We start from the raw sequence: 57,164 nt of genomic DNA, 5'->3' as shown, positions 1-57,164 counted from the left end.
TTGCTGCCAAACTGCATGGTGATATTGCTGCTAACTAACACGGCATTGACCTTTATGAAGAAGTGGATGAAAAAACGGCAGCTATTATGCCAGATGTGATGTAGCGCACGCCAGCGCAAGGCGTGCGGACCCAACAAGGTGTTTGATAAGTGGGAATATCCCTTGAAAATTTATGTGCAGACAGACGGCAATCGGTCAATTTGAGCAATGCGGTTAATAATGTGACGTCACTCAGAAGCAGCCAATGCACATGCAGCCTGGCGTAGAACAGCGATAAATAAAAAAGCCGAGACACCAATAACAGGTCCTCGGCTCCCACATTACAAGGAATGTGCCAATTAATCGATCAGGAAACTATCCAGGCTTTTACCAGAATCCAGCGCTTTTTTAATCGCAGCCGGGGTACGGCCCTGGCCAGTCCATGATTTCGTTTCACCGTTTTCGTCAGTGTAAGAATATTTTGCTGGACGCGGAGCACGCTTAGCGCGTTTTTTACCTGGCTCCAGAGCGCCTAATAATTCATTGGGATCAATACCGTCTGCCAACAGCATTTCGCGATATTTAGACAGCTTCTCTTCTTTTTCGCGATTTTGAGTTTCTTCCGCTTCTGCTTCTTCGCGACGTTCAGTCACGACAACGGTTAATTTTTCGAGAATTTCTTCCAGGTCAGAAAGTGGCAGCTCACGAGCCTGGGCACGTAATGTGCGAATGTTGTTCAGAACTTTAAATGCATCACTCATCACAATGTCCTTGTTTGAAGGGGGTAATTAAAACTGTAGCGATAAGATTACCTAATTCAAATAAAAAAATAAATTAATTTTACACTCCAGATAATCCCGAACCGTATTTTAAATGGTGATACATTTTTTAGTGGGTCATTTTAGATCTTTTATTAACGTGAAATTAACAGTCGCGCTGCGTTAATCCTGGCGGCTGGAATCGATTTCAGTCGTTAGAATTTTATGAAAAGTTACCGATTGTGCTTAAAGGAAAGCATAAAACTGTGTCAGCGTTATTCCTGTTATCCCCTGGTCAGCAAGGGATTTAACCAAGGCTAAAGTTCGACATTGCTCAGAAGCGCTGTACAACTTGAAGCAAAAAAATAAGCCTGGTTAATAAACCAGGCTTATTTCTCTTTGCGTATTCTTAACGTTAGGAGGTTTTTTTAATTACAGGCGTTAGCGTTTGCGCTTCTTCATTGGTTGATAACCAGTCATGCAAATAATGCTCAATCTGCTCAAGGCTGCGGTTACGCGTTTCCGGTACGCAGGCCACGACAAAAATTGCGCCGCCAATACCTATCACCGCAAAGATAAAGAACGCACCAGAAAGACCGACGCTTGCCAGTAAAAGGGGAAACATCAATGAAATAAGAAAATTAGCAATCCACATGGCAAACACCGCCCCGCCCATAAATATGCCGCGCAGGCGCGTAGGGAAAATTTCTGACAGTAGCAACCAGGTCACCGGTGAGAGTGCGCCTTGTTGAAAGCTAAGGAACATCAACATGCCCAGTAATACCATATAACTGCGTAAGACATCCGGCTGACCATTTACCGTCTCCGGCATTAAATAACTAACGGTGCCGATAAATAATAAACACGCCGTGCAACCAAACTGGCCGATCATTATCATGGTACGACGACCTATTTTCCCCAGCAGCCAAATACCGGCAAACGTCATCAGTACGGAAATTGCACCATTAGCAATAGTGGCAAACAAGGCGGCACTGTTGCTCATACCGACCGCTTTTAGCATCATCGGTGCGTAATACATAATGGTATTGACGCCAGTGAGCTGTTGAATGGCCGCGATCCCCACGCCAATCAGGAATAGCTTCAACAACCACGGCTTGCGTAGTTCACCCAGACCGGGATGCTGTTGACTCTCTTCGCTCAGCGTCTCTTCAATTTCCGTCAGCTCCCAGTCAACGTCCTCTTTCACACGTGTGCGCTCCAGAACCTGTCGCGCTTCAGCCAGACGGCCTTTCATGGCGTACCAGCGCGGCGTATCAGGCATAAACATCATGCCAAACCATAACAGCACCGCCGGAATGGTGGCGATTGCCAACATCCAGCGCCAGGTTGTTTCCCCTCCCCACGCGGCGTTAAAACCGGCATTAGAGATATAGGCGAGCATTTGACCGGAGACGATCATCAGTTCCTGCAGCGTGACCAGCTGCCCACGCTTATTTGCCGGGGCAATTTCTGCGATGTAAACGGGTACGGTCGCGGCAGCGCCGCCAACCGCAATTCCCAGCACCAGTCGGAAAAAAACCATCCAGTTCACATCCGGTGCTAACGACGAGCCCAATGCGCCGGTGGCAAAGATTACGGCTAAGATCAGAATGATTTTTTTTCGACCAGCGGCAGCGGCAAATTGTCCAGACGCCAGCGCGCCAAAAGCTGCACCAAGCAGCAGGCTGCTGGTCACTAAGCCGGTGGTGAATGGAGTGAGATGGAGTTCCGGGCCCATAAACAGCAGCGCACCGGAAATGACGCCGGTGTCATAGCCAAACAGCAGGCCGCCAAGCGTGGCAACGACAGCAATCACTTTTACAAAGGGTTCGGTACGGACAGCGCTGTTTGGCCCGGAGGCTTTGTTAGGGGTGAGGTAGCTTTCTCTGGACATATTTTCTCCTGGTGATGTCACAACACCTAAAGAAAATAGATTATTTATGCCATTAACAATAAGAATGGAAAATTAATTTTTCGTAACGCGTCATAAAACCGAGTGAAAATTGCGCTACCCATCACATTTTTTATGATAAACCCTTTACCCTCTGGCTAATTTTTCGCTGTTTTTATCAGAACAGCCTCAGTTTTAGAAATTTATATTTCATTAGCGTTAATTATTTTCCCTGCGTTATGCCGCCTGTTTCGACAGCAGACTGTGACGATACCTTTTCCCGACGCGCAATTCTGCGAAAATCCGGTATCGCCCTTATGTCAGTCGTCATAAAAATGCCGCGTTCCGCAGAATTAACGCTCGCTTATTACTCACCCAGTAAGGGCAGCATAACGGACCCACAACGCCAGACGGGGAAAAAGCAAATAAGAATAATTTCCTTAACGGGCTTCTTTGTGCTTTTCGGGAATTTGTCGCTTTTAAATTCTTTTGCTCTTCACCACTGAAAATTGCGCCAGAAGGTCACGGCACATATTGCCGCGCATTAGGTCAGACAAATAATTAACGGTCTGCTTATGAAAGCGTTACAGCCTGGTTCGTTTCACCTTTTGTCATAATGGCAGGCAGAACGGCGAAACGTGGCGGGAGTGACTCCCACTGTTTCACTGGCGAGACTGATTTCAGTTATTGCTGCGTCCATAATAGCTAGCGCACCAGCGGAACGTTACCGTTGAATAAAACAGGCGTAACGTTGCTAATTTTTAAGCGCACGCTGGTGGTCGATCTGCTGACATAGCGAAAGTGAAAGAGGTTCTCTGCGCCTTCTTTGCAGTGTTAATTCACCTGCGTCGCCGGCCCAAAGACATCGTACTGCGGCAAAGTAACCTGTTGATAGGTTTCCCAGCCGCCGCCCAGGGCTTTATACAACGCGACTAAATCCAGCCCGCTTTGCATTTTTGCCTGAGTCGCCTGTTCCTGAGCCTGCGCTAACTGTCGCTGGGCATCCAGCACATCAAGGAAGGTAGAAAGCCCTTGTCGGTAGCTGTCGCTGGCTAAATCAAACGCACGTTGTAGCGCGCCGGTCGTTTCATCCAGTGCAGTCACACGCTGTTGATCGGCGCGATAACTTACCAACGCATTTTCAACGTCCTGCAATGCGGTTAGCACGGTTTGACGATAATCCAGCGCCGCGCTGGCCTGCTGCGCACGTGCCAGTTTTACGCTCGATACCAGCCGTCCGCCCTGAAAAATTGGGATCGATAATGAAGGGCCGTAGCTATAAAAATGGCTGCTCCAGTTATCCAGATAGCTGGCATCGGTATTGCGTACCCCAAGCTGTCCGGTCAACGACAAATCAGGGAACAGCTGCGCCACTGAAACGCCAATATTGGCGGTTTGTGCATGTAGCGTGGCTTCTGCCTGTCGAATATCCGGCCGACGGCGCGCCAGCGTTGACGGAATACCAACAGAGACAATCTTCGGCAGCGCCGGTATCGCTTTCGGCGTATTCAGTTCGGTATCCAGCGCGCCAGGGGTTTTCCCTAATAGCACGGCTAATCCGTTCATTGCCTGGCGAGCCTGGGCTTGATACTGCGGCAGCTGCGCCTGCAGCGTACTGAGCTGGGCGTGGGCATTTTCTACATCGGTCAACGGCGCCAGGCCGTGGCGCTGCTGGCTTAGCGTCAGCTGAGTGGTTTGTTGTGCGACATCGATCTGTTGTTGCAGGGTTTGTACCGTGGCTTGCGCACCGCGCAGTTGCAGCCAGGCACGCGCCACTTCGGCTTCTAATGATACTAACGCATCGTTACGCTGCTCAATAGCCGCCTGCGTCTGGGCGTTTGCCGCCTCGACCTGACGTCGTACTTTGCCCCATAGATCCAGCTCCCAACTGGCGTCAAAGCTGCCCTGATAAAGCGTCACCGGCTGCGTCAGGCTGTTAAGCTGGCTGGCGACGTCACTATCAAGCTGATCGTAAGCGCCATTTGACTTCAACAGGCCCTTCAGACCAGGCTGCTGGCGCATGACGCTGGCTGAGCCGTTCAGGCTGGGAAATAAGCTGCCCTGCGCCTGCGCCAGCTGCTCACGCGCGCCAGCAATACGCAACACAGCCTGTTGCAATGTCAGATTACCTTCAATAGCACGCGCAATCAGGCTATCAAGCTGGGGATCGTTAAAGTTGCGCCACCAGCGGGTATCTACCACCGAAGATTGCGGTTTCGAGGCTTCCTGGGAATCCAGCGAGTTATAGCCGCCCGGCATCTGTGGTTTTGGGGCCTGATAATCTGGCCCGACAGCACAACCCGTCAGCCATATTGTCAGCGTCAATAAGCTCAACGGCTTCAGACCGCGAGAAAACATAACCTGCATGTCAGTGTGCTCCTGCACTGCCTTCGCTCTTAATCGGCGCCAGCAGCCAACAAAATGGAATCAATATCAGAGCGATAATGCTCAAACCTGAAAAAACGTCGATGTAGGCGAGAATACGCGACTGCGCGATCATCTCCTGATAAAGCTGCCCGGCCGCCAGCGTCATCGGATCGCCAACCGCCGAAGTGAAGTCGCGAATTGCCTGCGCCCAGTGCTGTATGGTGATGTTAAATTGCTCGTTAAGAGGCGTCATGTTGTGCACCATATGCGCGGACCGCACCTGTTCGCGTTCGGTGATGGCGGCGGTAGACAGCGAAATACCAATCGATCCGGCAACGTTACGGAACATAGTAAACAGCGCGGAAGCATCGGCATTCAGGCGCTGTGGAATAGTTACGAAAGCAATGGTGGTGAGCGGCACAAACAGAAAGCCAAGGCCGATCGACTGCGCACTACGCATCAATACCAGCGTGGTGAAATCAATATTTGGCGCTAAGCTCGCCGAATAGAAGAACGCGACGGCAAGGCAGGAGAACCCAAACGCGATAATGTAACGCGTCTGCACGATCGGCATCAGTTTTAACACCAGCGGAATGGTCATTACAATTAACACCGCGCCCGGCGACAGCACTAAACCTGACCAGGTTGCGGTGTAGCCGAGATCCTGCTGTGCCAGCTGTGGCAATATCACTGAACTGCCGTACAGGATCATCGCCATACCAGCCATCAATAAACCCGCTACCCAGAAATTGCGATCTTTCATCACCAATATATCAACCACCGGTTTACGTGCATACATCAGCCAGTAAACCGCGCCGACTATGCCGATCACCGCCAGAATGGCGAACAACACGATAAATTGCGAGGCGAACCAGTCTTCATCTTCGCCGCGATCCAGCATCACCTGTAAACAGCCAAGCCCAAGGGTAATCAGTGATATGCCGATATAATCGATTTTCAGCCGACCTTTAGCCCATTTACGCTCCCAGGGTGGATCTTCCAGCAACTGATAGATCGCCAGTACAGTAAGAATCCCTACCGGGATATTAATGAAAAAGACCCAGCGCCAGCTGTAGTTATCGGTGATCCAGCCGCCAAGCGTTGGCCCGATGACGGGCGCGACGATTATCGCAATTGAGGAAAGGCCAAAGGCCTTACCGCGATCTTCCGATTTGAAGTAGTCAAGCAGTACCGATTGCTGAACCGGCTGCAATCCCCCGCCAAAGAAGCCCTGCAACACGCGAAACAGAATGATTTGCCATAACTCGGTGGCGATGCCACACAGAAACGAGCACAGGGTGAACATTACAATACAAATCAAAAAAAACTGCTTGCGACCAAATAACCGGCTAAAAAAGGCAGAGATGGGCAGCACAATGCCGTTCGCCACCAGATACGAAGTCAGTACCCAGGTTGACTCATCGTAACTGGAAGAGAGCGAACCGGCGATGTGCGGCAGCGCCACGTTGACAATGGTTGTGTCAAGAATCTCCATGAACACCGCCAGCGTAACTGTGACAGCAACCAGCCACGGATTACTGGACGGTTTCCAGCTCTGCGACGGGCTCATTCCACCGTCACCTTCGGTTCAACCGACAGGCCGAGCGGCAGCGGATGATTCGGATCTAAACCTTTATCGATGACAATTTTTACCGGCACACGCTGTACGATTTTTACGTAATTACCGGTGGCGTTTTCCGCCGGGAAAGTCGAGAAGCGCGAGCCAGAACCCATCTGGATACTATCGACATGCCCTTCCAGCTGCATATCTGGCCAGGCATCAACGGTGATCGCCACTTTGTCGCCCGGATTCATGCGTTCCAGCTGTGACTCTTTAAAGTTGGCGGTGATCCAGATGTCGGGTGATACCAGCGAGAACAGCGAGGTTCCGGCCTGCACCAGCGTGCCCAGCTGCACATTACGTTTGGTGACAAAGCCGTCATAAGGTGCCCGAACCTGGGTATAGGAAAGATTTAATTCCGCCGTATTCAGTTGCGCTTTCGCCTGCTCAACCTGCTGCTGACGCGCTTCCACGTTGGTTTCCTGCTGACGGATTTGCAAAGCAATCTGGGAAGCAACCTCCACTTGCGCTTTGGCACTTTGCAATTGCGCCTCGGCGGAACGCAATTGCGCACTGGCGCTATCTATGTTGCGCTGGCTGGTGGCTCGTGGATCGACGCCACGCTGGCGGCGGTAATCCGCTTGTGCATTAAGCAGATTAGCCTGCGCTTTAGCCTGATCGGCGAGCGCCTGATCGCGCTGCGCTGGATACTGCACGCGCGACAGTGCCAGCTGCGCCTGCGCCTGATGCAGTTGCGCCTGCGCCAGTCCCAGCTGTGCTTTTGCCTGATCGCGCTGCGCCATATTGTCCTGCGGATCGATCTCTACCAGCAGATCGCCTTTTTTCACGCGCTGGTTATCGTTGACTAAAAGTTTAACCACATAGCCTGAAGCTTTTGGCGCAATTGTCACTGCGTTGCCTTCGGTAAACGCATCGTCAGTGGTTTCTTCATTGCGGGTGCTAAACCAAAACCAGAAGCCAACGATCAGCATGATGACCACCACAATCGCCAGAATAATCAACGGCTTTTTACCGGGGCGTTTGCGCTCGGATTCATCCTCATCGTTGTTCTGCTTTTCCTGAGTATCCTGGGTATCCTGTTTTTCTGTTGACTGACTGTTTTTATCCGCCGCGTTATCAGCGTCTTCCTGGCGTGGCTCGCGTTGATCTTTCTCGCTCATAATTCCCATCACTGGCTAAGGCCCTAATTCTCGGGCATAAAAGGTCAATTTAACCTTAGATCGTAAACTGGCAAATTCCAGTGTAACTTTACATAACTTGAGGAAAGGCGCACGTCTGGTCAATTTCACCTTTAGCAGGACGAGAGAATGAGCCTTATGCCAGCAGAAACAATAACAGCCAGCCGCTAAGCATTGCCCAGGCCAGTAACGGAACAGAAAACAGATGAAATTGCCACCAGACGCGGCGATCTTTCGCCATACGTAGCGCGATCAAATTAGCAAGCGAGCCGGGCAGCAGACCAAACCCGCCAATATTAACCGCCCAGGCGAGCAACTCGGTTGGGGGAACTTTTTGCAGCAACAGTATGGTGGCAGGCACGTTACTGATTACCTGCGATAAACCGATGGCCAGCAGATAAAGCGCACCCTTGTCATAATGTGCAATGGCACCAAAACGCGTCTGTAACAGCGGTAAATGCGTCAGCAAATAAACATCAATAAACATGGCGATAAACACCGCCAGCAAACTCCAGTCGATATTGAGTAATACCGGACGCGCCAGCACTAAAAAACACAGCACAATGGCCAGCAGCGCCCAGCCGGTGAGATGCCATTCCAGCGCCATAATAAACAGGACATATAACAGCACGCTCACTATAAACAGTGGCTTTTGCCAGTGAAGGGTTTCGCTATTGCCATGTTTATGAATTTCACGCCTTGAAAAACACCACCAGGTTAGCGACATCAGAGTTAACATCAGCCAGACCGCCAACGGTAACATTTGCCAGATAAAGCCGGCCACACTGAGCGAACCGTGGCTCCATAACAAAATATTTTGTGGATTGCCAACAGGCGTGATTAACGATCCGGCATTCACCGCCAGTGCTTCAAAAATAATTAAACGTGAAATCGGTAAGCGGGAGAATTTACGTAACGTGAGCGTTAAAGGCACTAAAATAAACAGCGCCACATCATTAGTCAGAAACGTAGAAAGCAGTGCAGCGGCCAGAACCATAAACAGCGCTAGCGCACGCTCATGCCTGAAACGTGCGATTAACTTCCCGCCTAATACGTCAAAATAACCGCTGGTTTCTAACCCTTTAGTGAGGATCAACAGACTGGTCAGCGTCATCATGGTGTGCCAGTCCACCGCCTTCGGCAGATCTGGCCAGGAGAAATCGGCCAGAAACAGAAGGATCGCGCCCGTCACTACCAGCAGATGCAAAATGCGGTCATGCAAAAACGAACGAAACACGATAGGCATGATGGCCGGTCGCCTTAAGAATTAGCGGTTCTCGTAAAATTTCTGAAAAACCGCCAGCGTTTCATCACTGACATGATGCTCAATGCCTTCGGAATCACGACGAGCCGTTTCCGGGCTGATGCCCAGCGCTAACAGAAAGGTTTCAACAATATAATGGCGTGCACGGCTCTCTTCCGCGAGTTTTTCGCCTTCAGCGGTGAGAAATACGCCACGATAGGGCACCTGCTCAACTAACCCAGTGCTGCTAAGGCGCTTCAACATCTTAGCAACGGTTGGCTGAGAGACACCCAAACGTGCCGCCATATCAACCTGACGCGCTTCGCCAAACTCACCAATTAAATCAGAGATTAACTCAACGTAGTCATCAATAAGCTCACGACGATGCGCTTCACGCACCTGCCGAAAACCTTCGACATGCTCTTCAATATCTTTTAGTGGTCCTTGCGGGACAGAAACCACGCTTTTAGCACGACGACTCATTCAGCTTCCTCTTTATTATTTTCCGCCTTTAACCTGCTCTGCGGATTAGCTGCGCCTATTGTAAACCAGCTGCAACGAAGCTCAAATTTTTCCTGATTAGCATTGGCTAAACGGTATAGCCAGTGCTATATTTGTTGGTAATGTAAGCAGGCCTATCAGCCGCGAGCTAAAGATCATATCGGATCCTTACCTTTTACTGCTGATTTTCCGGGTTTTATCCCTGGATCCTGCTTGCTTTTGCGTCAACATTAATTGGGAGGTGATGCGATGAGCACCCTGAAATGCTGTTTAGATTGCAGCAAATGCTTCCAGGCTGAAAAAATGGCTTCTGTGGATGTGAAATCCTGGTTGTGCCTGCTGACGCGTTCCCCGTTTACGCTGCGCCTGATGTTGATCGAGAAATTGCTGGGCAACAAACCAGCCGATCGCCGCTGCCAAAATTTGATCTGGCGCGGTTAACCCATCCCGCACCGCTGGCCTTTTAGCGCCCCGCTAAAAGGCTTTCCTCTCCTTCTGTACATTTTGTTACTCTCTTTCCGCTGGCCGTTTCGTTTGTTATTGAACTTTTTCCAACCCGCATAATAGCTAGAGCTGAAACGCTTCAATAAAAAGTCGCCTCATAGTTAGCCTGCTAATTTTCTTCTTGCAACCTTTTGTCATTCCTAATTAATCTCCCCATAACAAAAATTACAACCTTATAACAAACCACCCGTAATGGGTTTCCAAGGAAAAGCAATGTCAGCCAACAAGCCTGAAGAGCATCCCTCGGGCCGGAGACGTTTTTTACAAAAATCGCTCTCGCTCATCCCTCTCGCCGCTGCCGCCAGCACGGGTGTCGTTTCATTAACTTCCCCCGCAGCCGAAAAACCGCAAGGCGTAGTACAGGATTACGTTCCTGCCTACTTCAATGATAAAGAGTGGAAATTTCTGCTTGCCGCCTTAGAGCGTCTGATTCCCAGCGATGCAAACGGTCCCGGCGCCGTCAGCGAAGGGGTCCCCGTTTATATTGATAAACAGATGGAACTTCCTTACGGCTATGGCCGGTTGTGGTACATGCAGGCGCCGTTTGCCGAAGCCGCACCGGAAATGGGTTATCAGTCACATCTGGTGCCGCGCGACACTTATCGCGTCGGGATCAAATTAACCGATGACTACTGCCAGCAAAAATTTCAGAAAGATTTTTATCAGCTGGACGCCAGCCAGCAGGAAGCTGTGCTGCGCGATCTGGAAGCGGACCATATCCGCAATGAAGCCATTCACGGCAAGCTATTTTTTGAGCAGCTACTGGAAAACGCCAAAGAAGGGTATCTCGCCGATCCGATACATGGCGGCAACCAGACTCTGGCCTCGTGGAAGCTGATTGGCTTTCCCGGTGCCCGTGCCGATTTTATTGATACGGTCCAGCAACCTAATAAACCGTATCCGCTCGGTCCGGTCAGTATTTCCAGTAAAAGGAGTGTGTAATGGCTGCAGTAAAAAAAGATTCCGTCGATATTGTTATCGTCGGATTTGGCTGGACCGGCTCGCTAATGGCGATGGAACTGGCCAGCAGTGGCTTGAAGATTGTGGCGCTGGAGCGCGGCGAGAACCGTGATACTTATCCTGACTTTGCCTATCCCCGTATCGCAGATGAACTGACCTACGGCATTCGCCTGAAGCTGTTTCAAAACGCGGCTAAAGAAACAGTAACAATACGCCACAAAACCAGCGAGACTGCCCTGCCTTACCGCCGCTTTGGCTCTTTCCTGCCGGGCGATGGCGTGGGTGGCGCAGGGACGCACTGGAATGGTCAACTGTGGCGCCCGCTGGAAGCAGATCTCAAAATGCGCAGCACGGTCATTGAAAAATATGGAGCAAGCTTTATTCCTGAAGGCATGACGGTGCAGGATTATCCGTTTAGCTATGAAGAGCTGGAGCCGTTTTTTGACAAATTCGAGAAAATTTGTGGCGCATCAGGCAAGGCAGGCAATATAAACGGTGAAAAAATTGCTGGCGGTAACCCCTTTGAATCACCGCGTAAAAATGATTATCCCACCAGGCCGCTGCAAACGCTTTATGCGGGAGATTTGTTTGCACAAGCTGCACAAAAACTGGGGTATCACCCTTTCCAGTGTCCGGCAGCCAACTGTACCGAATCCTGGACCAATCCTTATAACGTCCAGCTTGGGGTATGTAATTATTGTGGTTACTGCGAGCGCTTCGGCTGTTTTAACTACTCTAAAGGTTCACCCCAGTCATGCGTGATCCCGGCGTTACGTCAGCATAGTAATTTTGAGCTGCGTACGCAGTCACATGTTATCCGTGTGAATACCGACAGCAGCGGTAAAAAAGCCACAGGCGTCACTTATATTGATGCGCAAGGTAATGAAATCGAGCAACCGGCTGCTTTAGTGGTATTAAGCGCCTTTCAGCTCCATAACGTGCGCCTGCTGCTCTTATCCAATATCGGCAAACCTTACAACCCAATGACCGGCGAAGGCGTGGTAGGCCGTAATTATGCCTATCAGATGACCGGCGGCATTAAGTTGTTCTTCGATAAAGACACTTATTTCAATCCGTTTGCAGCTACTGGCGCAACCACCACAATGATTGATGATTTCAACGCAGAAAATTTCGATCACAGCAAGCTTGGTTTTGTGGGCGGTGCCACAATTTCCGCCGCCTTCTCTGGGGGTCGTCCGATTCAGCAAATGGGCATTCCTAAAGATGCACCGCGTTGGGGTTCCGGCTGGAAGCAGGCCATCAAAGACAATTATCTGCATACGATGAACGTAGGTTCATCGGGTTCAGTGATGCCATATCGTCAATGCTATCTCGATCTTGATCCGACCTATAAAGATATTTATGGCCAACCGCTGTTGCGGATGACGTTCGACTGGCAACAGAACGAGTTGAAGATGACGAACTTCATTAAGGACCGGGCTGAAGAGATCGTTAAAACCATCAATCCCAAAACCTATGAAGTGGCCTTTAAGACCCTGAATAGCCATTACGATGTACGTCCTTATCAATCCACACACACCACTGGCGGCGCGGTGATGGGTGATAACCCCTCCACAAGCGTAGTGAATAAGTATCTGCAAAGCTGGGATGTGCCAAATCTGTTTGTTACTGGCGCATGCTGCTTCCCGCAGAACCTTGCTTACAACCCAACCGGCATTGTTTGCGCCACGACACTGTTCGCCGCCGAGGCGATTCGCACGCGCTACCTTGCCAGTCCCGGTCCGCTGGTTCAGGCTTGATAAGGAGAGAGACGGTGAAAAGATCTCAGGTAGTTTTTGCACTCGCCGCGCTGGCAGGTATAGCGAGCGGTGCGCAGGCGGCTACGCCGGAATCCATTGCGCACGGTAAATATCTGTCCATAGCCGGGGATTGCGCCGCTTGTCATACCGCCGCTGGTGGCCAACCCTTCGCTGGCGGATTAAAAATGAGTACGCCTGTTGGTGCGATCTATTCCACTAACATCACGCCGGATAAATCAACCGGTATTGGCGATTACAGCTATGATGATTTTGCTAAAGCGGTGCGCGGCGGCGTGAAGAAAGACGGGTCCTCCCTTTATCCCGCGATGCCCTATCCTTCCTATGCCAAAATCACCGACAGTGATTTGCATGATCTTTATGACTACTTTATGCAGGGCGTCAAGCCGGTCAGCCAGGCCAATCACGACAGCGATATTCCGTGGCCGCTCAATATGCGTTGGCCGCTTTCGCTTTGGCGCTGGGCATTTACCGATGATAAAACTTTTGCCAGCACGCCTGACAAATCCGCTCAGTGGCAGCGCGGCGCCTATCTCGTCCAGGGATTAGCGCACTGCGGCTCTTGTCATACCCCACGCGGCATTGGATTTCAGGAAAAAGCGCTGGATCAGTCCGATAAAGCCTATCTAGCCGGCGGCACGCTGGAAGGCTGGCATGCGCCTGATCTCACGGCGACTCAGGCAGATGGCCTCGGTCGCTGGTCGCAACAGGATATTGTCGAATTCCTGAAAACCGGCGCCAATACGCAAGCTTCAGCATTCGGTTCAATGACGGAAGTGGTGAATCACAGCACGCAATTTCTGACCGATAACGATTTGAATGCTATTGCCATTTACCTGAAATCATTACCCGCCAGCCATGTTATGCCGGCGCCACAAAACAGCGATGCTACCGCGCAAGCGTTGTTTAAAGGGGATGTCAGCCAGCCTGGCGCTCAAATTTATCTTGATAACTGTGCAGCCTGTCATCGTAGCGACGGCAAAGGCTATACGCGAACGTTCCCGGCGCTGGCCCATAATTCAGCCGTGCTCAGCGATGACCCCTCATCCGTCATCAGTATGATTTTGCAGGGCGATAAGCGTGTCAGCACTCAGTCGGCCCCAACTGGCTTAGCCATGCCGGATTTCGGCTGGCGTCTGGACGATCAGCAAGTAGCCGATGTGGCAACGTTTGTGCGTGACGGCTGGGGTAATCATGCGAAGCCGGTTACGGCCGATCAGGTGAAAGATATACGTAAAATCACCATAGAAAGCGAACCAGGACAAGAACCGCAGAAATAAAAAAACGGCCCGATAAGGGCCGTTTTTCTGTAGACAGTCTACGCTAACTTAGAAGCTGTAACCTACGCCAGCGATCCAGGTGCCAACGTCAACGTTACGAATGCGGCTCTGCTCGTAGCCTACATCGACTGCAAAGTTTTCAACTGGGTTGAACTGCAAGCCTGCGCCGTAAGAGAAGCCTACGTCGCTGGTATCAGATTTGTCACGCACCACAGTCGAGTTCTGCTGGTATTTGCCGTAGCCGATACCCACAACACCGTAGATGCTTGCCCAGTCGTTCAGACGGTAAGCAGGACCACCGGTAACGCCGTAATATTGGCCTTTGTCATAAACGTTACCGCCGCCATGATGATCTTTCTCGGTGTAGGTGAAAGATGCGATCCAACCCAGTGGGTTAGAACCGTCTTCGTAGCGGTATTTCAGGTTGAAGCCGTTTGCTTTGTTAGCAACGCCTTGATAATCACTCTGCGCATAGCCACCGGTTACGGTGCTTTGAGCCATTGCAGAACCTGCGGATACAGCCAGAACACAGGCCAGTGCTGAAAGACATGCAATTTTTTTCATAACCACCTCAAATGTGAAAGTACCACTCTCCTGACAACGCTGAAAATATAACAAAAAATAGCAAGAAACTCTGCCCGGATTTTGTTGTCTAACAGAATGTTTGGTGTAACAGGACGTTAATACACGATCGTATGTCATTCTTTTTTCTTATAAAAAGCATCATATTCCTGCAATATAATTTTTGTCATTAAATCTTCGCTTTAAGTAAAATCCTAAAAAATCCTGACGTTTCTTTACCTAAACGGCACTAAATTTGTTCATTTTTTACCCGGTTAAACTACATTTAAAGCGCGCGTTATCATCTCTTTTATCTGCCAGTTCCATTACACTGTTCGCCTTGTTACATACATGATTAAGGATGCGCTCACAGGATGTCCCTTAGCTCCCGCACCAAAAATTTTGCGCCTGTCTTTATGCCTGTCGCTGTATTGCTGCTCGCCATGCTATCGCTGCAGGGAGGCGCATCACTGGCAAAATCCCTGTTTTCTACCGTAGGCTCAACAGGGATTACGGCTTTACGTTTGGGTTTAGGCACGCTTATTCTCTGTACGATTTTTAAACCATGGCGGCTGCACTTTACGCGTGAACAGCGGGTGCCGCTGTTAATATATGGTTTAGCGCTTGGCGCAATGAATTTCATGTTTTATTTATCGATTCGTACTCTGCCGCTTGGCGTAGCCGTTGCACTAGAATTTACCGGGCCATTAACGCTGGCATTACTGGGTTCGCGTCGTCTGCTGGATTTTGTTTGGGTCGTGCTGGCCGTGATGGGTTTGTGGTTCCTGTTGCCATTTGGCGCAACGATGACGGCAATCGATCCGTTTGGTGCGGCATTAGCAATAGGCGCAGGTGTCTGTTGGGCATTTTATATCCTGGCGGGACAGCGCGCAGGCGCAGAGCATGGGCCGGCTACCGTTGCGATGGGTTCGCTTATTGCTTCCATAATTTTTGTGCCACTGGGTCTGACATTCGCAGAAAGCGGCATCTGGCACTGGAACATCTTGCCCATCGCTTTACTGGTTGCTTTGCTCTCAAGCGTCATTCCCTATTCTCTTGAGATGATGGTGCTTACGCGTCTACCTGCACGTATTTTTGGCACGCTGATGAGTCTGGAACCGGCGATGGCAGCGTTGTCGGGTATGCTATTTCTCGGCGAGACCTTAAGCGGAAAACAGTGTCTGGCGCTACTGGCGATTATCATTGCTTCGGCTGGTTCAACCCTGACAATGAAGCCCAAAAAGAGCCAGTTAAGTGAAGTGGAAATAAATAACAAAGCGGAAAAATAATTAACTGGCCTGCTAACCGGGTGGGCCAAATAATAATGAAATCAGTCTTAATGATTATTCTTAATTAAAAGCGAATCGTTACTATTATTATTTTGAAACAGTCCAGTACACTCTGTTGACGAAACAAACCAACCCTTTGTAAATAAAAACCTTTTTCTAACAAGCCATTTAACACTGTATTAACCCAGTCGGGTTAACTTGTTATTTCCGATAAGAAATAATCTATTTCAATCATTGCTATTGTCGTTACTGCAAATTCTAAAATCGCTGCTATACTTATTTCCGTGTTTCATTTAGGACAACCATCAAAGAGAGGACCGAAACGATGAGTACCGCTAAATTGGTTAAAACAAATTCTTCTGATCTGCTTTACACTCGTAATGACGTAGCTGAAAATGAAAAAAAAGCTACCATTGAGGTGCTCAACCGTATGGTAGTCGAATTTATTGATTTGTCGCTGATCACGAAACAGGCGCACTGGAACATGCGCGGTGCTAACTTTATCGGCGTACATGAAATGCTGGACGGCTTCCGTACCGTCATTACCGATCATCAGGACACCATTGCAGAGCGTGTGGTACAGCTTGGTGGCGTCGCGCTGGGTACCACCCAGGTCGTTAATGACAAAACGCCGCTGAAAAGCTACCCGCTAAATATTCACAGCGTGCAGGATCACCTTAAAGCCCTGGCAGATCGCTACGGTGTGGTCGCTAACGATGTGCGTAAAGCCATTACTGAAGTCAAAGATGAAGATACCGCTGACATCTTTACCGCTGCATCACGTGATCTCGATAAATTCCTGTGGTTTATTGAATCTAATATCGAATAAGACGTTTGAAGATAAAACAGGCGGGGAAACCCGCCTGTTTTACGTCCTGCCTGCCGCTTTTTATGACTTCGTTAACAATTTTTCCTTCCTGATTTTCTCCGTCCTTTTTTTTACGTCACACTTTCCGTTGCACTAAAAAAATGTCACGCACCACAATGAGTCACCAAATTAGTGCAACTTTTCTTTGCAAAACAAAACGGTGACAGGTGGTGCATTTAACCTACTGATCTCATAGATTTTGCGAAGTTGGCATAATACTTTCATAAGACAAGCCGCAAACCCAGGCCTGCAGCCTGATAGTAATAAGGAAAAAATGATGAAGTCACTGTTTAAAGTCTCTGTGGCCGCGCTGGCGCTGGCCTTCTCATTCTCTTCTACCGCAGCAGAAAAAAAACTGGTTGTCGCAACCGACACCGCCTTCGTTCCTTTTGAATTCAAGCAAGGGGATAAATATGTCGGCTTTGATGTGGATTTATGGGATGCCATCGCTAAGGAGCTGAAGCTTGATTACACTCTGAAGCCCATGGATTTCAGTGGAATTATTCCTGCACTGCAAACGCGCAACGTTGATCTGGCGTTAGCCGGCATCACCATCACCGAAGAACGTAAAAAAGCGATTGAATTTTCTGACGGTTACTACAAAAGCGGTTTACTGGTAATGGTGCGTAATAACGAAAACGACATTAAAAGTATTAGCGACCTGAACGGCAAAGTACTTGCCGTAAAGAGCGGTACAGGTTCTGTCGATTACGCAAAAGCCCATATCAAAACCAAAGATCTGCGCCAGTTTCCAAATATCGACAATGCTTATATGGAGTTAGGCACCAACCGCGCTGACGCGGTGCTGCATGACACACCAAATATCCTGTACTTCATCCACACCGCGGGGAAAGGCCGCTTCAAAGCAGTAGGTGATTCCATTGAAGCTCAGCAATATGGCATCGCTTTTCCAAAGGGCAGCGACGATCTGCGCACCAAAGTAAACGGCGCGCTGAAGACACTGAAAGAGAACGGTATCTATAACCAGCTGTATAAAAAATGGTTTGGCAGCGAACCTAAATAACAATTCGATATGCGTTAATTTTCAGCAGGGATTTTATCCCTGCTTTTTTCCTTCGCAACATATCTGGAGTTTCACCATGGAGTTCGACTGGAGCGTCATCTGGCCTGCCTTACCCGTACTGCTTGAAGGTGCAAAAATGACCTTATTGATCTCGGTCATTGGTCTGGTAGGTGGTTTGATCATCGGCTTAGTCGCTGGTTTTGCCCGCGCTTATGGCGGCTGGATTACCAACAATATCGCCTTGGTCTTTATTGAAATCATTCGCGGCACGCCAATCGTGGTGCAGGTGATGTTCATCTATTTTGCCCTGCCGATGGCATTCCCGGATTTACGCATCGATCCGTTCAGCGCCGCGGTGATCACCATCATGATCAACTCGGGTGCTTATATTGCGGAAATCACGCGCGGGGCGGTTTTGTCGATCAATAAAGGTTTCCGCGAAGCCGGTTTGGCTCTGGGTTTGTCACGCCGTGAAACCCTGCGCTATGTCATTATGCCGCTGGCGCTGCGCCGCATGTTACCCCCTCTGGGCAACCAATGGATTGTCAGTATTAAAGACACCTCGCTGTTTATCGTTATCGGCGTGGCGGAACTGACTCGCCAGGGTCAGGAAATTATTGCCGGTAACTTCCGCGCGCTGGAAATCTGGAGCGCGGTCGCGATCATCTATCTTGTGATTACGCTGGTGTTGAGCTTTGTGCTGCGCCGTATTGAGAAAAGGGTGAAAATCCTGTGATTGAATTTAAAGATGTCTCGAAGCATTTTGGCAAAACGCAGGTGCTGCATAATATTGATCTGAAGATCAACCAGGGCGAAGTCGTCGTGATTATCGGACCTTCGGGTTCAGGCAAATCTACTCTGCTGCGCTGCATCAATAAACTGGAGGAGATCACCAGCGGCGAGTTGATTGTTGATGGTTTGAAAGTTAACGATCCCAATGTCGATGAGCGCCTGATCCGTCAGGAAGCAGGTATGGTATTTCAGCAGTTTCACCTGTTTCCGCAGATGAGCGCCCTGGATAACGTCGCGTTTGGTCCGATTCGGGTGCGCGGCGCAAAGAAAGAAGATGCGCGCAAGCTGGCGCAGGTATTGCTAGAGAAAGTTGGCCTTGCTGAACGTGCGCACCATTTTCCTTCAGAGCTTTCAGGCGGTCAGCAGCAGCGCGTAGCGATTGCCCGTGCCTTAGCGGTGAAGCCAAAAATGATGCTATTTGATGAGCCAACCTCAGCGCTTGATCCAGAACTCCGTCACGAAGTGTTAAAGGTGATGCAAGATTTAGCTGAAGAAGGGATGACCATGGTCATCGTCACCCACGAAGTCAGCTTTGCGCAGAAAGTCGCCTCACGCCTGATTTTTATTGATAAAGGTCGCATTGCCGAAGACGGCAAGCCTGACGAGCTCATCAACAATCCGCCAAGCGATCGTCTGCGCGAGTTTTTGCAGCACGTTTCGTGATTTATCGGGCCGCCTTGTCGGCCCACTTTCCTCTTTATCAATGCAAATTCCCCCGCAGCGACAGGCGAACACAACCCGGTGCAGGTCGATCCTGACGTGATGCGGGCAACGTCTCTGTCCGAAACAGGCTGGAACGCTGCAATAGCGTCTCGAAGGAAGCCAGACTCTGGAATCAGCGCGCAGTCAATGCCGCTGTCAGCTGAAGTACCACGGGGTTTTTGCTTTAAGACATTTCACTCGCTATGCCTGTCTATACTTTTTCTCTTGTGAAGCAAGTCTGTTGCTAAGGAGAAAGCCATGTCGTCAACCTGCCCAACCCGCAATGCCTTGCGACGTTGGATCCTGCTCTGCCTGTTATTTTTCGTTACGCTACCTACAGCACAAGCCGTTTCATTACCTCAGGCCACCGTCGCAGTACAACATGGCAAAACCGATTCTGACAACGCAGCAGATCAACCCGATCTGAATGATAAAAAAGCCGCTTATGTCGCCCTGGCCGACATCCTTGAAAATGATCAGTCGCGAGAAGAGTTGATTAAGCAACTGCGTAATACTACCGCTACGCCAGCCCATACCGATACGCCAACATTGACTCTGCCAACTGACGATCAGGAAGAGAAAACCGTGCTGCAAGGATTGACTGACATGACGCGCGAATACGGTGGCGAAGTCGCAACTCAATTCATTCGGCTGCATGACAATATTCTTTATGCCCCCCATAAATCCTTTAATCCCGTCACCTTTGTCAACGCGTTAACTCACTTCGCAGGCCTGGCGCTGGCGCTGTTTGTGCTTTACTGGCTGCTGCGTCGCATGGCTTATCCACTTTATCGGCACCTCGGCCAGTGGGGACGAAATAAAAACCGCGACCATCGCAACTGGCTCCAGCTACCGGCTGCCATCACTGGCGCATTTATTATTGATTTGCTGCTCCTGGCGTTGGCGCTGTTTATTGGTCAGATTATTAGCGACAATTTCCACGCCAACAGCCGCACCATTGCCTATCAGCAGGGGCTGTTTCTCAACGCCTTTGCGTTAATTGAATTTTTCAAAGCGCTGCTGCGCCTGATTTTTTGCCCGCGCTTTCCCGAGCTGCGCTTTTTTCATCTTAACGATGCGCGCGCCAGTTACTGGAATACGCGCCTGAGCTGGCTCAGCGGTATGATGGGTTATGGCTTATTAGTCATTGTGCCTATTGTCTCTAATCAGGTAAATGTCCAGATATCCGCGCTATTAAACATTGCGATTATGGCAATAATGACCAGTTGGGCGCTGTGGCTGATATTCAGCAATAAGCGCAACATTCATCATGCCTTGATTGCGCTAAGCGATCGCAGCATGGCATTTTTTGCCTTCTTTATTCGTGCATTCGCGCTGGTCTGGCACTGGATGGCAAGCGCTTACTTTATTACCCTGTTTTTATTTTCGATTTTCAATCCCGGCGACAGCCTGAAATTTATGATGTCTGCCACGGTACGTAGCCTGACAATTATTGGTATCGCCGCCTTTGCTTCCGGCATGTTGACGCGCTGGATTGGTAAAACCATTACTTTGTCGCCCGAGCTGCGCCGTAACTACCCTGAACTGCAAAATCGCGTAAATGACTGGGTGCGCGCAATGCTGAAACTGGCTCGTATTATCACTGTGTTTGCCACTGTGCTGCTCCTGCTCAATGCCTGGAATCTGTTCGATCTCTGGCACTGGTTAACGGTAGGCGCAGGCGAAAAAATGGTGGATGTTCTGATCCGCATCGTGATGATTCTGCTGCTGTCGGCTATCGGCTGGACAGTGCTGGCGAGTTTGATCGAAAGCCGTCTGTCCTCTGATTCTCACGGTCGTCCAATGCCCAGCGCCCGTACGCGCACCCTACTGACGTTATTTCGTAATGCGCTGGCGGTCGTCATCAGCACCATTACTATTATGATTTTGCTGTCGGAAATTGGGGTTAATATCGCTCCGCTATTAGCGGGTGCAGGTGCATTGGGGCTGGCAGTATCGTTCGGTTCACAAACGCTGGTAAAGGATATTATCACCGGTATTTTTATCCAGTTTGAAAATGGCATGAATACGGGCGATCTGGTTACTATTGGTGCAATTACTGGCACGGTGGAACGCATGTCAATTCGTTCGGTGGGCGTGCGCCAGGATACCGGCGCGTATCACATCATTCCGTGGTCGTCGATCACCACTTTCGCCAACTTTGTGCGCGGCATTGGCTCATTTGTCGCCAACTATGATGTCGATCGTAGCCAGGACACGGAGCGCGCCAATCAGGCGTTGCAATCGGCGGTCACTGAACTGCTGGAAAATCCAGAAATTCGCGGCATGGTGATTGGCGAGCCGAATTTTGCCGGGCTGGTGGGGTTGACTAATCAGGCATTTACTGTTCGCGTCTCGTTTACCACTCAGCCGCTCAAGCAGTGGACGGTGCGCTTTGCTTTGGATGACAAGGTGAAAAAACATTTCGACGCTGCGGGCATTAAAGCGCCGCATCAAACAGTGGAAATAATGCAAACTGGCCCAGACATGGCGGGTGCAAGCTTACCCACGCTACCCGCACCACAATAACCGCCACATCAGGCAGCGTATTATTTAAGCCGTTTCGTGCGTAGCGCCGCTGGCATAAAAGTCCAGGCCAGAAAACGACTCTGTTTCTGGCCTTGTGCCATATTGACCACGCGCACTTCTGCATCCAGCGCCTGTAACTGTTTTTCCAGCACAGGCAGGTTTTCTTTACGTGAGACCAGCGAAGTAAACCACATGCATTGGCGCCCCAGCGCTACGCTTTCTGCAATCATCTTACTGACAAACGCCTTCTCTCCCCCTTCACACCATAATTCATTATTCTGACCGCCAAAGTTAAGCGGTGCCGTTTTTTGCAGGCCAAGGTTGCGTACTTTACGCTGCGAACCGGCGGCGGCTTCTGCGGCGGAGGCATGGAACGGCGGATTACACATCACAGCATGAAAGAAGTCATTTTTACCCACGATGCCTGACAGGATCGCCTCGCTGTTTTTTTGCTGACGCAGGCGGATCATTCTTTGCAAACCAGGATTAGCCGCCACGATGCGGTTAGCCGCTTTTAGCGCTCTTTCATCAATTTCGGTGCCGGTAAAGCGCCAGCCATATTCAGCCTGGCCAATCAGCGGATAGATGCAGTTAGCGCCGCAACCAATATCCAGTACATCGGCCACGGGAATCGTGCCATGATTATCCAGCGCCAGCAGATCAGCCAGATAATGCACATAATCTGCCCGTCCCGGCACTGGCGGGCACAACGAGCCGGGTGCAAGCTGCCAGTCGAGACCATAAAATAGCTTAATCAGCGCCTGGTTCAGCAACATCACCGCATCAGGATCGGCAAAATCCACGGACTGCGCCCCATAACCATTTGGCCGCACTTTTGCCGCCAGAGGCGGGTGCGCAGCGGTTAACGCGACAAAATCATATTCGCCCTGATGACGATTACGGACATGGAACGGTGACGGGCTGGCTGACTTTTTCATACTTTCTCTCAATTATTCTGGCGCGCGTACAATACGCTGTGACTCGCTGAAAATAAACCTGCACGATCCGCTTACACAATTCTCTCGCTTTCAGGCGATGCTGTGACGCTAAGATAAACTAAAAACCGCCCCGGAGATGTCATGACGCATAAACGTTACTCTTATCAACCCCACGTCGGTCATGGACTACCGCATGATCCGCTTAACGCCATTATTGGTCCACGCCCGATTGGCTGGATCAGCTCAATCAGTGCCAGCGGTCATCGTAATCTCGCCCCTTACAGCTTCTTTAACTGTTTTAACTATCACCCACCGATAATTGGCTTTGCCAGCAGCGGCTGGAAAGACAGCGTACAGAATATTTCTGAAACCAAAGAGTTCGTCTGGAACCTGGCGACACGCTCGCTGGCGGAGGCGATGAATGAGAGTTCCGCCTCGGTGGCCGCCGATCAGGACGAGTTTGCGCTCGCTGGCTTAACGCCTTTAAGCGCATCACAGGTCAAAGCCAGTTTAGTGGCAGAAAGTCCGGTGAATTTTGAATGCAAACTCGCCCAGCTCATTCAGTTACAAGACGCACACGGCAAGCCAATTAATAGCTGGCTGGTGCTGGGTGAAGCGGTGGCGATCCATATTGATGAAACACTGCTGGAAAACGGTATTTATCAAACCGCCAAAGCCGAGCCGGTGCTGCGCGCCGGTGGACCCAGCGCCTATTACGGCATCAGCGAAGCCCAGCGTTTTGACTTAGTGCGCCCGGACGCACGCCGGATATAAATTATAACAGGCACCCGCCCGCGTTTTCATGATGGCGCGGGCCACGGCAGCGGCCGCCAGCGAATCCCCTGCTGTTGCCCACGTCCGACGCAGCCGTCAGCCCTGCAGATTATTAACCCGGACCGATCCCTTTCCCGGAAAAACAGGCTGCGTCGAAGCAGTACAAACGCTGTAGAAGCTGGGTGCAGTTAAATTAACACTTTCCCTTGTCGATAAACGCATGCATCAGCGGCTTAAGCACCTTTTGCAGCTGCGACGCACGCTCTTGCCGCCAGGCGAAAGGTAGCGTCTCATCCATATAATTGCATTGTGCCAGTTCCAGCTGTACCGCCTGTACATTCTGATCCGGCTGACCGTAGGCGCGGGTAATATAACCCCCTTTAAAACGTCCATTTACCACCCAACTGTATTGATCTTGCGCGATGCAGACGTCCTGAATGGCATTAATTACCGCCGTGCGACAGCTGACACCATCGTTAGTGCCGATGTTTATATCCGGCAGCCGCCCTTCAAACAAGCGCGGAATCACGCTGGCAATGGAGTGCGCATCAAACAGCAAGGCATAGCCGTGCGCGGCTTTGAGTCGAGCCAGTTCTTGCTGAATCTGCTGATGATAAGGCTGCCAGATGTTATCGATATAGTATTGGCGCTGCGCTGGGCGTCTTGCCGTCGGCAAAGGTCGGCGTGCCGTCAAACAGCGTTTCAGGAAACAAACCGGTTGTTGCGGTGGTGTACAGCGGCTGGTTATCCGGTGGGCGATTGAGATCAACCACAAAGCGTGAATAGCGGCCAATCAATACGCTGGCCCCCAGATCGCGGACAAAATCATATAGCAGAGGAATATGCCAGTCGGTATCGGGCAAACCGCGTGCGGCCTCGCTTAATCCTGATTCGACTTCAGGCATGAGCTGCGTTCCGGCATGCGGAATGCTGACCAGCAACGGCATTTTACCAGGGGTAAAATGGAAAGGCGTTATTGCATTACTCATTTGGCTTCTCCGCGATAAATAACTTTGCAGGGCAGTTCGCCGCCCAACCAGTAAACCAGCTCTGCCGGACGTGATAGCGGCCAATGTACAAAGTTCGCCACTTTCCCCACTTCCAGAGAGCCATGTGTCTGCTCTAATCCAAGCGCTTTAGCACCCCAAATCGTCACGCCTGCTAACGCCTCTTCCGGCGTCATACCGAATAGCGTGCACCCCATGTTTAACATCAACCTTAACGATAATGCAGGCGAAGTACCGGGATTTGCATCGCTCGCCAGCGCCATCGGCACACCGTAACGGCGGAACAGATCAACCGGCGGACGCTGTGTTTCACGCAGCAGGTAAAACGCTCCTGGCAGTAAAACCGCTACCGTATTGTGCTGCGCCAACGCTTTGGCATCGTTTTCTGTTGCATACTCCAGATGATCGGCAGACAGTGCCCCATAGCTTGCGGCCAGCGTCGCGCCCCCCTGCGAGGAGAGCTGCTCCGCATGTAATTTAACGGGCAAGCCCAACGCTTTTGCCTGGTCAAATACCCGTGCCACCTGCTGTGGAGAAAAAGCCAGATGTTCGCAAAAGGCATCCACTGCATCGGCCAGCCCTTCGGCTTTTACTTTTGGCAGTAGCCGATGACAGATGATCTCGATCCAGCCCTCGGGATTTTGTTTGAATTCTGGTGGGAAACTGTGCGCTGCCAGACAGGTCGATACCACATCCGCCGGTACGCTTTCGCTTAACTCGCGAATTGCACGCAACATGCGTAGCTCGCTTTCTTCATCAAGGCCGTAGCCGGATTTGATCTCAACCGTAGTAACGCCTTCTGCCAGCAAACGATCCAGCCGCCAGCGCGCTGATGCAACCAGCTCTTGCTGGCTGGCGGCGCGCGTAGCGCGTACCGTCGAAAGAATGCCGCCGCCCTGCGCCGCAATTTCGGCATAACTGGCGCCATTCAGCCGCTGCTCAAACTCCTGGCTGCGATCGCCACCGAACACTAAGTGGGTATGGCAATCGACTAAACCTGGCGTAATGATGCCGCCGGGAAGCTGATGCTGTTCGCGGGCCGTAAAAGCGGGCATTGCTTTACGTGGCCCCAGCCACACCAGCTTGCCTGACTTCACTGCCAGCGCGCCATCCTCAATGGTCTGGTATTTACCACCCTGCATGGTAACAAGGTCGGCCCCCAGCCACAGGCTGTCTATGGATAAATCATCTGCTGTTATCACCTCATCGCTCCCGACATTTACACTGTGCATTAAAGTATGTATATGTATATACAACCACATCCGTTGAGGATCAACCATGGCGACTTTTTTTGCTTCACGCGCATTGCTGGCTGACGGCTGGCGCAAACAGGTTCGAATTTCAGTCAACCCGGCGGGCTTCATTGAAGCGATCGCTGCTGACAGCCACGCGCAGAATGCGATTTCACTGCAAGGCGAGATAATTCCCGCTATTGCAAATCTTCACTCTCATGCGTTTCAGCGCGCAATGGCCGGACTGGCCGAAGTTGCGGGCAATCCGCAGGACAGCTTCTGGACCTGGCGCGATTTAATGTATCGCATGGTGCAGCGTCTGTCGCCAGAACAGGTGGGAGATATTGCCGCACTGCTTTATATCGAGATGCTCAAAGGTGGCTACAGCCAGGTCGCAGAATTTCACTATTTGCACCACGATCCGCAAGGCATGCCTTACCCCGCAGATGCGATGCTGCAACAGCTGATTGCCGCCGCTGAGACCGCAGGCATTGGCCAAACGTTACTGCCGGTGTTGTACAGCTACAGCGGCTTTGGCGCGCAAAAGCCAACCGACGGGCAAAAACGCTTTATTCAGCAAACCGATCGCTATTTGCAGCAGCAAACCTGGTTGCAAAACGCGTTGCACGACAAGCCGCTGCACAATCATGGGCTGTGTTTCCATTCGCTACGTGCGGTGAGCGAAGCGCAAATGCATGAAGTATTGTCTGTCAGTCCTGCCACACTGCCGGTGCATATTCATGTCGCCGAGCAGGAAAAAGAGGTTAACGACAGTATCGCATGGAGTGGCGAACGACCAGTTGCCTGGTTGATGAACCGTTTTGAAGTCGATAAGCGCTGGTGCCTGATTCACGCTACGCATCTTGATGACGACGAGATTCGGCGGCTGGCAGCCAGCGGCGCGGTTGCAGGTTTATGCCCTACCACCGAAGCCAACCTGGGCGACGGCATTTTCCCGGCGGTTGAATATATCGCTCAGGGCGGACGCTGGGGCATCGGTTCCGACAGTCACGTTTCACTCAGTACTCAGGAAGAGCTGCGCTGGCTGGAATACGGTCAACGCCTGCGCGATCGTCGGCGTAACCGCATCACCACGCCAGATCAGGCCTCAGTTGGCGATCTGCTTTGGCAGCAAGCGGCGCAAGGGGGCGCGCAGGCATGCGGCATTCGCAGTGGTGAAATCGCCGTTGGGCAACGCGCCGACTGGCTGGTTTTAAAAGATGATGCCTGGCTCGACGGCATTGATGACAACGCCCTGCTCAATCGCTGGCTGTTTGCCGGGCAGCGCGATCAGATACGCGATGTGTATGTAGCGGGCAAGGCGGTTATTCAGAATGGCTGTCACGCGGCAGAAGAAGCCTGTGCCAGACGTTTCAAACAGACAATGGCAGCGTTACGATGAAGCGTTTCTCTTACGATGATTTGCCGGTAAGTCGCTGGCGCAACGGCGGTGGTGAAACGCGCGAAATCATGAGTTTCCCGCCCGGCGAAGAACAATTTGGCTGGCGCGCCAGCATTGCGACCATTTCAGCTGATGGACCGTTTTCGCTTTTTCCCCATGTGGATCGGGTTATTACCTTGCTGCACGGCGACGATGTGTTGCTCAGCGCGCCAGGCGTGCAGCATCGCTTAACGCCGCTTCAGCCGTGGGCCTTTTCCGGTGAACTGGCCTTGAGCGCTTGCCTGAATGGTAGTGCCAGCGAGGATTTTAATATCATGACGCGCCGCGACAGCTGGCAAGCCACGGTTGCAATAACCTCAACGCTGGCTTGCAGTGAAAACGGCGTAGCGTGGGTATTAAGCGGAGAATGGCAGCTGGCGAACGGTGAAAAACTCTCTCGCCAGCAGGGCGTCTGGTGGACGGATGAAACGATGCAGCTGAGACCGGGTAGCGACGATGCACAGCTGCTGTTTATCTGCCTTAGCCGTGTCCTTTAAATCGCCCCAGCAATTTGTAACGTGAACCCGGATACAGCAAACTCGCATAGGTCACAATTTTATTATCACTCCACGTCTGGCGGCGAATCAGCAGACAAGGTTCATGCTCATCCAGCGCCAGATGTTTGCGCTGACGCGCATCTGGCAGCACCGCTTCAACAATATGTTCCCCGGCGGTCAGCGGCGCGACACGCATCAAATAGGTATAGGGCGTCAGGCTGTGATAATTCTGGGTGAGGTAATCTGGTGCCACTAGCGGATTAACTAAACGATCTTCCAGCTGTACCGGCAGGTCGTTTTCATAATGCACAATCAGTGAATGATAGACAGTCTGGCCGGTGCTCAGCCCTAAAATAGCCGCCTGTTCGGGGTCGGCCTTGTTCTGGCCGATGGCGAGGATTTGACAGCGGTGCTGATGCCCACGCTGAGCAATTTCATCGGCGATATTATGTACTTCCAGCATCGCCGTGTAGCCTTTCATCTCCGCGACAAACGTGCCTACACCCTGCATACGTACCAAAAAACCTTCACTGGTAAGCTCGCGTAACGCACGGTTAATCGTCATACGGCTGACGCCCAGCTCATTCACCAGCTCGCTTTCTGACGGTACACGCTGATTAGACTTCCAGTGTCCTTCACGAATCTGGCTGACAATGGCCTGTTTAACACGCTGATAAATCGGCGCGGGTTCATTGCTCATGGCCGCAGCCAGTTGGGCTATCGCCGTATGTTCAACCATGTCCGGTTCCTTATCCTGATAATGTCCCGAGTTTACTGTCTCAGGGCGGAAATGTATATACATCTAAATAGCGCAAAAGTGCACTGTTGGTGCACTGCATGCCTCATTACAGTGCAACCCTTGCCGTTAAAAACTCTACGGGCCTGACGCAGCAAAGCATAATTTTTGTGATCGGTTTGGCACAGCACTTGCTACTTGTATAGACAAGATTAGACACTTATGCTTCACTCGCTTTAATCCGCTGGTCAGGAAGCAGCTATTAACAGTGGCAACGCCAGCAAACTTGTATATACAGGAGTAGGCTATGTCAGGTGCATCTCATCATTTATGCCTGGTTCCGGGCGAGGTTGATCTCGCGACGTTGCGTGCTATTTATTACGGCAACGTGTCTCTCAGACTTGATGAACGTACGCGTATCGCTGTTGCACGGTCACAGGAAACAGTGGAAGCCATCGTTGCTTCCGGCAAGGTGGTTTATGGCATCAATACCGGCTTCGGCAAGCTGGCGCAGACGCAAATCCCCGCTTCGCGCTTAGCCGATCTGCAACGTAATCTGGTGCTGTCGCACAGCGTCGGTTTAGGCGATCTGCTGCCCGATAATGTCACGCGCTTGATTTTGGCCAGCAAGATTATCAGCCTGGCGCGGGGTCATTCTGGTGTGCGCATCGAACTGATTGATGCGCTGCTGGCGCTGTTTAACGCAGGCGTGATGCCGTGCATTCCTGCAAAAGGTTCGGTTGGCGCTTCCGGCGATCTGGCACCGCTGGCACATATGTCGCTAATGTTACTGGGCGAAGGCCAGGTACGGTTTAACGGTGAAATGATGACTGCCGTTGAGGGTCTGGCCAAAGTGGGGCTTAAACCTTTCATCCTCGGCCCGAAAGAGGGTTTGGCGCTGCTGAATGGTACACAGGTCTCCACCGCGTTGGCACTGCGTGGCCTGTTTGAAACCGAAAATCTGTTCGCCGCCGGATTAATGGCCGGCGCGTTGTCGCTGGAAGCAATTAAAGGCTCGCTGAAGCCCTATGATGCACGCATTCATCTGGCGCGCGGTCAGCAAGGCCAAATCGCCGTTGCCGCTGCCGTAACAGCATTGATTGAAGGCAGCGAAATCCTCGTTTCGCACGTTAACTGTGGTCGGGTACAAGATCCTTACTCTATCCGCTGCGTGCCGCAGGTGATGGGTGCCTGTCTGGATAATCTGAACCACGCCGCGCGTATACTGCAAATTGAGGCCAACGCCGCCTCTGATAATCCGCTGGTGTTTAGCGAATCCGGTGATGTGATTTCCGGTGGCAATTTCCATGCCGAACCGGTGGCCTTCGCCGCTGACATTATCGCGTTAGCTATTGCCGAAGTGGGTGCGATTTCTGAACGACGTATGGCGCTGTTGCTCGATACCGGCTTGTCCGGTTTACCGCCTTTCCTGGTGCGCGACGGCGGCGTGAACTCAGGCTTTATGATCGCCCAGGTCACCGCAGCGGCGCTGGCTTCTGAGAACAAATCGCTGGCACATCCTGGCAGCGTTGACAGCCTGCCCACCTCCGCTAATCAGGAAGATCACGTTTCTATGGCAACGTATGCCGCACGTCGCCTTGGTGATATGTGCTTTAACACCGCAGCGGTTGTCGGCATTGAAGCGATGGCGGCGGCACAAGGCATTGAATTCAACCGACCGCTACAAAGTTCTGCGTTACTCGAACAGGCGATCAGCACCATCCGCGAGCAGGTGGCTTTTCTTGATGAAGACCGCCTGCTGGCCCCCGACATTGAGGCCATGCGTCAGTGGGCGAGCCGTGCCGACTGGCCACAACCATTGACCGCGCTGCTGCCCAGCATGCGTTCTGTAACCTCCGCTGAATAAGGATTCTGTAATGAGCGAAACTCTGTCTCAGGCCGTGGCACGCGAAATCCGTGCTCCACATGGTGATAAACTGCATTGCGCTAACTGGCTGATTGAAGCTGCCTACCGCATGATCCAAAACAATCTCGATCCTGACGTGGCCGAACGCCCGGAAGATTTGGTGGTATATGGTGGCATTGGTAAAGCGGCGCGCAACTGGGAATGCTTCGAACAGATCTTACGCTCGCTGAAACTATTAAAACCGGATGAAACGCTGCTGATTCAGTCAGGCAAACCGGTTGGCGTTTTCCGTACGCATGCCGATGCACCACGCGTCTTGCTGGCAAACTCGAATCTGGTGCCGCACTGGGCTAACTGGGACCATTTCCACGAGCTGGATAAAGCCGGATTGATGATGTACGGCCAGATGACCGCCGGTTCGTGGATCTACATTGGCGCGCAGGGCATTGTGCAAGGCACTTATGAAACTTTCGTCGAAGCGGGTCGTCAGCATTACAACAATGACCTCAGTGGACGCTGGATTTTGACTGCGGGTTTAGGCGGGATGGGAGGCGCGCAACCGCTGGCGGGTGTATTAGCGGGGGCTTGTGTGCTGGCAATTGAGTGTCAGGAATCACGCATCGATTTCCGTTTGCGTACCCGTTACGTTGATCATAAAGCCACCTCGCTGGATGAGGCGCTGGCGCTGATCGAAGAAGCCACCAAAGCGAAAAAAGCGATTTCCGTGGGCCTGCTGGGTAACGCGGCGGAAATCCTACCTGAGCTGGTAAAACGCGCTAAAGCAGGCGGACCAAAACCGGACATTGTGACCGACCAAACCTCGGCGCATGACCCGATTAATGGTTATTTGCCGATTGGCTGGGATCTGGCCCGCTGGCAGCAAGAGCGCGTCAGCCAGCCAAAAGCGGTAGAAAAAGCCGCGCGCGCCTCTATGGCAGTGCACGTACAGGCGATGCTCGACTTCTGTCACATGGGTATTCCAACCGTGGACTACGGCAACAACATTCGCCAGGTCGCGCTGGATGAAGGCGTGAAAAATGCGTTTGATTTCCCAGGTTTCGTGCCAGCCTATATTCGTCCCCTGTTCTGTGAAGGCAAAGGCCCGTTCCGCTGGGTGGCGCTGCCTGGCGATCCAGAAGATATTTACAAAACCGATGCCAGACTAAAAGCGTTGTTCCCCCATAACAAGAACCTGCACCGCTGGCTGGATATGGCGCAGGAACGTATCGCCTTCCAGGGCTTACCGGCGCGCATTTGCTGGCTGGGCCTGGGAGAACGTCACCTGGCCGGGCTGGCATTTAACGAGATGGTGCGCAACGGCGAACTCAAAGCGCCGGTCGTTATTGGTCGCGATCATCTGGATTGCGGTTCTGTCGCTTCACCAAACCGCGAAACCGAAGCGATGAAGGACGGCTCCGATGCTGTTTCTGACTGGCCGCTGCTCAATGCGCTGTTAAATACCGCAGGCGGTGCCACTTGGGTGAGCCTGCATCACGGCGGTGGCGTAGGTATGGGTTTCTCGCAGCACGCAGGCGTAGTCATTGTGTGTGATGGCAGCGAAGCTGCTGATGCACGTTTGGGTCGTGTATTGTGGAACGATCCCGCCACTGGCGTGATGCGTCATGCCGATGCGGGCTATGAACAGGCACAGGCTTGCGCGAAAGAGCATGGGCTGACATTACCCATGCAGGCGTAAACCTGACGTCTCCCCTTTCCCCGGCGCGGGAAAGGGGAACTGCGTACACCCTTTCCTTATTACTTATTCCATTTTGATTTAGCCTATAGCCAAATTTAACCGTTTCGGCAATAGACGTGCGCGTGTCAGACCACTAAAGTGAAATCTCCTCAATCCGTAAGGAGCGCGTTTCTGCATGACCCTTTCCCCTGCTCTGCTTGAAGATGCCCTGCGCTGGCGCCACCAGTTTCACCAGGAGCCTGAACTTGGCTACCAGGAGCATAAAACCAGCGATATTGTCGCTCAACAGCTCGAAGTCGCTGAACTGCGCGTATTTCGCGGCTTAGCAGGTACGGCTGTGATCGGCACGCTGGAGAACGGTCCGGGGCCGGTGATTGGCCTGCGGGCGGATATGGATGCCTTACCGATTACGGAAAAAGGCGACGTGCCATGGCGCTCCTCACAGCCTGGCGTCATGCATGCCTGTGGACACGATGGCCACACCGCGATTCTGCTCGCAGCCGCCAGACAGCTAGCCGCAACGCGTCAGTTCAGCGGCACGGTGCATTTTATTTTTCAGCCTGCCGAAGAAAACCTCGGCGGTGCGCGCAAAATGGTGGAAGAAGGACTGTTCCAGCGCTTTCCGATGGATGCGGTCTACGCCATGCATAACTGGCCGGGTATGCCGCTCGGCACGCTGGCGGTGAATCCGGGCGCGATGATGGCTTCGCTCGACTCGTTTGAAATCACGCTCAACGGCAAAAGTTGCCACGCGGCGATGCCAGAAAGTGGTGCCGATCCGATGGTGGTAGCCGCTGAATTAATTCTGGCGCTGCAAACCATTCCTTCGCGTCGTCTGTCACCGCTGGCATCTGCCGTGGTGAGCGTGACCCAAATCCACGGGGGCGAAGCCATCAATGTTATCCCGGAGCAAATTGTGCTGCGCGGCACGGTGCGCTGTTTGCAAACCGATGTGCGTGATCGGGTACGCAGCCTGATCGGGAATTTTGTCAGCACCTTACCAAAGCCATTTGGCGTGTGCGGGAAGATTGAGTGGTTGCCTGGGTATCCGGTCACTGCAAATCATGCGGGTCCGGCTGAACAGGTGCGCACGGTGGCGCGGGATATGTTTGGCGCAGAGAGCGTGAAATGGCAGGTTAATCCGTCGATGGCGTCGGAAGATTTTGCCTGCATGATGGAAGCCTGTCCTGGCGCCTATTTTTGGCTGGGTGCCGACGGCGAAACGCCTTCTGCTCCGTTACACAACGCGCGCTACGATTTTAACGATGATTTGATCCCGCTGGGCATCGAATTTTGGCAGACCCTGGTAGAAAAAGCGCTGCCAAAAGCCGACGTTAGTAGCCCGCGTCGCTAAGGCGCTGTAAACCCGCGTCCAGCGAATCGCACTGACCGCTGGCGCGTAAACAGCAGGCAATCTGCAAACGCAGCGCCTCTGGCACCTTCCGCTGTTTCGCCAGTACGTCTTCAGTCCAGCGTGCCGTTACCGCTGCCGTTTTATCGCCAGGCAATGCCAGTGCAACTTCTGGCTGTCGTTCAACCCATATCTGTGCTGGTGCCGCTGCGCCGTGAACGTAGCTGATTGCCGGACAGCGTAGCGGATTGGCATACACTTCACCCTCGGTGCCGTTCAGCAGAAGGGCTGGCGCATTAATGTCACTGAAAAACTGACCCACGCGCGGCACATATTCAGGATGAGAAACGCTCGACAAACGCAGCGCCTCGCGTTCACCAAAGGGTGTCGCCAGTTTTGCCAGCGTATGCGCACTGTTACGCACGCCCATGCGCCAACGCAGCGAAAGCTGTTTCGCCATTGGCGGACAAAGATTGTCGATAGTAATAAACGCCAGCTTGCCGTTGTCCAGGCATGCCTGCGCCTGTGATTGCGTGGTTACCGGCTGCACGCCAAGTTCAGCAAAAACCGCCTCGCTGGTCACGCGAGTGGCATCGTCGCTCACGCCATGCATCAGCACCGGGAAGCCAAGCTGGTTCAGCAACAGCGCCAGTAACGGCGTCAAATTGCCCTGACGGCGTGCGCCGTTATAACTGGGAAGCACAACGGGCATCGGACGACTGGCTGGTGCACGTAACGTCATCATCCGTGCCTGCATCGCCTGGTAAAAGCCGCGCATTTCGGCCTCGCCTTCGCCTTTAATACGCAGCGCAATCAAAATACCGCCCAGCTCAAGATCGGGCACGTCACCGGCCAGCATCGCGCTGTAAAGCGCGACCGCGCTATCGAAATCGATGTCACGCGCGTGATTTTTTCCACGCCCGATCTCTTTAATAATTTTATTTAGTTCCATCACTCGCTTCCGTTAAAGTACGCGGCCCTTTAGCGCCGCGTGGGACGTTTTTTACGCACGGCTGGCGTGGGTGCGCTTTTTATTACCGCAGGTTCGGGTGTTGCTGGCTGCACAATAGGAAACACCGGCAGCGCCGCAAGTAACCGGCTGCCGTAAGCCTTGCTCAACAAACGGCGATCGTAAATGACAATTTCGCCATAACATTGATGGCTACGGATCAAGCGGCCGACCTGCTGAATCAGCGTGAATGAAGCGCTGGGTAAACTCTGCACCTCAAACGGATAACGCTTCAGGCTTTTTAGCCATTCGCCTTCGGTTAAAATTACCGGACTGTCCACCGGGGGAAAAGCGATTTTATGAATATGTACCTGGCTCAGCAGCTCGCCTTTCAAATCCAGCCCTTCTGCAAAAGACTGCAGGCCAATCAGAATACTGGTATCGCCCTTTTCTACGCGCTTGCGGTGCAGTTCGACCAAACGACTGCGTGGCTGATCGCCCTGCACCAGCATTGTCAGCCGTAAATCTGGCAGGCAGGCGACAAATTGCTGCATGGCTCGTCCGCTGGCAAACAACACCAGTATCCCTTTGTGCTTCTCTTCTGCTATTTGCTGACGGAAGAACCCTGCCATTTCGGCAATGTGTTCCGCTTCATGGGCCATCAACGGCTCGTAACGCATTTGCGGTATCACCAGTTTGCCCTGATCGACATGATTGAATGGCGACGCAAGCGCGACAAAACGGTCGCCCGCTTTCTCATTCAGGCCAGACATTTCCTGCAGGCGATGAAAGCTGTTCAGCGAACGCAACGTAGCGGACGTCACCACCACATGCGGGATCTTCCGCCACAACATTTTTTCAAGCTGATCGCTAACGCGAATACCCGCGCAGTGAAACAGCAGGTGCGCCTGACCATCACGCAATTCGCGAGTGATCCACTTTGATACCGGCGCGCCCGACGCTTTCTCTAGCGCCGCCAGCCGCCACAGCTTACTCACCGATTCAAACCAGCCAAACTGCCGGTTGAGCTGTAAGAGATTACGGTGCAGCCGCACCATATCGACTTTGCCGGTTTGCTCGCTCAGGGCATTGATCAACCCTTCGCTTAAACCGCGTAGCGCATCACAGCGCCTGAATAACTGGGTACAGAGTTCCAGAATTTCCTGTGGCAGCTCGCCAAGCACGAAACGGTATTCACCCGGCTGGTTATGCGCCGGTAATAAAGGCGTTAAAGCGTTACTGATAATCGTTAATAATTCACGTAATTCGTCGCAATGAGCTTTAAGCCGTTCAGGATTTGCCAGCGGCGGCGGCGATTTAGGCCGCATCTGCGTCATAATGCCGTCGACTAATTTTACAAACAGATCGAGCTGTAAGCTGTTCCAGCCAGGGGTAATATCAGCACTCATCTCCAGCGCGTCGCGTGCGACTTCAGGTAAATGATGTCCTTCATCAAGCACCAACATCAGCTGTTTGGCGGGCGGCAACACCGATTCGTTTTCCATCGCAGCCATAACCAGCGCATGGTTTGCCACTACCACATCAACCTGCTCGATTTCACGACGCGCCACAAAAAATGGACATTCGCGATACCAGCGGCAATGCGCCCCCAGACAGCTGGCTTTATCGGTAGAAAGCCGCTGCCACAAGCTATCGCTGACGTTCTCTTCGCTGTGATCGCGCAAACCGTCCCACTGATAACGCTCAAGGGATTTTTGCAAACGTCCACACTGGATTTGCTCTTCTTTGGTGCTGCTGATCGCCTCATCATCCAGATACAACAGGAGATCGCCCTGCTGATCGTCATCTGCGGCCATTGCCGCTAAATTGCGCGGACAAATATAGCGACCGCGACCAAAGGCAGCGGTAAAGGTAAGATCGGGAATAATTTTCTTCAGTAACGGCAGATCTTTGGTGAAGATCTGATCCTGTAACGCTACATTCGCCGTGCTTATCACCAGCCGCTTCTCTTCAGCCCGGCTGACGGCGATGCCAGGAATTAAATAGGAGAGCGTTTTACCGACGCCGGTTGGCGCTTCAACCGCCAGATGACGGCCATCGTCACCCGCCAGGCATTTCGCCACCGCAGCAATCATCTGTCGCTGCGGCGGGCGGGGAATAAAGTCAGGCACCTGTTGCTGCAGCGCTTTATACCACTGCGCTATCTGACTTTTTAATGCTGCTGTCAGGGCCATTATCTTGTTACCCGCAGAAAAAATTGCCTGTATTTTTACACAGTATCCGGGCTACGTCAGCTTTCGCTGTGTTTTTTTCGTCGCGTAAAATCCTCAAGCCAAGGGTAGTTATCAACCGCAATAAGCCCTTGCAGATGCCGTCGGCAAAACAGCGTGTCGCTGTCGCGCCTGTGTTTTTCCTGATCCGTCATGGTATCTCGCCGATAAATAGCGTGCACCGTCTGTCAGATGTGCAGCAAAAGAGGGCTTGCCCGCTAAATGAAAACGTAAACAGTCGTCCGCTTTTAATGTCCCCTGCAGCACTTTTATGCTGAAGGTCAGGCCGCCTTCGCACAGCCAGACAGGCTGTTCCATTCCATCTTGCAGTAATGCGTCATCATCAATATGCGCGCCGGGACGCAGCCGTGCCCCCTGCCCGCTCACAGTGAAAGTGGATGGCGGGGGCGATACGTTACGGCGAAGGAAATCGCTGTTTCATTCTGGCAGACTGGCGGCTGGTCACGCGTAAGCAGCCGATTTCTATTTCTCTGCGCCTCCACTCCGCTCAACAGATGCGACATAGAAAGCCCAACGCAGCGCGGCTGTTGGGCTGGCCTCACTGCGCTCAATGCGCAATAATGACGCCCGGCTTATTCTGGTTGCGGTTGACAGCTCATTGAACGACAGCCGCATTGTAGACTGAGCGCTGTCAGACGAGCCGCTAAGCGTCGTTTCGTCTCCTGATTCTGCATAATCCCTGCTCATTTATGAGATTTTATTCTCATAAATGAGAGTAGGCTAAAGATAAGCCTGGCAACACGTTGTACAGTCAGGAAACTATTGTCCGGCTTATCCTGCCTGGTTATGGTGTTTCGAATCAGGTCGCCACAAAGAGGAAAGTATGACCTTAAGTATCGGTGATGTGGCCGAACGCTGTGGGATCAACCCGGTAACGTTGCGCGCATGGCAAAGACGCTACGGTCTGCTGAAGCCACAACGCTCTGAAGGCGGACATCGTCAGTTTGATGAAAAAGATATAAATCGCATTGAAGAGATCAAACGCTGGATTGAAAGCGGCGTGCCGGTGGGCAAAGTTAAAGCGTTGCTGGAAGGCAGTGATATTGAGGCGCATGAGAGCTGGACTTCTCTGCAGGATGAGCTGGTTAGCGTGTTACGCCACGTTCGCCCGTCAAAGTTACGTAATAAAATTTCGCAAATTGGCCGTGAATACCCGGTTGATGGCTTGATCGATCACGTTTTTATGCCGGTGCGTCAAAAGCTCGGGCTGGATCAGAATACCGCCCGCCCCCTGTGCAGTTTGCTTGACGGCGCATTGATTGATTACATTGCTTTTTGTCTCGCTTCAGGCCGTAAAAAAGCCGGTAAAGATGCCGTGATTGTTGGCTGGGGCATTGACGATCGTACGCGTATCTGGCTTGAAGGCTGGCGTCTTTCCCAGTTTGGCTGGCGCATTGATGTGCTTGCTGAGCCTCTTAATTTGCCGCGCCCGGAGCTGTTTCCGGGTTTGAATATGTTTGTCTGGACCGGCAAAAAGCTGACGCGACGTCAACAGGAACAGTTGGCCCGCTGGGAAGAACAAGGTTACCCGGTACGCCTGCACGAAACGCTTTGATAACAAAAACGCACGCTGGGCGCTTTGCCTGTTCCCTTGCGCGCGCTATTATTCCCCGCTCCATGTTACACACTCAGGCTTCTGCATGAACTGGCAAAAAATTTTCTTCGCAACACTGTTTTTCATCATGGCCGTTGGTGGCACCGGCGGATTGATGCTGGTGGGCTACAGCATTATTGTCCACGCAAACTAAACCAACGCTGCAAGCGCTCAAACAGGCGATCGCTGACAATCGCTAACAGCGCTACCAGCAATGCTCCCTGAATCACGTAAGCGGTATTAAAGCCGCTCAGACCGATGATGACCGGCGAACCGAGACTTTTTGCGCCGACGGTTGAAGCGATCGCGGCAGTGCCAATATTGATAATCACCGAAGTCCGTACACCCGCGATGATCACAGGCGCCGCCAGCGCTAATTCCACCTGCCATAAACGTTGCCAGGCACTCATGCCGACGCCTTGAGCGATTTCACGGCTGCTGGCGGGCACGCTGTCAATACCGGCCAGCGTTCCCTGGAGAATCGGCAATAATCCATACAGCAGCAGCGCTATCACCGCAGGCCAGGCACCAAATCCCATCACCGGTACGGCAATAGCTAAAACTGCCACCGGGGGAACGGTTTGTCCGGCAGCCACTATCGTCTCCATTAACGGGCGGAAAGCGCGTCCGTGGCGACGCGTCACTAATATACCGCTAGTTACGCCAGTCACAATCGCCAGCAGGCTTGCCGTGACAACCAGAAAAAGGTGTGCCAGTGTTAGCTGCCAAAAACTGTCCTGCTGATAGAGCGGGCGCGCCAGTTCTGGAAACCAGTGCGCAAACAGCGGCCCGCTGTACGGCATGGCGCTGAGCAGAGCGAGATAAAAAATCATCAGCCACAGCAGCGGATCTTTCAGCCAACGCATTGCACGCCCTCACGCAAATTGAGTAAATCGGTGAAGTGCAGCACGCCAAGGGGTTTTTGCTGATCGTCAACGACCGGCAACTTGTCGGTGCGACGGGTAATAAATTGCGATAACGCTTCGCGTAGCGTCAGACCCGCCATAATCGGTTCGCCCTCCAGCCATTCACCGCGCCGCGCCGCGTTACCTGCCTGGCCCAGCGCCAATAGCCGCACGCCCATTTCGCTTCGCCCAAAGAAGTCGCGCACAAAGTCATTTTTGGGCTGAGTCAGCAACTCAACCGGCTTACCCTGCTGAACAATTTCGCCGTCATCCATCAGCACAATGTTATCTGCCAGCGTCAGCGCTTCGTCAATGTCATGAGTGACCAGGACAATGGTGCGTCCCGATAAGCGATGAATGCGCAACATTTCCTGTTGCAGCGCACTGCGTGTCACCGGATCGAGCGCACCGAAAGGTTCGTCCATCAGCAATATTTCAGGATCGGCGGCCAGTGCGCGCGCCACGCCGACGCGCTGCTGTTGCCCGCCGGAAAGCTGGTGCGGATAGCGGCGCAGCAGCGGAAGGTCCAGGTTAAGCAGGCTGAACAGCTCCTCGACACGTTCGCGCGCCCGTTTTTTTGACCAGCCGAGCAGCGCGGGCACGGTGGCGATATTTTTTTCCACCGTCCAGTGCGGAAACAGGCCGATGGACTGGATGGCATACCCCATGCGGCGGCGCAGCATCCGCGCATCTAACTGACGAATCGCCTCACCCGCAAAACGGATTTCCCCTTCATCAGCTTCAACCAGCCGGTTAATCATTTTTAGCGTGGTGGATTTCCCTGAACCCGATGTGCCAAGCAGCACGCTAAATTCGCCTTTATCTATTTGCAATGACAGGTTTTTCACTGCCGCTTTACCGGAGAAATACTTACTCACGTTATCAAACTGAATCATCTTTTTTCTCCAGCAGAGAGATCAGCAGCCGGAACAGAGCATCAATGGCTACCGCCAGCGCAATAACCGGTATGACACCCAGCAGCACCAAATCAAGTGCGCTGCTTAACAGACCCTGAAAAATAATGGCGCCAAAGCCGCCCGCGCCAGTCAGCGCGGCAACCACCGCCATTCCCAGCGTTTGCACCACCACCACGCGCAAACCGGCCAGCCACACCGGCAGCGCCAGCGGTATATCAACGGCAAAAAACTGTTGTCGCTCGCCCATGCCCATGCCGCGTGCACTTTCACGCACATCGTGCGGCACCTGCTGTAGCCCCACCACCACGCTACGCACCAGAGGCAGCAAGGCATACAGCACCAGCGCAATGAGCGCAGGCGCCATGCCGATACCGCTAACCCCCCACGCGCCCAGCCACGGAAAGCGTTTTACCAGGCCCGCCAGCGGCGCGATCAGCAGGGCGAACAGCGCCACCGACGGCACGGTCTGAATAACGTTAAGTACGCTGAATACGCTGCCTTGCCAGCGGGTCCGACGGTAGAGCACCACCCCCAGTGGCAGCGCGATAATCACCGCAGGCAACAACGTGCCGCCGAGCAGCGCCAAATGCCGCATTAAAGCCGCATCAAATACTGACTGGCGATTGGCATACTCTTTTAACAGCGAGAGGTGATCGAGCGTGCCGCTCGTCAGCAGTATTACCGGAATAATCCATACCTGAATATTCAGCAGCAGCCGGGCGAGGCTATGGCGAGTATATCGTCGTATCACGTCTGTCATCAGCAACAGCGTTAATCCGCTGGCGCACCACATGCCGCTGGCAAAACTGGTTCGTGCCAGCGGACTCCCCTGACTCGCCATCAGTGCCGCCTGATTACCGCTCAGCCAAATCATCCCCGCCAGCAGCAACTCGCCGGCAAGCAGCGATAACAGCAGCGTCACGCGCGCCGGTTTACACCACAGCAGCACAATCAGCAGCGCCAGCGGTAAGAGCAGTACCGCCGCATGGCTGGTTTGCCACAGCATCAGCGCTTGCCCGGCAACCAGACGGTTGGCGGCATAGTTGAGAAACGGTAAGCCCGTCAGGCTGATGACGATCATTATGACCAGCAGCAGCGCAACCGGTGAATGGCGTGGCCGATACATCGCATCCCGCGATAAAAACATCGCTACAGCAGCTTCTTCTGTTGCAGCCATTGCGTTGCTACGCTGCTGGCATCTTGTCCGTCCACGGCAATTTTGGCGTTAAGCTGTTGCAGCGTTTTCTCGTCCAGCGCGCTAAAAACCGGTTTTAGCCAGTTGCCTGCCTCCGGGTAGGCTTTGAGTACCGCTTCACGGATCACCGGCGTGGGGGCATAAATGGGCTGCACCCCTTTTGGATCGCTCAGCGTTTGTAAACCCAGCGCCGCAACCGGGCCATCAGTATCGTATGCCATTGCCGCGTTGACGCCCGAGGTTTGCTGTGCGGCTGCACTGATCGTGACTGCCGTATCGCCGCCTGCCAGTGACAGCAGCTGATCCTGCTTGAGGTGAAAACCGTAGGCTTTTTCAAACGCCGGTAACGCATCGCCGCGTTCAATAAATTCAGCCGACGCTGCCAGTTTGAAAGTGCCGCCTTTTTTCAGATAGCCGCTGAGATCGTCCAGTGATTTCAACTGATTTTTAGCGGCGAGATCGTTACGCACCGCAATCGTCCAGGTATTATTAGCGGGCGCAGGCGTTAACCAGATCAGATGGTTTTTTTCGGCATCCAGTTTTTTTACTTTTTCGTAGCCCTGTTGAGCATTTTTCCAGGCGCTGTCTTTCTCATCATTAAAGAAGAAAGCGCCATTGCCAGTGTATTCTGGGTAAATATCCAGCTCACCGGCGGTAATCGCACCGCGTACAACTTGTGTATTACCTAACTGAATTTTGTTTATGGTTTTGACGCCATGATTTTCCAGCACCTGCAAAATGATGTTACCCAGCAGCGAACCTTCAGTATCGATTTTGGAGCCTACGCGCACCGGATCGGCCGCATGGGCGACGCCCAGGCTCAGTAACAGCGCACTGATGCTTATCCACCCCTGAATTTTTTTCATTACGTATTCCTTGTTCTTAGAAAGAGAGCTTTTAGTCATATGCATTAAAAGCGTAGCCTGGCGCTGCCGTTGCGTGACAGACGATCATTGATTCGGTTAACAGTTTCAGACCATTGGGATCTGACTTATAACTGAATGGAATTTACGTCTAGACGTCCGCAGATTATTCTGCTTACCCAGTTTAATAAGAACAGACAACATCATGTCCGACTTAATATCTTCAGCCCATGTGGCAACAGCAGGGAGCGCGCCTACGGGCGAAACGCAATGGATCCGCAGCGCGTCAGACGTTTCAAATCTGATCAATCATAGCGATAACGCCCGTAATAACGCACGCATCGTGGTGGCTATCGCCCTCGGCGGGGTATTTCTCGATGCCTACGATTTGGGCGCGCTGGCGTTCGGTATCAAAGATATGGCGCGGGAATTTAATCTGTCTCCGACCGGCACGGGTTTGGTGGCCTCATCCATCACCTTCGGCGCGATTGTTGGTGCGTTGATTGGTGGCTACCTCACCGACAAAATCGGCCGTTATCGTGTATTTATGGCCGACATGTTTTTCTTTGTAGTGGCCGCGCTGGCTTGTGCCTTTGCGCCGAATGAATACGTGCTTGGTGGCGCTCGCTTTGTGATGGGATTGGGCGTTGGCATTGATCTACCGGTGGCGATGGCATTCCTGGCGGAATTTTCGAAGCTGCGTGGCAAAGGCAATAAAGCCGCCAGCGTGGCGATGTGGTGTCCAACCTGGTACGCCGCCATCAGTATCTCTTATCTGCTGGTGCTGCTGCTGTACGGCGTCTTGCCGGAAAGTCACGCCGACTGGCTGTGGCGCTTAATCCTTGGTTTCGGCGCCGTGCCCGCGATTCTGATCATCGCTATTCGCAGCCGCTATATGAGCGAATCGCCGGTTTGGGCTGCTAATCAGGGCGATTTGCAAGGAGCCGCCAGTATCCTGCGTAGCGCGTGGAATATTAATGCCCAGGTGGCGAAAGATGCATCCCTGACGCCAGAAAAACCCGCACGCCGCGCCAGCTGGCGCAACTATGGCGCGCTGTTACAGGGCATCTATCTGCGTCGTACCCTGCTGGCTACCATCACCTCGATTGCATCGTCGTTTGCTTATAACGCAGTGGCTTTTGGCCTGCCGGTGATTATTTCCAGTTTCTTTGCCCAGTCTATGCTAACCACAATTTTGGTTTCGCTGGCGCTGAATCTGCTGTTTGCCTTTATCGGTGGGGTGCTTGCGGTACGTCTGGTGCCGCGTCTCGGTGCGTGGAAGATGTCGGTGGTGGGTTATAGCTGTCAATGTATTGCGCTGCTGGGGCTGGCCTTAATCGGTCGCCCGGAAGGCGGCCAGGAAGCGGCACTGGCTATCGCTATGCTGGCGCTGTTCCTGTTTGGCCAGGGCTTTGGTCCAGGTTCGCATACCATGACGTTTGCTTCACTGAGTTACCCGACGTCACTGCGTGGCGTAGGAGTCGGATTTAACCAAACGTTGATGCGCGGCAGCTCAACGGTATCCCTGTTTCTGTTCCCGGTGTTAGTCGCCGCGTTGGGTACCGGCGTGTTTTGGGTGATCTTCCTGGCTCCGCTGGCCGGCTTACTGGCACTGCTGGCGATTCGCTGGGAACCGTCAGGCTATGATGTGGATGCGGAAGATTTTAATCAGTAAGCGACAGGCCGCACCCAATGAGGTACGGCTTTTTATGAAGCAGGAAAGCTAAACGCGTCGAGACAGGCCGGGATACGCGGAAAGGTATATAAAAACCACGGCGTGAACTGTTGCGGATTCTGCGTCATTTGCTGCTGGATTTCCTGAACCGAACGATAGTCAAACGCATCCGCTTCCTGCGGATTAAGATTCGGCATTTCATCGCAGACGGCAAAAAAGACGTGCCCGTATTCGTGTTCGGTCAGTCCATTGCTCAGCGGCAGGTTGTAGCTCAACTCAAATATCGGCGTTAGCGAGACATTCATCCCCATCTCTTCACGCAGGCGACGTTCAGCCGCATCCTGCGTTGATTCATGCGGATAAGGATGACCGCAGCAGGTGTTGCTCCATAATCCACCGCAGTGATATTTATTGCTGGCGCGACGCTGCAGCAGCAACTCATGCCGGGAGTTGAATACATAAACCGTTACCGCACGATGTAATAATCCCTTCTCATGCACTTCCAGCTTTTCCATTTTGCCAGTGGGGCGATCAAGATGGTCGACGAGGATAACTTCAATAACAGACATGTCGGTTCCTTGCGATTAATCCTAACTATTTTGGCACAGGATGTGGGGTTTGCAGCGCATAAAATCGTGCTTTTTCTGAGGAGGCCGTATCAGCCACGGCTTGCGAATGGGGAACGTTATTCAGGCCAGCGGGATAGCTGACCTGTTGAAACAATTACAGCCTGAAGCTTTGCACTATTGATTCCAGCTGCACGCTTTGCGTTTCCATTGCCTGAGCGGCGGCAGAAACCTGCTCAACCAGGACGGCGTTCTGCTGCGTGGTGCCGTCCAGCTGAGTAATGGCGACGTTAACCTGCTCAATACCCATACTCTGCTCCCGACTGGCCGACATGATTTCACCTATTAATGTGGTCACGCTACTGACGCCCTGCATCAGCTCATCCATGGTGTTACCCGCCTGCTCTACCAGCTGGCTACCGGTATCGATATTGGCTACCGACTCTTCAATGAGCTTTTTGATTTCACGCGCCGAATTCGCCGAGCGTTGCGCCAGGTTACGCACTTCTGACGCCACCACTGCGAAGCCGCGGCCTTGTTCACCGGCTCGCGCCGCCTCTACCGCCGCGTTCAGTGCGAGAATATTGGTCTGGAATGCAATGCTGTCGATGACGCTAATAATATCTACGACTTTACGTGACGAGTGATGGATCTCGCCCATGGTGCTGACCACCTGACGTACCACGTCGGTGCCACGCGCCGCGACTTTTGACGCATCGTCTGCCAGTTGGTTGGCGTGAGTCGCATTATCCGCGTTTTGACGTACCGTGCCGGTCAGTTGCTCCATGGATGCCGCCGTTTCGACAATCGAACTGGCCTGATCTTCCGTACGCGACGACAGATTGGCGTTGCCGCTGGCGATTTCACGCGAGGCTGCGCTAATCGTCAGCGCACTTTCACCCACCTGGCGCATCAGCCCTTGCAGGTAGCTAATAAACTGGTTGAAGCTTTGTGCCACCGCGTTGAACTCTGGGCTGCTGCTGGCGGGCAAACGCTGGGTTAAATCGGCGCCTCCCATCGATAACGCTTCGATATTTTTATTCAGCACATTAAGGCGTTTCATCATAGTGCGCACAAAACCGAGTAACACCAGTAACAAAATCGCCGCCAGCGGGATCTGCACCAGACCAAGACGCGTCAACATCGTGTTGGATTGCGCATTCAACAGACTGGTTGGTACGCTACTGGCGAGATACCACGGGCTGCCAGGAATGGCTTGCAGCAACAAGCTTTGCTGACCATTGTCGCTGTCAAAAGTGGTTTCTGCTGGTTGAGTTCCGGCATCCGCCAGCATCGCCTTTAACGGCGCGGCCATCGGCATTTTCAGGTCGGCCAGGTTCTCCAGCTTCGGTGTGGCGCCCACCAGCGCGGCATTACCGACGACTTTACCGTCGGCTTCAACGATCAGTACCTTGCCGTGGATCGCTTCGCCCATCTGCCTGGCTAACTGATTAAAGAAGCCGAGGGTGACGTCAATCGTCGCAACCCCCCATACGGAGCCACCGCGATAAATCGCCATGGCACAGTTAGTACGCGGCTGCAGGCTGGCGGCATCCTGATACGCTTTTGCCCAAGCGCACTGGCCTTTTGCCGCTGCCATACCGTCTTTATACCACGGCTGCTCCCAGTATTTATCGGCCGCCTCTGAGTTCCAGTAAGTGTTTACCCGTAGTTGATTACTGGCATCACGAGCAAAAAAGCTGCTGGCTTTCTCTTTGTCTGCGTCACGGCGATTCGGTAACGGCCAGATGCCGCCGCCGAAGACATTGCTGTCTTGATATTGGTTAACCAGAGCAGGCAACACGGTGTCGATGGTGGCGCTTTCCATAACGGATGCGGCTTCAGTAATGGCACGTTGCTGCGCCTGCACCCGGTTCATCTGTTCAACGATGCTACTGGCGAGCGAGTTAACCTGGTAACGCACCAGCCGACTTTCATTGTGGATCAGCTGTGGTGCGACAAACTGGTTGATCACTAATACGGTAATCAACATCAGCAAAATAAAGAACGCGATGAGTGCTGCGGTGAAGCGGGATTGGGTTGTTTTGAACATCTTTGTTCCCTCAAGCCTGGTGCGGCGCAATTGCCTGATCCGATTTAACGGCTTGCGGCTGGAGAACTTGAGACAGAGAAGATCACAGTTTGGAGAAATTATTGATTAGGGTGAGAATTTAGTTTGCGGGGATCAGGAATATCTCCCACAAACTAAAAAATTATTCCGCCGAATCCACGACCTGCTGCCTTGGCCGGAAAATGTGATTGCTCCCTTGCGCGGTCAGCAATTCGCGTAGACGCTGGCCGCCATGCTCATCTGCCTGAGCGAAAATCCGCTCGGCTTCCGTTACGGGGGTGGCCCACAGTAATTTAGGCCGGTCACTGTCGCATTTCGGTAATTTAAACTGCGCTTTATCTTCTGCCAGCTCGTTCGCCAGCAAAAAACTTTCAAAACCAACCGGCGCAACTTCTGACGCTAACGTATGCCCTTCGCCCAGCCATGTCAGGCGTGCCCAGGGAAGATGAACAAACTCTGCCAACGCGCTGGCCATTTGTACCGCGTTACCTTCCGTCATCACTTCGCCGTCAACCGCCATCGCCAGTTCAACCCGGCGATACTGAGGAGCCAGCTCATCAAACAGATAATCCACTTGCGGCATAGGACGAATGCTCATCCCCAGCGTCAGGAAATACCACGCGCCCTGATACCAGTGCTGGGAAATCGCCATAGGTGGCCAGCTTCCCTGATCGATAGCGTAATATTTTACCGACTCGCCGAAGTGCGCCTGATAACACGCCATCAAATCTTTTTGCACCCTGTCCCATTCGCTGCCGTCGTGCCATTCGCGCCAAAACTGACGCTGCTGTACGGCACGGGCATAGTAATCATTGGTAGATGCGGAACCCAGCGGCGCAGTCAGCCGGTTCTTTTTAATGCAGCCTGCGGAAAAGCTGACCTGTTTGTCCTGATACAGGCTCCACCCTGGGATCACCGCCAGCAGTTGGCCGTAATACCACAGTGCAGCGCCATCATCACTCGGTTCCCACAGCACCTGCAAACCCGCAGGATCGAGTGCCGGCTCGGCTTCCAGCGTGCGGCAAAACTCTGCGCTCAGTAGCGGTGCAATACCCTGCTCCATCGCTTCGCGATCTTCCTGGGCGGGCGCGGGCGCAAGATTACGCAGCCAGCAACCGCGCACTGCATACTGACTGCGAAACAGATCCGTCGGCCAGATGTAGAAATAAGCGGTGCGCGCATTTTGCTCGACAATCGCTGTCAGGGTATGTTGCTGATTGTGGACTTCAGCAATCAGGGGTTGATACGTCATAGAGCCTCAACAAAGCGGGAGGAATTCTTTTTCCCCGAGATTAGAGCAGGATCCTGACTGCTGCCACATGAGGCAAGGGTAAAACTCTCAAAGTGTGAAAAGCACAGTTTAAGGCAGGCGGTTTAAAGCCAATTCGTTATAAGCCCTCAACCTGCCCATTGTCTGTAGGTACGTTAAACCGGTAAGCGAGCCTGGCAGAATATTAAGGCTCTCTTCCCATCCGCAGCATAGCGCGCTGATAAGCGCCACGCTGAATTGACCAGCGCAAAGTGCCAGCAACCAGATTAATTTGCCGATCAAGCCAGTATTGCTGCCAGCGACCAACACGATAACCTGACATTTGCTGCGCCCAGTCCGGCATCAAACTTATTCCCGCTTTCAGCATAACGTTCATCACCGGCCTGGCCTGCCAGCCTGGTGCAGGCGCGTTTATCAGCGTGTGCGTGACGTCGGCGGTGCGCGCATCAAAGCGCAATTCGCTACGCATGACCTGCAGATAATGTTCGACTTCCGCGCAACTTTTAGGCACCTGCTGCGCGCCCAGTGCTTCGGCGATACTAGCCGCCTCATGGTAGTAGCGGTCTTGCTCGGGCAGCGTAAGAGAGGAATTTTTATAGCGCAGGTGAGCGGCAAGGAATCGACTGGTTTCTGCTACGTGCACCCATGTCAGTAAGTGCGGATCGCTAGCGGCATAAGGTTTGCCTGCGCTATCAACGCCGGTCACTTTCAGGTGGATACGCTTTACCCGCTCAATAAGTAGCTGCGCATCGTGGCGGTTACCAAAGGTAGTTACCGCAATGAACTGGCTGGTACGACGCAATCGTCCCAGCATATCTTCACGAAAGTTTGAATGGTCCCACACGCCTGCCAGCGCGGCGGGATGCAGCATTTGCAGCAGTAGCGCGCTGATACCGCCACACATCATCGAAGTGAAATCGCCATGTACACGCCAGATAATGCTGTCCGGGCCAAACAGACCTGGATCGCCGGGTGGCTGAGAAATGTCGAATTCGTTAAGTGAGAGGCCGTTCAGACGAAAGACTTGTTGCTGAATGCGTTGCCGAATGTTCATGTTATATCGTGTGCGTTGCTCCCTTACTTCATCATAAGCATAAAGAGCAACGCACCTCCGCCTCTTACAAATAATCGAACTGTGCATCCTGGGTTCGCACAGAATCCAGTCCGATCATGACATTGAATTTGCCCGGCTCCGCCACGTGCTGCATTTGCTGATTCCAGAACTTCAGCGCATCAACATCAATCTTAAACGTCACCGTCTGCGATTCGCCCGCTTTTAGCATGATGCGTTTAAAACTGCGCAATTCCTGCACCGGACGACTCAGGGACGCCACCGGATCATTCAGATACATCTGCACCACAGTAGCGCCGTCACGTTTGCCGCTGTTGGTTACCGTCACGCTGGCGTTAATCGTGCCGTTACGCGGCATGGTGCGCGACGACATCGTAACCGGCGAGACCGTAAAGCGGGTGTAGCTCAGGCCATAACCAAACGGATAAAGCGGACCGTTAACCGCATCGTAATAATGCGAGGTGTACTTATTTGGCTTTTCAAAATTGTAAGGACGGCCCGTAGGCAAATGGTTGTAATAAATCGGGATCTGACCCACAGAGCGGGGGAAAGAGACCGGCAGTTTGCCCGATGGATTGTAATCGCCGAACAGCACATCAGCGATAGCATTACCGCCCTCGGTGCCGCTAAACCAGGTTTCCAGCATCGCATCCGCCATGCGATCTTCATTGGCGACCGCTAGCGGACGACCGTTCATCAGCACAATCACCAGCGGTTTGCCGGTAGCCTTCAGCGCGGCAAGCAGTTTTTGCTGGCTCTGTGGAATCAGCAGCTCACTACGGCTGGATGCTTCGTGTGCCATGCCCTGCGCTTCACCGATGGCAGCAACCACCACATCAGCCTGCTTAGCCTTTTCTACCGCTTCATCAAGCAGCTGCTGCGGAGAGCGTTTATCAACGGATACCGCTTGCTCATACAGATTCAGGAAATCCTGAATGCCTTTGTTATCAGAAATATTGGCGCCTTTGGCATACAGCAGCGTCGCCTTGCCCGCTGTGGCGTTACGCATACCTTGCAGCAACGAAATGGATTGCTTCGCCACGCCTGCGGCTGACCAGCTTCCCATAATGTCGCGCTGGCTGTCTGCCAGGGGGCCAATCAGTGCAATGGTGCCCGTTTTTTTCAGCGGCAGGGTTTCCAGACGATTTTTCAGCAGCACCAGACTTTTACGCGCCACGTCGCGCGCTTCAGCACGGTGTAAGCGGCTTTCGGCATTGGTATCCGGCGGATCGCTCTCCTTTGGACCAAGATGGCTATAGGGATCGTTAAACAGCCCCATATCGTATTTCACGTTCAACACATGGCGCGCCGCATCATCAATTTCCGCCATGCTCACCGCACCCTTTTTCACCAGGTCCGGCAGATATTTGCTGTAATACTCGTCGCTCATACTCATATCGACGCCAGCTTTCAGCGCAATGCGCACCGCATCTTGTGGATCGCTGGCCACGCCATGCTTAATCAGCTCTTTAATTGCGCCATGATCGCTGATGGTGATGCCTTTGAATTTCCATTGTCCGCGCAGCAGATCCTTCAACAGCCAGCCGTTGGCGGTCGCCGGTACGCCATTAATGGTATTAAGCGACACCATCACGCCACCACTGCCTGCCTCTAGCGAGGCTTTATAAGGGGGCAGGTAATCCTGAAACATGCGCTGCGGACTCATATCAACCGTGTTGTAATCACGCCCGCCTTCCACTGCACCATACAGCGCGAAGTGCTTTACGCTGGTCATTATGGAATAGCGATCGGCCGCGCTTTTGCCCTGCATGGCTTTCACCATGCTGCGGCCCATTTCCGCAGTGAGATAAGTATCTTCACCGAAGCCTTCCGAGACGCGGCCCCAGCGCGGTTCGCGGCTGACATCGACCATCGGTGCCCAGGTCATATTCAGACCGTCATCAGCAGCCTCATAGGCAGAAATGCGGCCCACTTCACTCACCGCATCCCGATCCCAGCTCGCCGCTAACCCCAGCGGAATCGGAAAAATCGTGCGCTGTCCATGCACCACGTCATAGGCAAAGAACAGAGGGATTTTCAGACGGCTGAGGTGCACGGCCTGGTCCTGCATGGCGCGAATGTCCTGACGCGTCACTGTATTAAAAATCGCGCCGACCTGGCTTTTGCGAATCATCTCGCGGATTGCTTCTTTAGGATTATCGGGGCCAACGCTTATCAAACGTAGCTGGCCGATTTTTTCATCCAGCGTCATTTTTTTTAGCAGATCGTTGACGAAGGCGTCGCGCGCCTGTTCCGTCATGGGATGATGACTAATCAGCTCCTCTGCCAGCGCGGGTTGCATAGCGAGGGAGACAGCGAGACTAACAGAGTAAATCCATTTCATCAGATCGGGTTCTCTTAAGTGACTACGCAGTATCGAATTAACAGGCGGCAGTGTGCCACAAGTTCAGGATAGCGGGTAGCTGACGCTGGCACACTGGTCCCGTGCGCCTGACGTGCTACATTAATGACGCACGAATAAGACAAGGGAATTGCCCATGATAAACGTCTCTGCCTTACTTTCCGATTTACGCCGGTTAGTCGGCCCCTCCCATCTCCTGACTGAAGCAGCACAGACGGCACGCTACCGTAAAGGCTTTCGTTCAGGCGAAGGGGATGCCTTAGCCGTGGTCTTTCCCGGTACGCTGCTGGAATTGTGGCGGACCTTACAAATACTGGTAAATGCCGACGTTATTATTTTGATGCAGGCCGCAAATACCGGACTGACAGAAGGCTCGACGCCGCACGGCAACGATTACGATCGGCCATTAGTGATCATCAGCACGTTACGGCTTGATAAGTTACAGCTGATCGAGGATGGCAAACAAATTTTAGCGTTTCCAGGCAGCACGCTGTATCAGCTGGAAAAAACGCTCAAGCCGCTGGGCCGTGAGCCGCATTCGGTGATCGGCTCCTCATGCATTGGCGCATCGGTACTCGGCGGTATCTGTAATAATTCTGGCGGTTCGCTAATCAAACGCGGTCCGGCTTACAGCGAAATGGCGCTGTTCGCGCAGATTGATGCGCAGGGTAAATTAAAACTGGTGAACCACTTAGGTATTGATTTAGGTGCGTCACCAGAAGAGATTTTAGGTCGCCTGGATGATGACCGCTGGCAGCCCAAAGATGTACAACATGATGGCCGCCACGCCTCGGATAGTGAATATGCCGAGCGGGTGCGCGAAATCGACGCCGATACCCCGGCGCGTTTTAATGCAGATGCGCGTCGGCTTTTTGAAGCTTCAGGTTGCGCGGGTAAGCTGGCTGTATTTGCAGTGCGACTCGACACCTTTCCCATCTGATTAGACTTGAGATAAATGACAGGGAATAAGTGAGATAATTATGGGAAGAACTGGGTCAACATGGGAAGAGACTGGATGGAATATGCAATAACCTTACAGTATGTGAAAATCAGACCGGCCCGAAAAAAAACAGAACTCGCACCAGCCTGATTGCAGATATTACTCCTTTTTCCCTGTATCGGCATCCGGTTCACCATCAAACAGTTTGCCCTGCATCCGATCCAGCTCTTCTTTTCTGACCCGCTTCACCACGCTGTAAACCCACTGTAGCGAAACACCAAATTTGCGGGCCAGTTCGTGATGGTTGCGCCCGTCAAACTCAAGGAAGATTTCCCGGTCGCGCTGGCTGACCTTCCAGACCATGCCCATTGGAAAATAGACATTTTGCCCGCCCCAGACCTGCATCATGCGGTTCGCGACAGCCTGACCAATCTGGTCGGCAACTGCGGGTTCGATATCAATAATCTCGCGGACGGTCTCAGAGGTATGCTGTGCCAGCTCTACCAACAGTTCCGGCCCTTTACTACGAAACTGATTCAGGTCGCTCATTGCTTCACCCCCGCAGCTCTGCGCTGCCACTTCTTCAGTTTCTCAATAACGCTACTTGCCTGCTCATTGCTGAGCCAGCGTAACGCGCTGATGCCCGTTTCCCGTTTAACCCACAGCGCCAGCGCCTGCTCTGAGCTGTCACGGACGATGCCTGCGGCAGCCATTTCAAGCCATAGCGCACGGATTTTCTTTGACTGCGGATGGCTGTCGAGCGGTAAGCCGGACCTGGCTTTTCCCGCAGGCTTAATGCGAAAGCCTTTCGTTTTCATGGATTCCAGGACGCGGTTTAGCTGTGTGGTATCCATCCCTTTGGCTGAGGCTTTGCCTGTCAGCCCCTGTAGCATCTGGCGGTAGGTGTCCTCATCCATCTGGAGGTCATTGCGGGCAATATGAATGAGTTGAATAAGACGCTGTTTAGTCATCATCGCCACTCCTTTTACCTGCGCTACCGATATAATCGACATATAAAGGAAGCGCTACTGGCCAGCACAGGAACATAACGGCCCAACTGATCCAGTGTCCGGCACCGCTGTAACGTGAGTAAAACCCTGAACGGCGGTGCAGTTCAGCAGTACACCACCCCACGAGACCATACCAGAACAGGGCACATACAATAGATTCAGCAATCATAATGAATACCACCCCAGTTAATATGAATGTTACGGGCCGTAGTAACTGGATCGTTATTCCACCATGCACCTGACATGTAATTTTTAACCTGCTCTCGTCCAGCAATAATGCCAATTTGAATGCCGGGCCTTACGTTCTTAAAAAAGGCGCGAGCAAAAAGATATTTAGCAGTTGTGCGGCAAGGACTCGGTGTTTTCTTCTTACGCGATAACATCATCTTTCTGCCCCCAGTTTCTGCTGCTCCTGCCCGCTGACAGGCTGATGCAGGCGGACGTTTTCCCCCTCTCTGTAACCGATGTGGCGGGACATGTCCGCGTCACGGGATTTACCGGCTTTGCGGCCAGAAGTTGTTCCTGAATCAGGGTATTTTTGTTCAAGCCAGAGGCTTGCCAGCTCACGTTCTTCGCGGGACATAGCAAATAAATGAACCTCGCTGCGCACGGCCAGAACCCAGCCTTCGGCAAATTTGTCACCACGGCTGGTCTTGGTCGTGTTTTTGATTCTTTTATTCTGCTGTCGAATATAGTTTTTACGGGCCATGATTAACTGTCTGGCCAGTACCTCCCATGTATATGAGGCCAGTTCAACCCGGTCTTTATTACCGTAAAAGCCAACGCTGGGTTTAAAGCCGGAGTGAATAATAGACTTAACGCCAAATGCCACCTGGATAATATCCAACAGACCCAGCATATAACGCGGCGGATTAACGCTACCTGCAGCCCAGTAGTGACTGATGCTTTCATCAATATCACTGAGTGCGAGGTCAGCCTGGGTGATGTTATAGGCCTGCATCAGTTTCTGGGCGCGTTGCAGGGCCAGTGCCGCTTCATGGGGGTTATCGGATTTTGCCAGCGCCAGCAGCTTTTTTAACTTCTCCAACAGCTTTTCATTATTCTGCGGCATAAGTCACCCCCAGGCGTTCGGCAAGACGTTCCAGCTTTTTCTGCTTATGAAAGTCAATCATCAGGCCCATCCCGTTGAGGCGGAACTGTTCAATCATGATTTCAACGTCAGCCAGTTCTCCAGCCAGACCAACTTCATTGCCCAGTCCGTTCATGTTGCGGGCGGCAGCTGCGGCCAGTTCGGCGGCTTCCTCCATCAACTTCAGCGCCTGTGCTTCAGGGCCAAAGGTTTTCAGGGCCAGATGGTAGATCGTCGAACGATTATATAATTTCATGCCTTTCATTGTTTTGCCTCGCAGGGGATGAACTCCATGGCCGGGACTTCGGTGTAGTAATGCTGGCTGCAGTGAGGGCATACCAGCGTGATGAGGACGGCTGGCACATGGTATTTGCCAGAGGTAATGACGCTGGCGTCGCTGAACTTCAGGGTGGTGATGCCTTTCTTACAGTTGGAACATTTGATGGACATGTTTTATTCCTTAATGTTGTTTTCGGCGTGCAGAAGCCCACGGCGCTGACGCCGAAATAAAAAGAAAGTGAATTAAAATTAAATAGCAGCGATATCTAACGAAATATTTACCAGCCGCCCGTCTTTATCCTTTTCGCGGAAATTAATATAGGTTTTCGATACTGCAACCAGTAAGGATTCCGCTACGGCATCCATGGCTTTACGCCACCGCTCGTCGTCAATCTTGATGCGGCGAAGGGACAGGATGCGGTAAATATTAAGCTTGCCTTCCTGGTCAACCTGAAACGCATCTTTAATAATGGCCACGAGATTGGCGTTAGCGCCTTCAGACCATTCCATCATGCACTCATCCATCAGGTCTTTGGCGATCTGCATTTCAGGGCCATACGTCAGGGAGTCCTGCACACGGATGGTGATCTGCTGTTTGCCATCGAAGCTGCTGAAGGTCACGTTGCCCTTGGCTCCGCCGCGCTTTCTGCCATATTTTTCCGCAGCCAGGTCAAGCCAGGCATAGCAGTCATCAAACGTGCGATTTTTGAAGGCGCTAAGTTCATCGCGTTTAACCTTCGCGGCAGCGACCTGTTCCCGGACAAAGGAATCCATCGCAAGGTCATAGTCAGACACCTGGTCAACTGGCACCAGACGCCCCTTGCGGTCTTTCATATATTCAGCCTGATTTATATTTGACATATTATTTATCCTCGACAGTAATTTCTTTTTTTGCTAGAACCGGTTCGAATTCAACATTTTCCGGGTCATCAATATCTTCGATGTCCTCATTTTCGGCAAAAAAGCCATATTCCACTGCTATCTCAGCAATTTTTTCTTCGGTATCACCTGACCATTCTTCACATATGGAAAGATACTTTTCGTAATCTTCCCGCTTCATATTGACCCGCTTTTTGTAGCGAACCTTAGCCTCAGCGCTTATATCAACAAGAATAAAATCACTCATACTGCCTCCTGAGTTTTATCGCGGTTAATGTAACGACTCTGACCAGGTAATACGGCAGCCATGCAGTTCAAAGACGCCCTGACGGAAGCGCCCTGAGCCGTCATGACCAACATGGGTATAACTCGCTTTGCCCTGCTCCAGCAGGCGGGCACAGTGCCCGTTGCGGGCGATACGGATAACCGGCTTACTGCCCGCAATCATGACGCTCTGCACGGTAGTGTTCATGGCGTTGAGCGCCATAATGGCGGACTGCACCTTGTTCATCTGCTGGTTGATATCGGCGATGGATTTCATGATTAAACCCCTTTAACGACGTCGGCGTTGACCTGCGGAACCCCGATGTCAGCAGCCAGATTCATGGCAGCTATCACCAGGTTACTGACGGCCAGCGGATATAGCAGGCTGACCATGCTTTTACGGTTGCTGCCCAGATTGCTCAGGCGGGCACGGATGGCTTCCACTGCGCTGGCATCCATGATGTCGGCCAGCTGCTTACCGGCGCGTTGCAGTTTGAACGTCAGAAACTCTTCGAGGCTGTTGTCCAGCGGCAGCAGTTCAACCACCTCGCAGCGCTGGACGACCTCACGGACTTCCATGTTGCGTTCGGACAGTTTGTCCGCCAGCTCAGGCTGGCCAATCAGCACGATGGACAGCAGTTTTTTGAAGCCGGATTCCAGCTCAAAGAAGCGTTTGAGGTGCTTCAGCGTCGGGATGGGCAGGCTGTGGGCTTCCTCAATCACCAGAACGTGGCTGAAACCCGCCTGACTGCTGTCCTTCAGGACGCGGTGCAACTGGCGGAAACGGGCGTCCTGGCTGCGTTTGATGCTCTCCAGTGGCGCGATGGTGCTGATGATGGCTTCGGCGATAGCAGCCGCCTTCAGGGTTTTGCCCTTCACGTCGTTGTCTTCCATGGCGATGATGTATGGCTCGATAACAATCACCGGCGCGTTCTCGCGGTTGACGCGTTCAATCAGGTCGCGGCGCAGCGTGGATTTACCCGCACCGGACTCGCCGATAACCGCCAGAAAGCCACCGTGGCGGGCGGTCTGGAACAGCGCTTCACGCACGTAGCGGATATCCGGCGTGGTGAACACATCGTCCGCGCCCTGCATGGCTTCATCGGCAAACGGGTCACGGAAAAGGCCAAACGCTTTTTTGGTTGCTGGAAATAACACCTGCTTTTTGAGTAACATGTTCTCTTCCTCACTGAGGTTGGTTTTATCGGTAGTACCTGCTGTACGGGGCGTGGCTGCGCCCTGTGCAGCATCAAAACTCTTCGCTGTATCAATCCCCTGACTTTCCAGATAAGACGTCAGACGCTGGCGCACCTCCTCCGGGCTGGTGCGGGGCCACTCGTTATGGTTCACAATCTGGGCCAGCGTGGCCTCGGAAACGGCGACGGCTCTTGCCACCGCCGCCTGCGGGATGCGGGCCTCTTTAAGTTGTTGCTTCAGTACCAGCATGTTTTCCTCCTCAGTTGCCGTTAACGATGCTGATAACGCTGTTGCGGGCCGGAGTGGTCAGGGTGACCATGACCTCATCCAGAGCGGCTTCCGGTACGCCGTCCGGGTACTGTGCCGTTAACTGGCGGTAATGTTCCGGCGTCCAGATATGGCCGTTAGCGCCAAACTTCTCGCGCAGGGCTTTCGCCGCCTCCACATGGGTCAGCGGACGCTGCTCAATACGCGGCCCGCGCACGTCTG

Annotated in this window: 52 protein-coding genes and 3 pseudogenes (1 of these 55 running past the window's edge); 19 read left to right on the top strand and 36 right to left on the bottom strand. The window is 52.7% G+C overall.

The features are described 5' to 3' along the window. The 8 genes from QRY16_RS12905 to mntR form a co-directional block, all read right to left on the bottom strand. Window positions 1-41 carry the beginning of an ABC-F family ATPase gene (locus QRY16_RS12905; RefSeq protein WP_289776873.1) on the bottom strand. 1,552 nt of this gene lie to the left of the window's left edge, so the window shows 41 of its 1,593 coding nt (coding positions 1-41); the start codon lies at window positions 39-41; its stop codon lies off the left edge, out of view. 297 nt (window positions 42-338) lie between these two features. Further along, a complete protein-coding gene (locus QRY16_RS12900) occupies window positions 339-740 on the bottom strand; it encodes an H-NS family histone-like protein (RefSeq protein ID WP_193403362.1) in 402 nt (133 codons plus the stop codon). A gap of 412 nt (window positions 741-1,152) precedes the next feature. Further along, window positions 1,153-2,631, bottom strand: a complete 1,479-nt coding sequence (locus tag QRY16_RS12895) for a sugar porter family MFS transporter (RefSeq protein ID WP_289776872.1) — start codon at window positions 2,629-2,631, stop codon at window positions 1,153-1,155. Window positions 2,632-3,462: 831 nt separating this feature from the next. Next, window positions 3,463-4,995 (bottom strand): efflux transporter outer membrane subunit, encoded by a 1,533-nt coding sequence (locus tag QRY16_RS12890; RefSeq protein ID WP_289776871.1) that lies wholly within the window; start codon window positions 4,993-4,995, stop codon window positions 3,463-3,465. 1 nt (window position 4,996) lies between these two features. After that, window positions 4,997-6,565, bottom strand: coding sequence for a DHA2 family efflux MFS transporter permease subunit (locus tag QRY16_RS12885; RefSeq protein ID WP_289776870.1), 1,569 nt, complete (start codon window positions 6,563-6,565; stop codon window positions 4,997-4,999). Beyond that, window positions 6,562-7,746 (bottom strand): HlyD family secretion protein, encoded by a 1,185-nt coding sequence (locus tag QRY16_RS12880; protein WP_419776131.1) that lies wholly within the window; start codon window positions 7,744-7,746, stop codon window positions 6,562-6,564. The genes QRY16_RS12885 and QRY16_RS12880 overlap by 4 nt, the downstream gene beginning before the upstream one ends. 145 nt (window positions 7,747-7,891) lie before the next feature. Then, complete coding sequence (locus QRY16_RS12875; RefSeq protein ID WP_289776868.1) at window positions 7,892-9,001, bottom strand: SLC13 family permease; 1,110 nt, start codon at window positions 8,999-9,001, stop codon at window positions 7,892-7,894. Between the two features lie 21 nt (window positions 9,002-9,022). Continuing rightward, window positions 9,023-9,481 carry a manganese-binding transcriptional regulator MntR gene (gene mntR, locus QRY16_RS12870; protein WP_193403367.1) on the bottom strand — a complete coding sequence of 153 codons (459 nt, stop codon included), beginning with the start codon at window positions 9,479-9,481 and terminating at the stop codon, window positions 9,023-9,025. Window positions 9,482-9,748: 267 nt separating this feature from the next. Between mntR and QRY16_RS12865 the strand changes: the two genes are divergently transcribed. From QRY16_RS12865 to QRY16_RS12850, 4 genes are all read left to right on the top strand, one after another. After that, window positions 9,749-9,940 carry a hypothetical protein gene (locus QRY16_RS12865; protein WP_193403368.1) on the top strand — a complete coding sequence of 64 codons (192 nt, stop codon included), beginning with the start codon at window positions 9,749-9,751 and terminating at the stop codon, window positions 9,938-9,940. A gap of 276 nt (window positions 9,941-10,216) precedes the next feature. Further along, complete coding sequence (locus tag QRY16_RS12860; RefSeq protein WP_289776867.1) at window positions 10,217-10,945, top strand: gluconate 2-dehydrogenase subunit 3 family protein; 729 nt, start codon at window positions 10,217-10,219, stop codon at window positions 10,943-10,945. Further along, window positions 10,945-12,723: a GMC family oxidoreductase gene (locus QRY16_RS12855; protein WP_289776866.1), complete on the top strand. Its 1,779-nt coding sequence runs from the start codon at window positions 10,945-10,947 to the stop codon at window positions 12,721-12,723. Before QRY16_RS12860 ends, QRY16_RS12855 begins: the two co-directional genes overlap by 1 nt. 14 nt (window positions 12,724-12,737) lie before the next feature. Then, window positions 12,738-14,021, top strand: a complete 1,284-nt coding sequence (locus QRY16_RS12850; RefSeq protein WP_289776865.1) for a c-type cytochrome — start codon at window positions 12,738-12,740, stop codon at window positions 14,019-14,021. 48 nt (window positions 14,022-14,069) lie between these two features. Here the strand turns inward: QRY16_RS12850 and ompX are convergent, their stop codons facing one another. Then, on the bottom strand, window positions 14,070-14,585 hold the full coding sequence (gene ompX, locus QRY16_RS12845) for an outer membrane protein OmpX (RefSeq protein WP_193403372.1): 516 nt from the start codon (window positions 14,583-14,585) through the stop codon (window positions 14,070-14,072). A gap of 371 nt (window positions 14,586-14,956) precedes the next feature. Between ompX and rhtA the strand changes: the two genes are divergently transcribed. The 6 genes from rhtA to ybiO all read left to right on the top strand — a co-directional run bounded on the left by rhtA (window position 14,957) and on the right by ybiO (window position 21,786). After that, entirely contained in the window at window positions 14,957-15,871 is a 915-nt protein-coding gene (rhtA, locus tag QRY16_RS12840) for a threonine/homoserine exporter RhtA (protein WP_289776864.1), read from the top strand. A 325-nt stretch (window positions 15,872-16,196) separates the two neighbouring features. Further along, on the top strand, window positions 16,197-16,700 hold the full coding sequence (gene dps, locus QRY16_RS12835) for a DNA starvation/stationary phase protection protein Dps (RefSeq protein WP_193403374.1): 504 nt from the start codon (window positions 16,197-16,199) through the stop codon (window positions 16,698-16,700). Between the two features lie 316 nt (window positions 16,701-17,016). Then, window positions 17,017-17,763, top strand: a complete 747-nt coding sequence (gene glnH, locus QRY16_RS12830; RefSeq protein ID WP_193403375.1) for a glutamine ABC transporter substrate-binding protein GlnH — start codon at window positions 17,017-17,019, stop codon at window positions 17,761-17,763. A 76-nt stretch (window positions 17,764-17,839) separates the two neighbouring features. Beyond that, window positions 17,840-18,499 carry a glutamine ABC transporter permease GlnP gene (gene glnP / locus QRY16_RS12825; protein ID WP_289776863.1) on the top strand — a complete coding sequence of 220 codons (660 nt, stop codon included), beginning with the start codon at window positions 17,840-17,842 and terminating at the stop codon, window positions 18,497-18,499. Further along, complete coding sequence (glnQ, locus tag QRY16_RS12820) at window positions 18,496-19,218, top strand: glutamine ABC transporter ATP-binding protein GlnQ (RefSeq protein ID WP_289776862.1); 723 nt, start codon at window positions 18,496-18,498, stop codon at window positions 19,216-19,218. The genes glnP and glnQ overlap by 4 nt, the downstream gene beginning before the upstream one ends. 297 nt (window positions 19,219-19,515) lie before the next feature. Then, window positions 19,516-21,786, top strand: a complete 2,271-nt coding sequence (gene ybiO / locus QRY16_RS12815) for a mechanosensitive channel protein (protein WP_289776861.1) — start codon at window positions 19,516-19,518, stop codon at window positions 21,784-21,786. A gap of 20 nt (window positions 21,787-21,806) precedes the next feature. Here ybiO and rlmF read toward each other — a convergent pair whose 3' ends face one another. Next, the gene (gene rlmF, locus QRY16_RS12810) at window positions 21,807-22,724 is read right to left on the bottom strand and encodes a 23S rRNA (adenine(1618)-N(6))-methyltransferase RlmF (protein WP_289776860.1); all 918 of its coding nucleotides are present in this window, start codon (window positions 22,722-22,724) and stop codon (window positions 21,807-21,809) included. Window positions 22,725-22,865: 141 nt separating this feature from the next. Here rlmF and QRY16_RS12805 point away from each other — a divergent pair, with 141 nt between their 5' ends. Beyond that, window positions 22,866-23,498 carry a flavin reductase family protein gene (locus QRY16_RS12805; RefSeq protein ID WP_289776859.1) on the top strand — a complete coding sequence of 211 codons (633 nt, stop codon included), beginning with the start codon at window positions 22,866-22,868 and terminating at the stop codon, window positions 23,496-23,498. 193 nt (window positions 23,499-23,691) lie between these two features. Here the strand turns inward: QRY16_RS12805 and hutG are convergent. Beyond that, a pseudogene (gene hutG, locus QRY16_RS12800) lies at window positions 23,692-24,475 on the bottom strand (N-formylglutamate deformylase). Between the two features lie 8 nt (window positions 24,476-24,483). After that, window positions 24,484-25,647: an imidazolonepropionase gene (gene hutI / locus QRY16_RS12795; RefSeq protein WP_289776879.1), complete on the bottom strand. Its 1,164-nt coding sequence runs from the start codon at window positions 25,645-25,647 to the stop codon at window positions 24,484-24,486. A gap of 136 nt (window positions 25,648-25,783) precedes the next feature. Between hutI and QRY16_RS12790 the strand changes: the two genes are divergently transcribed. Next, window positions 25,784-27,139 (top strand): formimidoylglutamate deiminase, encoded by a 1,356-nt coding sequence (locus QRY16_RS12790; protein ID WP_289776858.1) that lies wholly within the window; start codon window positions 25,784-25,786, stop codon window positions 27,137-27,139. Continuing rightward, a complete protein-coding gene (locus tag QRY16_RS12785) occupies window positions 27,136-27,675 on the top strand; it encodes a HutD/Ves family protein (RefSeq protein ID WP_289776857.1) in 540 nt (179 codons plus the stop codon). The genes QRY16_RS12790 and QRY16_RS12785 overlap by 4 nt, the downstream gene beginning before the upstream one ends. Here the strand turns inward: QRY16_RS12785 and hutC are convergent. After that, window positions 27,659-28,414: a histidine utilization transcriptional repressor HutC gene (hutC, locus tag QRY16_RS12780; RefSeq protein ID WP_289776856.1), complete on the bottom strand. Its 756-nt coding sequence runs from the start codon at window positions 28,412-28,414 to the stop codon at window positions 27,659-27,661. The two genes, QRY16_RS12785 and hutC, sit on opposite strands and share 17 nt — an antisense overlap. A 304-nt stretch (window positions 28,415-28,718) precedes the next feature. Here hutC and hutH point away from each other — a divergent pair, with 304 nt between their 5' ends. The 3 genes from hutH to QRY16_RS12765 all read left to right on the top strand — a co-directional run bounded on the left by hutH (window position 28,719) and on the right by QRY16_RS12765 (window position 33,328). Then, window positions 28,719-30,278, top strand: coding sequence for a histidine ammonia-lyase (gene hutH / locus QRY16_RS12775; protein WP_289776855.1), 1,560 nt, complete (start codon window positions 28,719-28,721; stop codon window positions 30,276-30,278). Window positions 30,279-30,288: 10 nt separating this feature from the next. Continuing rightward, a complete protein-coding gene (hutU, locus tag QRY16_RS12770; RefSeq protein ID WP_289776854.1) occupies window positions 30,289-31,974 on the top strand; it encodes a urocanate hydratase in 1,686 nt (561 codons plus the stop codon). 175 nt (window positions 31,975-32,149) lie between these two features. Then, window positions 32,150-33,328 (top strand): M20 aminoacylase family protein, encoded by a 1,179-nt coding sequence (locus QRY16_RS12765; protein ID WP_289776853.1) that lies wholly within the window; start codon window positions 32,150-32,152, stop codon window positions 33,326-33,328. On the opposite strand, the gene ybiB is transcribed toward QRY16_RS12765, so the two are convergent. Both ybiB and dinG read right to left on the bottom strand, forming a co-directional pair. Further along, complete coding sequence (ybiB, locus tag QRY16_RS12760) at window positions 33,309-34,277, bottom strand: DNA-binding protein YbiB (RefSeq protein ID WP_289776852.1); 969 nt, start codon at window positions 34,275-34,277, stop codon at window positions 33,309-33,311. The two genes, QRY16_RS12765 and ybiB, sit on opposite strands and share 20 nt — an antisense overlap. Window positions 34,278-34,306: 29 nt before the next feature. Further along, complete coding sequence (gene dinG / locus QRY16_RS12755) at window positions 34,307-36,469, bottom strand: ATP-dependent DNA helicase DinG (RefSeq protein WP_289776851.1); 2,163 nt, start codon at window positions 36,467-36,469, stop codon at window positions 34,307-34,309. 880 nt (window positions 36,470-37,349) lie between these two features. On the opposite strand from dinG, the gene QRY16_RS12745 reads away from it, so the two are divergent. Then, window positions 37,350-38,081: a MerR family transcriptional regulator gene (locus tag QRY16_RS12745; protein WP_289776850.1), complete on the top strand. Its 732-nt coding sequence runs from the start codon at window positions 37,350-37,352 to the stop codon at window positions 38,079-38,081. 173 nt (window positions 38,082-38,254) lie between these two features. Here QRY16_RS12745 and QRY16_RS12740 read toward each other — a convergent pair whose 3' ends face one another. Genes QRY16_RS12740 through osmF form a run of 4 tightly spaced genes read right to left on the bottom strand, consistent with a single transcriptional unit; the run spans window position 38,255 to window position 42,003 of the window. Then, entirely contained in the window at window positions 38,255-38,986 is a 732-nt protein-coding gene (locus QRY16_RS12740; RefSeq protein ID WP_289776849.1) for an ABC transporter permease, read from the bottom strand. Next, on the bottom strand, window positions 38,974-39,921 hold the full coding sequence (locus QRY16_RS12735) for an ABC transporter ATP-binding protein (protein ID WP_289776848.1): 948 nt from the start codon (window positions 39,919-39,921) through the stop codon (window positions 38,974-38,976). Before QRY16_RS12735 ends, QRY16_RS12740 begins: the two co-directional genes overlap by 13 nt. Beyond that, window positions 39,908-41,089, bottom strand: coding sequence for an ABC transporter permease (locus QRY16_RS12730; protein ID WP_275092414.1), 1,182 nt, complete (start codon window positions 41,087-41,089; stop codon window positions 39,908-39,910). Before QRY16_RS12730 ends, QRY16_RS12735 begins: the two co-directional genes overlap by 14 nt. Before the next feature lie 2 nt (window positions 41,090-41,091). Further along, window positions 41,092-42,003, bottom strand: a complete 912-nt coding sequence (osmF, locus tag QRY16_RS12725) for a glycine betaine ABC transporter substrate-binding protein OsmF (RefSeq protein WP_289776847.1) — start codon at window positions 42,001-42,003, stop codon at window positions 41,092-41,094. A 202-nt stretch (window positions 42,004-42,205) separates the two neighbouring features. On the opposite strand from osmF, the gene QRY16_RS12720 reads away from it, so the two are divergent. Next, window positions 42,206-43,675 carry an MFS transporter gene (locus tag QRY16_RS12720; protein WP_289776846.1) on the top strand — a complete coding sequence of 490 codons (1,470 nt, stop codon included), beginning with the start codon at window positions 42,206-42,208 and terminating at the stop codon, window positions 43,673-43,675. Between the two features lie 32 nt (window positions 43,676-43,707). Here the strand turns inward: QRY16_RS12720 and idi are convergent, their stop codons facing one another. The 5 genes from idi to bglX form a co-directional block, all read right to left on the bottom strand. Further along, window positions 43,708-44,244, bottom strand: coding sequence for an isopentenyl-diphosphate Delta-isomerase (gene idi, locus QRY16_RS12715; protein WP_193403390.1), 537 nt, complete (start codon window positions 44,242-44,244; stop codon window positions 43,708-43,710). Between the two features lie 154 nt (window positions 44,245-44,398). After that, complete coding sequence (locus QRY16_RS12710) at window positions 44,399-46,294, bottom strand: methyl-accepting chemotaxis protein (protein WP_289776845.1); 1,896 nt, start codon at window positions 46,292-46,294, stop codon at window positions 44,399-44,401. A gap of 160 nt (window positions 46,295-46,454) precedes the next feature. Continuing rightward, the gene (locus QRY16_RS12705) at window positions 46,455-47,564 is read right to left on the bottom strand and encodes a suppressor of fused domain protein (protein ID WP_289776844.1); all 1,110 of its coding nucleotides are present in this window, start codon (window positions 47,562-47,564) and stop codon (window positions 46,455-46,457) included. 202 nt (window positions 47,565-47,766) lie between these two features. Next, window positions 47,767-48,636, bottom strand: coding sequence for an oxygenase MpaB family protein (locus tag QRY16_RS12700; protein ID WP_289776843.1), 870 nt, complete (start codon window positions 48,634-48,636; stop codon window positions 47,767-47,769). Window positions 48,637-48,700: 64 nt separating this feature from the next. After that, the gene (bglX, locus tag QRY16_RS12695; protein WP_289776842.1) at window positions 48,701-50,998 is read right to left on the bottom strand and encodes a beta-glucosidase BglX; all 2,298 of its coding nucleotides are present in this window, start codon (window positions 50,996-50,998) and stop codon (window positions 48,701-48,703) included. 154 nt (window positions 50,999-51,152) lie between these two features. Between bglX and dld the strand changes: the two are divergent. Further along, window positions 51,153-51,947 (top strand): annotated as a pseudogene (gene dld / locus QRY16_RS12690) (D-lactate dehydrogenase); the annotation flags it as partial. Window positions 51,948-52,115: 168 nt separating this feature from the next. Here the strand turns inward: dld and QRY16_RS12685 are convergent. The 12 genes and pseudogenes from QRY16_RS12685 to QRY16_RS12630 all read right to left on the bottom strand — a co-directional run. Continuing rightward, window positions 52,116-52,505: a Mor transcription activator family protein gene (locus tag QRY16_RS12685; protein ID WP_001281697.1), complete on the bottom strand. Its 390-nt coding sequence runs from the start codon at window positions 52,503-52,505 to the stop codon at window positions 52,116-52,118. After that, window positions 52,502-52,930, bottom strand: coding sequence for a gp16 family protein (locus tag QRY16_RS12680; RefSeq protein ID WP_289776841.1), 429 nt, complete (start codon window positions 52,928-52,930; stop codon window positions 52,502-52,504). Before QRY16_RS12680 ends, QRY16_RS12685 begins: the two co-directional genes overlap by 4 nt. After that, on the bottom strand, window positions 52,920-53,135 hold the full coding sequence (locus QRY16_RS12675) for a hypothetical protein (RefSeq protein ID WP_289776840.1): 216 nt from the start codon (window positions 53,133-53,135) through the stop codon (window positions 52,920-52,922). The genes QRY16_RS12680 and QRY16_RS12675 overlap by 11 nt, the downstream gene beginning before the upstream one ends. Further along, window positions 53,125-53,352 (bottom strand): hypothetical protein, encoded by a 228-nt coding sequence (locus QRY16_RS12670; protein ID WP_289776839.1) that lies wholly within the window; start codon window positions 53,350-53,352, stop codon window positions 53,125-53,127. Before QRY16_RS12670 ends, QRY16_RS12675 begins: the two co-directional genes overlap by 11 nt. Then, window positions 53,349-54,038: a DUF2786 domain-containing protein gene (locus tag QRY16_RS12665; protein ID WP_289776838.1), complete on the bottom strand. Its 690-nt coding sequence runs from the start codon at window positions 54,036-54,038 to the stop codon at window positions 53,349-53,351. The genes QRY16_RS12670 and QRY16_RS12665 overlap by 4 nt, the downstream gene beginning before the upstream one ends. Continuing rightward, entirely contained in the window at window positions 54,025-54,321 is a 297-nt protein-coding gene (locus QRY16_RS12660; protein ID WP_289776837.1) for a nucleoside triphosphate pyrophosphohydrolase family protein, read from the bottom strand. The genes QRY16_RS12665 and QRY16_RS12660 overlap by 14 nt, the downstream gene beginning before the upstream one ends. Continuing rightward, window positions 54,318-54,506 carry a hypothetical protein gene (locus tag QRY16_RS12655; RefSeq protein ID WP_023214066.1) on the bottom strand — a complete coding sequence of 63 codons (189 nt, stop codon included), beginning with the start codon at window positions 54,504-54,506 and terminating at the stop codon, window positions 54,318-54,320. Before QRY16_RS12655 ends, QRY16_RS12660 begins: the two co-directional genes overlap by 4 nt. 78 nt (window positions 54,507-54,584) lie before the next feature. Next, window positions 54,585-55,196, bottom strand: coding sequence for a DUF3164 family protein (locus tag QRY16_RS12650; protein WP_061496742.1), 612 nt, complete (start codon window positions 55,194-55,196; stop codon window positions 54,585-54,587). 1 nt (window position 55,197) lies between these two features. Continuing rightward, complete coding sequence (locus QRY16_RS12645; protein ID WP_289776836.1) at window positions 55,198-55,461, bottom strand: hypothetical protein; 264 nt, start codon at window positions 55,459-55,461, stop codon at window positions 55,198-55,200. Between the two features lie 24 nt (window positions 55,462-55,485). After that, window positions 55,486-55,755, bottom strand: a complete 270-nt coding sequence (locus QRY16_RS12640) for an HI_1482 family protein (protein WP_000835317.1) — start codon at window positions 55,753-55,755, stop codon at window positions 55,486-55,488. Between the two features lie 2 nt (window positions 55,756-55,757). Continuing rightward, on the bottom strand, window positions 55,758-56,924 hold the full coding sequence (locus tag QRY16_RS12635) for an ExeA family protein (protein WP_289776835.1): 1,167 nt from the start codon (window positions 56,922-56,924) through the stop codon (window positions 55,758-55,760). Window positions 56,925-56,934: 10 nt separating this feature from the next. Further along, a pseudogene (locus tag QRY16_RS12630) lies at window positions 56,935-57,164 on the bottom strand (integrase); the annotation flags it as partial.

The organism is Mixta mediterraneensis, from assembly GCF_030283135.1.
In the GTDB taxonomy this organism is placed as follows: Bacteria; Pseudomonadota; Gammaproteobacteria; order Enterobacterales; family Enterobacteriaceae; genus Pantoea; species Pantoea mediterraneensis.
The sequence above is the reverse complement of the archived record's forward strand: the minus strand, read 5'-3'. Positions and strand labels throughout refer to the sequence as shown.

What these genes read in the sequence shown, in the direction of transcription:
- hutC (WP_289776856.1), bottom strand. Translation starts at nt 28,414, where the DNA reads ATGGTTGAACATACGGCGATAGCCCAACTGGCTGCGGCCATGAGCAAT.
- QRY16_RS12885 (WP_289776870.1), bottom strand. Translation starts at nt 6,565, where the DNA reads ATGAGCCCGTCGCAGAGCTGGAAACCGTCCAGTAATCCGTGGCTGGTT.
- ybiO (WP_289776861.1), top strand. Translation starts at nt 19,516, where the DNA reads ATGTCGTCAACCTGCCCAACCCGCAATGCCTTGCGACGTTGGATCCTG.
- dinG (WP_289776851.1), bottom strand. Translation starts at nt 36,469, where the DNA reads ATGGCCCTGACAGCAGCATTAAAAAGTCAGATAGCGCAGTGGTATAAA.
- glnH (WP_193403375.1), top strand. Translation starts at nt 17,017, where the DNA reads ATGAAGTCACTGTTTAAAGTCTCTGTGGCCGCGCTGGCGCTGGCCTTC.
- QRY16_RS12855 (WP_289776866.1), top strand. Translation starts at nt 10,945, where the DNA reads ATGGCTGCAGTAAAAAAAGATTCCGTCGATATTGTTATCGTCGGATTT.
- QRY16_RS12735 (WP_289776848.1), bottom strand. Translation starts at nt 39,921, where the DNA reads ATGATTCAGTTTGATAACGTGAGTAAGTATTTCTCCGGTAAAGCGGCA.
- QRY16_RS12860 (WP_289776867.1), top strand. Translation starts at nt 10,217, where the DNA reads ATGTCAGCCAACAAGCCTGAAGAGCATCCCTCGGGCCGGAGACGTTTT.
- hutU (WP_289776854.1), top strand. Translation starts at nt 30,289, where the DNA reads ATGAGCGAAACTCTGTCTCAGGCCGTGGCACGCGAAATCCGTGCTCCA.
- QRY16_RS12740 (WP_289776849.1), bottom strand. Translation starts at nt 38,986, where the DNA reads ATGCGTTGGCTGAAAGATCCGCTGCTGTGGCTGATGATTTTTTATCTC.
- QRY16_RS12880 (WP_419776131.1), bottom strand. Translation starts at nt 7,746, where the DNA reads ATGGGAATTATGAGCGAGAAAGATCAACGCGAGCCACGCCAGGAAGAC.
- ompX (WP_193403372.1), bottom strand. Translation starts at nt 14,585, where the DNA reads ATGAAAAAAATTGCATGTCTTTCAGCACTGGCCTGTGTTCTGGCTGTA.
- QRY16_RS12685 (WP_001281697.1), bottom strand. Translation starts at nt 52,505, where the DNA reads ATGAGCGACCTGAATCAGTTTCGTAGTAAAGGGCCGGAACTGTTGGTA.
- QRY16_RS12655 (WP_023214066.1), bottom strand. Translation starts at nt 54,506, where the DNA reads ATGTCCATCAAATGTTCCAACTGTAAGAAAGGCATCACCACCCTGAAG.
- QRY16_RS12640 (WP_000835317.1), bottom strand. Translation starts at nt 55,755, where the DNA reads ATGAAATCCATCGCCGATATCAACCAGCAGATGAACAAGGTGCAGTCC.
- QRY16_RS12675 (WP_289776840.1), bottom strand. Translation starts at nt 53,135, where the DNA reads ATGATTGCTGAATCTATTGTATGTGCCCTGTTCTGGTATGGTCTCGTG.
- QRY16_RS12680 (WP_289776841.1), bottom strand. Translation starts at nt 52,930, where the DNA reads ATGATGACTAAACAGCGTCTTATTCAACTCATTCATATTGCCCGCAAT.
- dps (WP_193403374.1), top strand. Translation starts at nt 16,197, where the DNA reads ATGAGTACCGCTAAATTGGTTAAAACAAATTCTTCTGATCTGCTTTAC.
- hutI (WP_289776879.1), bottom strand. Translation starts at nt 25,647, where the DNA reads ATGCAGGGTGGTAAATACCAGACCATTGAGGATGGCGCGCTGGCAGTG.
- bglX (WP_289776842.1), bottom strand. Translation starts at nt 50,998, where the DNA reads ATGAAATGGATTTACTCTGTTAGTCTCGCTGTCTCCCTCGCTATGCAA.
- QRY16_RS12665 (WP_289776838.1), bottom strand. Translation starts at nt 54,038, where the DNA reads ATGCCGCAGAATAATGAAAAGCTGTTGGAGAAGTTAAAAAAGCTGCTG.
- QRY16_RS12700 (WP_289776843.1), bottom strand. Translation starts at nt 48,636, where the DNA reads ATGAACATTCGGCAACGCATTCAGCAACAAGTCTTTCGTCTGAACGGC.
- glnP (WP_289776863.1), top strand. Translation starts at nt 17,840, where the DNA reads ATGGAGTTCGACTGGAGCGTCATCTGGCCTGCCTTACCCGTACTGCTT.
- QRY16_RS12660 (WP_289776837.1), bottom strand. Translation starts at nt 54,321, where the DNA reads ATGAAAGGCATGAAATTATATAATCGTTCGACGATCTACCATCTGGCC.
- QRY16_RS12745 (WP_289776850.1), top strand. Translation starts at nt 37,350, where the DNA reads ATGACCTTAAGTATCGGTGATGTGGCCGAACGCTGTGGGATCAACCCG.
- QRY16_RS12705 (WP_289776844.1), bottom strand. Translation starts at nt 47,564, where the DNA reads ATGACGTATCAACCCCTGATTGCTGAAGTCCACAATCAGCAACATACC.
- QRY16_RS12730 (WP_275092414.1), bottom strand. Translation starts at nt 41,089, where the DNA reads ATGTTTTTATCGCGGGATGCGATGTATCGGCCACGCCATTCACCGGTT.
- QRY16_RS12720 (WP_289776846.1), top strand. Translation starts at nt 42,206, where the DNA reads ATGTCCGACTTAATATCTTCAGCCCATGTGGCAACAGCAGGGAGCGCG.
- QRY16_RS12650 (WP_061496742.1), bottom strand. Translation starts at nt 55,196, where the DNA reads ATGTCAAATATAAATCAGGCTGAATATATGAAAGACCGCAAGGGGCGT.
- QRY16_RS12900 (WP_193403362.1), bottom strand. Translation starts at nt 740, where the DNA reads ATGAGTGATGCATTTAAAGTTCTGAACAACATTCGCACATTACGTGCC.
- hutH (WP_289776855.1), top strand. Translation starts at nt 28,719, where the DNA reads ATGTCAGGTGCATCTCATCATTTATGCCTGGTTCCGGGCGAGGTTGAT.
- ybiB (WP_289776852.1), bottom strand. Translation starts at nt 34,277, where the DNA reads ATGGAACTAAATAAAATTATTAAAGAGATCGGGCGTGGAAAAAATCAC.
- QRY16_RS12790 (WP_289776858.1), top strand. Translation starts at nt 25,784, where the DNA reads ATGGCGACTTTTTTTGCTTCACGCGCATTGCTGGCTGACGGCTGGCGC.
- rhtA (WP_289776864.1), top strand. Translation starts at nt 14,957, where the DNA reads ATGTCCCTTAGCTCCCGCACCAAAAATTTTGCGCCTGTCTTTATGCCT.
- QRY16_RS12890 (WP_289776871.1), bottom strand. Translation starts at nt 4,995, where the DNA reads ATGCAGGTTATGTTTTCTCGCGGTCTGAAGCCGTTGAGCTTATTGACG.
- QRY16_RS12895 (WP_289776872.1), bottom strand. Translation starts at nt 2,631, where the DNA reads ATGTCCAGAGAAAGCTACCTCACCCCTAACAAAGCCTCCGGGCCAAAC.
- idi (WP_193403390.1), bottom strand. Translation starts at nt 44,244, where the DNA reads ATGTCTGTTATTGAAGTTATCCTCGTCGACCATCTTGATCGCCCCACT.
- QRY16_RS12875 (WP_289776868.1), bottom strand. Translation starts at nt 9,001, where the DNA reads ATGCCTATCGTGTTTCGTTCGTTTTTGCATGACCGCATTTTGCATCTG.
- QRY16_RS12645 (WP_289776836.1), bottom strand. Translation starts at nt 55,461, where the DNA reads ATGAGTGATTTTATTCTTGTTGATATAAGCGCTGAGGCTAAGGTTCGC.
- QRY16_RS12765 (WP_289776853.1), top strand. Translation starts at nt 32,150, where the DNA reads ATGACCCTTTCCCCTGCTCTGCTTGAAGATGCCCTGCGCTGGCGCCAC.
- osmF (WP_289776847.1), bottom strand. Translation starts at nt 42,003, where the DNA reads ATGAAAAAAATTCAGGGGTGGATAAGCATCAGTGCGCTGTTACTGAGC.
- QRY16_RS12710 (WP_289776845.1), bottom strand. Translation starts at nt 46,294, where the DNA reads ATGTTCAAAACAACCCAATCCCGCTTCACCGCAGCACTCATCGCGTTC.
- rlmF (WP_289776860.1), bottom strand. Translation starts at nt 22,724, where the DNA reads ATGAAAAAGTCAGCCAGCCCGTCACCGTTCCATGTCCGTAATCGTCAT.
- QRY16_RS12670 (WP_289776839.1), bottom strand. Translation starts at nt 53,352, where the DNA reads ATGATGTTATCGCGTAAGAAGAAAACACCGAGTCCTTGCCGCACAACT.
- QRY16_RS12785 (WP_289776857.1), top strand. Translation starts at nt 27,136, where the DNA reads ATGAAGCGTTTCTCTTACGATGATTTGCCGGTAAGTCGCTGGCGCAAC.
- QRY16_RS12805 (WP_289776859.1), top strand. Translation starts at nt 22,866, where the DNA reads ATGACGCATAAACGTTACTCTTATCAACCCCACGTCGGTCATGGACTA.
- QRY16_RS12635 (WP_289776835.1), bottom strand. Translation starts at nt 56,924, where the DNA reads ATGCTGGTACTGAAGCAACAACTTAAAGAGGCCCGCATCCCGCAGGCG.
- mntR (WP_193403367.1), bottom strand. Translation starts at nt 9,481, where the DNA reads ATGAGTCGTCGTGCTAAAAGCGTGGTTTCTGTCCCGCAAGGACCACTA.
- QRY16_RS12865 (WP_193403368.1), top strand. Translation starts at nt 9,749, where the DNA reads ATGAGCACCCTGAAATGCTGTTTAGATTGCAGCAAATGCTTCCAGGCT.